Below are 57671 nucleotides of genomic sequence, written 5' to 3' on the forward strand. Positions count from 1 at the left end.
CATGGTCCGACAATGGCACAGCGAATAACCCAGCTCTCTTACCACTTGAAGGCTTGGCCAAAGGTCAATACTTCTATGAAGTGGATTTGAATGGCAATACGACAGGCAAAGAAGGTCAAGCCCTTCTCGACCAACTTCGTGCTAATGGCACTCACACTTACCAAGCTACTGTCAAAGTGTATGGTTCTAAAGATGGCAAACCAGATTTGACAAATCTTATCGCAACTCGTCAAGTAACGATTCAGCTTCGTGAAAAAGAAATGGCGACAATGCCATCTCAACCAGATCAGATGAATACGAAGCCTTCTGAAACAGATTCTATTGGTAAAGTTAAGGATATGGCGATAGAGGAGCAACATATGTCAGATATGAAGGTTAATCATCCAAGTTCTAGCTCAATGGCTGATACAGCGAAAAAGTTTGATAAATCTACGCTACCAAATACTGGTGAAGCTCAAACAGCCACAGCTACCATTGGCTTCTTTGGACTAGCCTTGGCAGGTCTTCTTGGACTTCTAGGTTTGAAAGAAAAACAAAAAGATTAAGATTCAAATCATTTAAAAATTACTAAAAATAGTGTTATACTAAAGCCAGTATAACACTGTTTTTATCAGGAGATAGTCAAATGGAAAAGACAATTTTACTTGTTGATGATGAGGTGGATATCCTAGATATCCAAAAACGTTATCTTTTGCAGGCTGGTTACCAAGTTTTAGTGGCTCATGATGGATTGGAAGGTTTAGAACTTTTCAAAAAAAAATCCGTTGACCTAATCATCACAGATATCATGATGCCAAATATGGATGGTTATGATTTTATCAGTGAGGTTCAGTATTTAGCTCCTGATCAACCTTTTCTTTTTACAACCGCTAAGACCAGCGAGCAGGACAGGATTTATGGATTGAGCTTGGGAGCAGATGATTTTATCGCGAAACCCTTTAGCCCTCGAGAGTTAGTTTTAAGAGTCAATAACATCTTGCGTCGTCTTCAGCGTGGGGACGAGACAGAACAAATTGAGCTCGGTGATTTAGTTATGAATCATGTGACTCATGAGGTTCGTATTGGAGATCAATTTCTAGAATTAACAGTGAAATCCTTTGAACTACTCTGGATATTAGCCAGTAATCCTGAGAGAGTGTTCTCAAAGACAGAACTTTATGAGAAGGTGTGGCAGGAAGACTATGTAGATGATACCAACACACTCAATGTTCATATCCATGCCCTCAGACAAGAATTGACCAAGCGTGCTAGAGGGAACACTCCTGCCATCAAAACAGTCTGGGGGCTAGGGTATAAGATGGAAAGACCACGAGGTGGAAAATGAAGTTAAAAAGTTACATCCTAGTGGGGTATCTGATTTCTACCCTATTAACAATCTTAGTTGTATTTTGGGCAGTGCAGCGGATGTTGATTGCGCAAAGTGAGATTTATTTCTTGGTTGGAATGACTTTGGTTGCTAGTTTTATTGGAGCAACAGTTAGTCTCTTCCTATTATCGCCAGTCTTTTCTTCCCTGCGACATCTAAAAAAACAAGCCCAGGATATAGCCGGTAAGGATTTTGGGACAGAGATTGAAGCCAAAGGACCTATTGAATTTCAGGAGTTAGGTCAAGCTTTTAACGATATGTCTCATAATTTACAAGAAACCTTTGCATCCCTTGATGAGAGTGAGCAGGAGAAGAGTATGATGATTGCCCAGCTTTCTCATGATATTAAAACACCCATTACTTCTATACAAGCGACTGTAGAGGGAATTCTAGATGGAGTGATCAAGGAAGAGGAGCAGGTTCATTATTTAACGACTATTGGTCGTCAGACAGAACGTTTGAATAAACTAGTAGAGGAGTTGGATGTTCTGACTCTTAATGCTCAGCCTCGAACAGATTCAGATAACGAAGCTGAAATCATCTTTTTAGACCAGTTATTGATCGAGGCCATGAGTGAATTTCAACTATTGATAGAACAAGAAGAGCGAGACATTTACATTCAAGTATCTCCTGAATCTGCGAAAATGAAGAGCCAATATGACAAACTTTCCCGTATCTTAGTCAACTTGCTGAACAATGCCTTTAAATACTCGGATCCCGGGACCAAAGTAGAAGTTGTAGCGCAATTAACAGAGCAGGATTTGACAATCAGTGTGAAGGATGAAGGACAGGGCATAGCTCCTGAGGATCTGGATAAGATTTTTAAACGCCTTTACCGTGTGGAAACCTCTCGGAATATGAAGACGGGTGGCCATGGCTTAGGACTTGCCATTGCTCAGGAACTGGCTCATCAGTTAGGTGGAGAAATTACGGTTGAAAGTCAATATGGACTAGGAAGCACATTTACCGTTCGTTTAAACTTGAAATAAATCCATAGTAAATTGTATGAGCTTTTAAATCTTGGTGTGGGAAAGATAAAATCAAATTCAAGTTTTTTCAAATCTATCTCCCTATTTTTAGGGAGATTTTTATTTTATACTAAAGTCAGAAATTGATAGAGAGGTTTTTGAAATGGCAACAAGTTTTTTGTTCTTTATTTCAGTTTTTCTGGCGGGAATTCTTTCCTTTTTCTCCCCTTGTATCTTACCACTCATGCCAGTTTACGTAGGTATTCTGCTGGATTCGGATCAGCCGAAAACGATTCGGATTTTTGGGAGGGAAGTTTCCTGGTATGGTATGGTTAAAACGCTTTGTTTTATAGGCGGTTTGTCTACTGTGTTTTTGGTTTTAGGATATGGGGCTGGTGCTTTGGGGCAAGTCCTCTATGCCCCTTGGTTTCGCTACGTTCTGGGCGGGATTGTTATTCTGCTGGGGATCCACCAGATGGGACTTATCAATATCCAACAACTGCAAAAGCAAAAGAGCATTCAACTTAAAAAGAATAGTAAAAGAAGTGACTTTCTTAATGCTTTTCTCTTGGGGATTACCTTTAGCTTTGGTTGGACACCTTGTGTAGGACCTGTCCTAAGTTCTGTTTTAGCTATCGCTGCTTCTGGAGGCAACGGCGCTCTTCAGGGAGGTTTGCTTATGTTGGTTTATACACTTGGATTAGCGCTTCCTTTTCTAGCAATGGCTATGGCTTCTGGATGGGTATTACAACGCTTTTCTAAACTTAAACCACATATGGGAACGCTCAAGAAAATTGGTGGTGCTCTCATTATACTTATGGGAATTTTGTTGATGCTTGGTAATCTAAACGCTTTAGCATCATTATTTGGATAAATATTATATAATTAAAGGAGAAATATCATGAAAAAAATTGCTTCACTTACAATTGCTGGACTTACTATCTTTACTTTAGCAGCCTGCTCTAATCAAAAATCAGATTCTGACATGAAGAAGATGGATGACAGCAGTATGATGAAAAAAGATGAGATGAAAAAAGATGACATGAAAAAAGACGAAATGAAAGACTCTAGCATGTCAGATGATAAGATGAAAAAGGATGATATGAAGGACTCTTCTATGATGTCTGATAGTAAGTCTGACATGAAAGATGATATGAAGAAAGACGAAATGAAGTCAAGTGATTCAGATATGAAGGATTCGTCAGAAATGTCTTCTGACAAATAAGATCATTAGAAAGAGAAGAAGCCGTCATACCTGTCGGCTTTCTCCTTATTTTGAGAGGATGGAAAGCTATGAAAAAAATTACTGTATTAACTCTGGGTTTGCTTTGTGCAGGCTTATTGGGTGCTTGTTCAAATCAGAAGATGGAATCAGAAGCCTCCACTAACGATAAAAGCAGTATGACAACAAAGAAGGATTCTGACCAATCTTCTAAGATGGCTAAAGACTTTAGTCTGCAAGGAGTGGATGGAAAGACCTACAAACTGTCTGATTTTAAAGGAAAGAAAGTCTATTTGAAATTTTGGGCTTCCTGGTGCTCTATCTGCTTATCTACTCTTGGCGATACCAATGATCTGGCCAAGGAGCAGGAAGGGAAAGACTATGTTGTTCTATCGGTTGTGTCTCCAACGTTTAATGGTGAAAAATCAGCCGAAGATTTTAAAAAATGGTACAAGTCTTTGGATTACAAAGACTTCCCTGTTCTCATGGACACCAAGGGAGAATTGCTGAAAGAATACGGTATTCGCTCTTATCCATCTGCACTTTTCGTAGGCAGTGACGGTTCACTTGCCAAGACACATATTGGCTACATGAGCAAGGAAGATATTGAGAAAACACTGAAAGAAATTAAGTAAAGACGAGGTGTAACAAAATGGAATCAAAATGGAAGATGATTATGTTTATACTCGCTTTTCTGCTCTGTTTTGGACTCTTTTTCTTGATTAGAGGATCTATGTCAATTGACTCTTCACATGCCAATGCGGAGCAAATCAAAAAAGCCTCAATGAGTAAGACTGAAGTAGTAAAGAAAAAGAAAGAAGATGTTAAAGAAGCTGATAAGCGGGTAATCTATCTGGCAGGTGGCTGTTTCTGGGGTGTAGAAGAATATTTCTCTAGAGTACCAGGTGTCATTGATGCTGAGTCCGGCTATGCAAATGGTAAGGGTGACACGACCAAATATGAATTGGTTTCTCAAACTGGTCATGCAGAGACGGTAAAAATCACCTATAACGTTAAAAAGATATCTCTCAAAGAAATCTTACTTCATTATTTCCGTATTATTGACCCAACTTCTAAAAATAAACAAGGTAATGATCAAGGTACACAATATCGAACAGGTGTTTATTATAAGGATGAAGCAGATTTGAATACTATCAATCAAGTTTTTGATGAAGTGGCTAAGAAGTACGATAAACCTCTAGCTGTTGAGAAAGAACCATTAAAAAACTATGTTAAGGCTGAAAACTATCATCAGGATTACCTAAAAAAGAATCCTAATGGATATTGCCATATTGATGTTAATCAAGCCGCCTACCCTGTTATTGATGCTAATCGTTATACTAAGCCCAGTGATGAAGAGATTAAGTCCAAGCTCTCTCCTGAAGAATACGCAGTCACACAAAAGAATGACACAGAGCGGGCCTTTTCTAACCGCTATTGGGATAAGTTCGATGCTGGTATCTATGTGGATGTGGTGACAGGCGAGCCTCTCTTTTCATCAAAGGATAAATTTGATTCAGGTTGTGGTTGGCCAAGTTTCACCCGTCCTATCAGTCCTGATGTTGCAACTTACAAAGAAGACAAGAGCTTCAATATGACACGAACGGAAGTTCGCAGTCGTGTTGGAAATTCACATCTGGGTCATGTTTTTACAGACGGACCTAAGGACAAGGGGGGCTTACGCTATTGTATTAATAGTTTGTCAATCAAGTTCATTCCAAAAGCTGAGATGGAGGAGAAGGGCTACGGTTATCTTTTGGATTATGTTTAAGAGCATTTTGATTGGAAATTTGCTATAATAAATCCAGTATAAATAAGGAGTTGAATCTTGTGTATTCAATTATGATTGTAGAGGATGAGTATCTGGTAAGACAGGGAATTGCGTCCTTAGTAAACTATGAACAGTTTGGCATGCAAGTCATTGCCCAGGCTGAAAATGGAAGAGAAGCTTGGCAAAAATTTCAGAAAAATCCTGTTGACATTCTGCTGACCGATATCAATATGCCACTGATGAATGGCCTTGAACTAGCCAAGCTAGCCAGAGAAAAGGCTCCTAAGTGTCATATTGTTTTCCTGACAGGTTATGATGACTTTGATTATGCTAGGACAGCCATTAAACTAGGTGCAGATGACTATCTTCTTAAGCCTTTTTCCAAGACAGATGTTGAGGAAATGTTGGACAAGGTTCAGGCCAAGCTTGATAAGGAACGAAAAAAAGCCCAGATTCAAAATTTGGTCGATCAAGGACAGCACTCTGAGATGGAAGAAGCCATTCATGCACAACTGGCTGATCCAGAATTAAGTCTGAAAAGTTTGGCTTTTCAACTAGGATTTAGTCCATCTTACCTAAGTGTTCTCATAAAAAAAGAACTAGGCTTACCCTTTCAAGATTATTTGATTCAAGAACGGATGAAAAAAGCAAAACTCTTACTCCTGACTACTGATTTGAAGATTTATGAAATAGCAGAGCAGGTGGGTTTTGAAGATATGAACTATTTTTCTCAGCGCTTCAAGCAAGTGGTAGGGCTGACGCCTAGACAGTTTAAAAAAGGAGAGGAGAAATGAAACGCTATCCGCTTCTTATCCAGTTGATCGTTTATATCTTTCTTCTGGTTCTTGTACTCTTGGGACTTGTTGGGAGCCTTTATTATCAGACTAGCTCAGGGACCATTCGGCAGCTGACAGAGAGAACGACGCGCAATAGTATGGAGCAAAGCGGGCAGTTCATTGCTTCCTATTTGCAGAAATTAAAACAAACCACCTCCACACTGAGCAAGGAAGAAGCGATTCGTAAGTTTGCTCAGAATCAAGAAAGCAGTGAAACTCCTGTTCAAACTTTGATGAAAACTATCATTGAAACAGATCCAGATTTAGTGTCGGCAGTATTAGTTACCAAGGACGGGCGCGTGGTCTCGACAGATTCTCAAATCAGCATGCAGACATCTTCTGATATGATGAATGAAAAATGGTATCAGGAAGCTGTCCATACCAGAGCCATGCCTGTTTTGACTCCTGCTCGCAAAGAGTCTCTGTCATCAGAGAAGGAGAAGTGGGTTGTTTCTGTCACTCAGGAGGTAGTGGATGAAGCAGGGCAGAATCTCGGTGTTTTACGTCTGGATATCGGCTATAAGAGTCTCAAAGCCTATCTGGATCAGCTTCAGCTAGGAAAGAAGGGCTTTAGCTTTATTGTTAATAGCCAGCATGAATTTGTCTATCATCCTAAGAAGAGTGTTTATTCCTCCAGTCAGGAAATGAAAGCGATGCAGCCCTATATCTCAGTCAAGGATGGTTATGCAGACCAGAAGCAGGCCTTTGTTTACCAGATTGATATTCCAGATAGTGATTGGACTTTAATTGGCGTTGCCTCATTAGAGCAATTACAGATGCTTCAGTCACAAATGCTTTATTCTTTTGTGGGAATGGGCGTTTTAGCACTCCTGTTGTGCTTGATTGGTATTTGGTTTGTTCTGCGTTTGTGGATTAAGCCTCTCCAGAATCTACAAACAGTCATTCTGAAGATTGGGGCAGGTGACTCAAATTTGCGAGCGGAGGCTAAGGGTTCTCCAGAGTTGGTTGACTTGGCTCAGCAGTTCAATAAAATGCTGGATCAAATCGAACAACTAATGGAAGCTGTCAAGACTGAAGAACAAAATGTTCGTCGCTATGAGCTCCGAGCTCTCTCAGCTCAAATTAATCCTCATTTCCTTTATAATACTTTAGATACGATTGTCTGGATGGCTGAGTTTAATGATAGCAAGCGTGTTGTTGAGGTAACAAAATCACTCGCTCAGTATTTCCGCTTGGCACTCAATCAAGGACACGAACAGATTGCTCTCAAAGATGAGATTGATCACGTTCGTCAGTATCTCTTTATCCAAAAGCAGCGCTATGGTGACAAGCTCCAATATGAGATTGAAGAGGATGAATCTATAGCTGATTATAAACTGCCCAAGCTAGTACTTCAGCCTTTGGTTGAAAATGCCATCTACCATGGCATCAAAGAAATTGACCGACAAGGCGTGATTCGGGTGACGTCAGCAGAAGAAGAGGGGCAGCTGATACTGTCTATCTATGATAACGGCCGTGGCTTTGATCCCCAAAATTCAGAGGAAAAGACTCTTCTTCGCATAGGTGGGGTTGGTCTCAAAAATGTTGATCAACGCTTAAGATTGCAGTTTGGAGAAGACTACCATATGGAGATTCAGTCGGAGCAAGATATCTTTACTCTGATCAAAATATATCTGCCACTATCCAATGATAAATAGTCGTTTATTGAATAAAATGACATATAGTCGGAAAGAATTTTTCCGGCTTTTTCTGTTTAAAAACTTTCTAAATAAAATTCATCATTTTGCTAGAACGAAAATGATAAAAAAATACCGTAGCAAATTTGTGAAAAATAATCCGCTTTCATTTATAATGGTTTATAGAACAGTTGAACTTTGTAATAAAGCTCTAAATTGTTTATAAAAAACTAGTAGAGTTATTGAGAAAATTCATTTCTCATCTCTGTTAAGTAACATAATAAAAAAGAAGGATGGATGATGGAAAGCTTACTTTTCTCAGTTTCAGTTTTTTTAGCGGGAGTGCTGTCATTTTTCTCTCCCTGTATTTTTCCCTTACTTCCGGTGTATATCGGAATCTTATTAGATTCAGAAGATAAGCCCAGAACGGTTCGATTTTTAGGCAGAGAAATCGCCTGGTATGGACTTGTTAAGACTCTTTGTTTTATAGCGGGAATATCATGTGTTTTCTTCATTTTAGGATTTGGGGCGGGTTTTTTAGGAGCAATTATTAATTCATCTTGGTTCCGCTATGTTATGGGGATCATCATTATTCTACTTGGTGTCCACCAAATGGAATTAATCAATATTAAACCCTTGCAAATGCAAAAAAATGTCGCCTTTAAGAAAGATAGTAAACGTAACGAGTTTCTTTCAGCATTTGTATTGGGAATTACTTTTAGTTTTGGTTGGACTCCGTGTATTGGTCCTATTCTAAGTTCAGTCTTAGCGCTGGCTGCTTCAGGAGGGAATGGTGCTTTTCAGGGAGCTATTCTGACCTTGATTTATACCTTGGGTATGGCCTTACCTTTCCTTATTCTAGCTCTGGCTTCAAGTTTTGTTATGCAGTATTTTAATAAAATTAAACCTTATATGGGGCTTCTGAAAAAAATCGGTGGTGCTATTATTATTCTGATGGGGATCTTGCTCATGCTTGGGCAGTTGAACGCCTTGTCGGGGTTATTTGGATAAGTGTTAGTGCCGTAAACAATTGAAAAAAATTTTTGATGTTTTGGGATTTGATATTTTCTAATAAAAGGAGAAAGTGATGAAAAAATATTTAACTTTTGGTGTTGGTTTGTTAGCTGCAGTGTTTTTAACTGCTTGCTCTGACGAGATGGGAATGGAAACAAAAAGCAGTAGCAATCAAGCTACACAGAATGCTGTAGGTCAGATAGCTGTCGGTCAGGAAGCTCCTGACTTTACTTTGAAGTCTATGGACGGAAAAACTGTTAAGTTATCTGATTATAAAGGAAAAAAAGTTTACTTGAAATTCTGGGCTTCTTGGTGTGGACCATGTAAGAAAAGTATGCCAGAACTAATAGAATTGGCTGGAAAGAAAGACCGCGATTTCGAAATTTTAAGTGTCATCGCCCCAGGAATCCAGGGTGAAAAGTCTGAAACAGACTTCCCTAAATGGTTTGAAGAGCAGGGCTATAAAGATGTTCCAGTTTTATATGATAGTCAAGCAACTACCTTCCAGGCCTATCAGATTAGAAGTATTCCAACAGAAATCTTGATTGATAGTCAAGGAAAAATTGGTAAAATCCAATTTGGAGCTATTAGTAATGAAAATGCTGAAGCTGCCTTTAAAGAAATGAAGTAACTAGAATATAAAAAAGAATGGATAAAATTTCCATTCTTTTTTTACTTAAGCACTTGCGCCAGAAGAGGCATCGGCACCCCCTCCACCATCTCCGTGACCGCCAGCATCAGAAGCACCAGAAGTAGCATCGGCATCTCCATGACCACCAGCAGGAGCAAATGGTCCGCTACCTCCAACCAAACGTTGACCAGTTTCTTTTAAGTACCAGTCGAGCCATGGTTGGAAATTAAAGACAATTTCATTGATACCAGCGTATGATCCATCAGGATAGTACATTGCTTGGTAGTTGTGGGTGTTGATAACACCTGCAGGAGAACCAGGAACAATAGTTCGGACGTATTCTTGGTTTCCGTTGCGAAGTGTTCCGATAACCCACTCCACATTCTTCATACGTGCTGGTGGAAGAGAACCATGAACGGTTGACATACGACTACCTGATTGAGGTGGCACGCGTTTGGCAAACATGGTGTCTGGATCTTGGTGAGCGTTGTTGTAGTAGAGGAATTGGTTGTTATCGTCAGCGTATGTCAATTCAAACGGCATAGCTTTCAAGAACATATCAATCTGGTTAACAGTCAAGATACCATGGTCAAGTTTGACATAAGTATCTCCAGAAACAGCGCCAGTGATTTCTGCAACTTTTTCTACCCATTCTGGATCATCCGGATCAACTTCTGTAATCGTTGTAGCGATTGGTTTTCCACAATCTAAGTCTTCAGGTTCAATTGGTTTTGGTTTTTTCAATTTTGAAACCACCTCTACATATTTGATAAAGTTATCTAAGCATGATTCAAGGAAATTCACAGTTCCTTCGTTAGTGATATTACCGTTGTTATCAAAGGCTTCTTTTGCTTTTCCTAGAAGAAATTCATTACCAGGTAAAGTATAAGCATTTACACCTGGAGCGTCTAAGATTTTACGCAGGTGAACTTGGGCACGTGAAGTCCCTTGGTCGTAGTAAGAAGCCCCTACGATCATAACAGGCTTGTTTTCGAACGGATGAACCTCGTAAGAGAGCCATTCTAAGACACTTTTCAAAGGAGCGCTGATAGTATGATTGTGCTCAGGAGTTGCGATGATGACGCCGTCTGCACGTGTGATTTTGTTATACAAATAACGCAATTGGAAGCTTTCATCCCATTTTTCATCCTGGTTAAACATTGGGACTTCATCGATTTCTAAGACTTCCAATTCAAATTTAATTTTGAACTGGCGACGGATGAATTCCAATAATTTTCGGTTATATGATTGTTCGTAGTTTGATCCTACAATTCCAACAAATTTCATTCTTTCAGTCTCCTATCTTACAATTTTTCCCAGTCAAATTCTTCAGCATCTTTGCGAAGCAATTCTTGAGCGTTGCGCAATTTGTCAGTGATTTTGACAAAGATACGGAAGTCATCAAAGATAGCATCCAATTTTTTGACAACATCAAGATCCACCAAATCCCCGCTTGGGTCAAAAGCTTGAAGAGAATGTGAGAGCAAGAACTCATCTGGAAGTACATTTGCCTTGATTTCTGGAGCGTTCAAAATTTGACGGAGCTGTAACTGGGCACGAGAGGAACCAAGAGTACCATAAGAAGCACCAGTAATCATGACCGGCTTGTTCAGCAAGGGATAGATGCCATAAGAAAGCCAAGCTAGAGCATTCATGAGTACAGCTGGAATAGAGTGGTCGTACTCAGGTGTTCCAATGAGTACACCGTCTGCTGCATCGATTTTCTCGGCAATTTCTGATACTAACTCAGGCACGCTTCTATCAGCAGGTTTATTAAACATTGGGATATCTTTAATTTCTACCAGCTCGATTTCAGCCTTGTCAGCAAAGTGCTTAGACATATATTGAAGAAGTTGCCGGTTTGTGGAACGTTTAGAATTTGTTCCAACAATTGCGATAAGTTTTAACATAGTAGGTTCCTTTCTGGATTTAGGATATAATTTCTGGGGTAAGACCAGATGAATAAAAAATTTGATTATCTTCTGTAATAACGAAGGCTTCGATTCCATTTTCTTGCTCAACTTTTTCTAAGATAGAACTAGGGCTGTCACCAAATAAGCGTGTTGTCCATATTTCTCCATCAACTGATTTATCTGAAACAATGGTGAGACTGGCTAACTGATTATCAATTGGATAGCCAGTGTTTCGATCGAAAATATGATGATAGACTTTGCCGTTTGCTTTCAGTTTTCTTTCATAAATCCCGGAAGTAACAACAGACTGGTCTTGGATGGACAGCAAGGCTAAGTTGTTTCCGCGAGCTAGTTTTGGATTCTGAATTCCGATGCGCCATAAACGATTATTTTGTTGGTTCTGACCAATAGTCAGGATATTCCCTCCAAGATTAATGAGAGCAGAAGTGACACCTTTTTCTTTTAGGAAATGGGAGATTTTATCAGCGATATATCCTTTAGCGAGGGCACCAAGGTCAATCTTCATCCCAGACTGTTTCAAAAATACTGAACGGGATATTGGATCTAATTCAATATTTTCGGGATTGGTCAAGGAAAGAACCTTTTCAATCTCAGAATCACTCGGAACTCTGGCATCTTTAAAACCAATACGCCAAGTTTGGATAAGGGGTCCAATAGTGATATTTAGATGACTGCCTGGAATAAGACTGTGTTTTTTTCCTAGTTCTATTAGCTCGAACAAATCAGGATGAACACAGATCGGCTCTTTTCCAGCAGCGTGGTTGACCTGCATTAGTTCTGAGCTGTCATCATTAGCGCTGAAACGATTTTCGTATATTTTTAATAAGGAAAAACCCTCATCTAGAAGAAAGTCAGCATTCTCATGTAAAATAGAAATGCTAATTGTTGATCCCATTAAACGAATGGATCTAGAAGTGAGATCCACTTTTATCACAACCTTTCCTAAATAGTTCATAATCTACTTTATTAGTATATCAAAAAGACAACGTTTTCACAAATGAATTTTATATATTTTCAGAAAAAATAAGTAGCTTTCTTTGCAGATAACCCTACTGTTGATCTGATTTTTAATGAAGGTCTATGACTTGATGTTTTATATGATTTTTAGAAAATTGAAAATTAATGAGCATTTTTGTTGAAACCGCTAACAGATTGATGGTATAATACTCTGGTAAATTAAATTTTAAAGGTGGATTTATTCTATGAGTAAAATTGTTGTAGTAGGTGCTAACCACGCAGGTACAGCATGTATTAATACTATGCTTGATAATTATGGTTCAGAAAATGAAATTGTAGTTTTTGACCAAAATTCAAACATTTCTTTCCTTGGTTGTGGTATGGCTCTTTGGATTGGAAAGCAAATCGATGGAGCTGAGGGCCTATTTTACTCTGATAAAGAAAAGTTAGAAGCAAAAGGCGCAACAGTTCACATGAATGCTCCGGTTCTTTCAATTGATTATGATAAAAAAGAAGTTACAGCTTTAGTAGATGGTAAAGAACATATTGAATCTTATGAAAAGTTAATTTTTGCAACAGGTTCTACTCCAATCATTCCTCCAATCAAAGGTGCTGAAATTGTAGAAGGAAATCGTGAATTCAAAGCAACTCTTGAAAATCTTCAATTTGTAAAACTATACCAAAATGCAGAGGAAGTTATTGAAAAACTTCAAGACAAGAGTAAACATATTGAGCGTGTTGCTGTAGTTGGTGGTGGTTACATAGGTGTTGAACTTGCTGAAGCTTTTGAGCGTCTTGGAAAAGAAGTTATTTTGGTTGACATCGTAGATACTGTCTTGAATGGATACTATGATAAAGACTTTACTCAAATGATGGCTAAGAACTTGGAAGACCATAATATTCGCTTAGCGCTTGGTCAAACTGTACAGGCAGTTGAAGGCGATGGTAAGGTTGAACGCTTAGTAACTGATAAAGAAACATTTGATGTAGACATGGTTGTTCTTGCTGTTGGTTTCCGTCCAAATACAGAATTGGGAGCAGGAAAGATTGAATTGTTCCGAAACGGAGCTTTCCTTGTAGATAAGAAACAGGAAACTTCAATCCCAGGTGTATTTGCTATTGGTGACTGTGCAACGATTTACGACAATGCTCGTCAAGAAACAAGCTACATTGCTTTAGCATCAAATGCTGTTCGTTCTGGTATCGTGGGTGCACACAATGCTTGCGGACATGAATTGGAAGGAATCGGTGTTCAAGGTTCAAATGGTATTTCAATCTACGGCCTTCATATGGTGTCAACTGGTTTAACTCTTGAAAAAGCGAAAGCAGCAGGTTATAATGCAGTAGAAACTGGTTTCAACGACTTGCAAAAACCAGAATTCATCAAGCACGATAACCATGAAGTAGCATTGAAAATCGTTTATGACAAGGATACTCGTATTGTTTTAGGGGCACAAATGGTTTCTCGCGATATCTCAATTTCAATGGGTATCCACATGTTCTCATTAGCAATTCAAGAACAAGTAACAATAGATAAGCTTGCTCTTATGGACTTGTTCTTCTTGCCACACTTCAACAAGCCATATAATTACATCACTATGGCTGCACTTTCAGCTGAATAAAACGAAGAAAGCTCCTTTTTGAGGAGCTTTTTGCTTGTCAGATCCACTTTTAAAAATAGTTTAGCTCCATTTTAAAATATGGTACAATAGTTTTAAAAAGGGTAGGAGAAGATATGGAAGAAAAAGTAGTTCAATCTCTTCCTGAAAGAGAGTTCCAGTCGGCAAATAGTTCTATTATTTCTCAAGTTTTTCGTGGGATTTTAGTGGGCTTGTTTGTTGGAGGTATTGTAGGTCTTTTTCGCCTCATGATTGAGAAGAGTTTTCATTGGATTCAATCCTTGTATGAAAAAAGCCATGAAAATTTAATTTTTCTAGTAATAATTTTAATCCTTTACCTACTTATTATGTTTTTGGTTGCTTGGCTAATGAAGTCTGAAAAGAATATTAAAGGGTCGGGTATTCCTCAAGTTGAGGCTGAGCTGAAGGGGCTCATGTCCTTGGACTGGTGGAGTGTATTATGGAAAAAATTTCTTGCTGGCTTTTTAGCAATTTCAAGTGGTCTCATGTTAGGTAGGGAAGGACCTAGTATTCAACTAGGGGCTGTTGGAGGTAAAGGGCTAGCAAAATGGCTTAAGCTTAGTCCCGTTGAAGAAAGGGTTTTGATTGCTAGTGGAGCTGCAGCTGGTCTGGCTGCTGCCTTCAATGCTCCGATAGCGGGTTTATTGTTTGTGGTCGAAGAAGTTTATCGCCATTTTTCAAAACTATTTTGGATCTCAACTCTGGTAGCTAGTTTGGTAGCAAATTTTGTTTCTCTGGTGATCTTCGGACTTACGCCTGTTTTAGATATGCCTGATAATATTCCAGCTATGCAATTAGAACAGTATTGGATTTATTTACTTATGGGCCTTTTCTTGGGAATTTCAGGTTATGTTTACGAAAAAGTTGTCCTGTATATGCCAGACTTGTATAAAAAAATCGGTAAGATTTTACATTTATCACCGAACTACTACCCGGCAGTGGCCTTTGTCTTGATTATACCTCTTGGTTATTTTTTGCCTCAAATTTTAGGAGGAGGGAATCAATTGATTCTCTCCTTGCATTCACATAATTACTTACTTACAAGCCTTATTGCTTTCTTTCTTATTCGATTTATTTGGAGTATGATCTCTTATGGAAGTGGTTTGCCAGGCGGTATTTTTCTTCCGATTTTAGCACTGGGATCTCTATTAGGAGCGATTGTTGGAAATATCTGTGTGCAGTTTGGGCTTGTTAGTTGGAATCAATTTCCAATTTTTATCATTTTAGGCATGAGTGGTTATTTTGGTGCAATATCAAAAGCTCCCTTGACAGCCATGATCTTAGTGACTGAGATGGTGGGCGATATCAGAAATCTAATGCCTATAGCAATCGTTACCTTAACAGCCTATATCATAATGGATCTCCTAGGTGGAGCACCAGTCTATGAAGCCATGTTAGAAAGAATGCTTCCAGATAACATAGGAGATGATGGAGAGACTACTTTAATAGAAATTCCTGTTTCCGAAAAAATTTCGAACAGGCAGGTGAGGGATTTAAATCTTCCGCCAGATATTCTGATTGTTATGAATATTCATAAAGGTAAGAAGAATACTGTTAACGGCAGTACTAAACTCTACCTGGGTGATACGATTTATTTGGTCGTTAAACAACATGAAATCGGAAAAATAAAAGACTTATTATTGTGAGTATGAATCCCTTGTTCTTTGAAATTAACAAGGGATTTTCATTTGGATTAAATTATCTGACAATTTATTGAAAAATGAGAAAAAATTTGATATAATTTTTTGAACATTATTTATAATTTAAAGGAGATAGGCCATGAAAAAAATGGGACTTGTCCTATTTTCAGCAGCTGTTCTCATGACAGCTTGTTCTGCAAATACAAACACAAGCAAAACTTCTTCAAGTAGTAGTGAAGCAAAAGTGACCTTATCGTCTAATGATAAGAAGGCTTTAGATAAGGCTACGTCGGAATATAAGACTTTTGTGGAAGGACAAATTGATCAGTTGCTGACTGATACTGAAAAATTCGCCTCTCTTCTTAAGGAAGGAAAGCTTGACGAAGCAAAGAAAATCTATCCACTTATTCGAATGAGCTATGAGCGATCAGAACCGATTGCTGAAAGTTTTGGTGAGTCTGATGTAAAAATTGATTTTCGTTTAGCAGATTATATGGACGAGAACAAGACTGAAGAAGGATGGTCAGGATTCCACCGTATTGAAAAAATCTTGTGGGAACAAAATACCACTTCTGGAACAGAAACTTATGCTAATCAATTGGTTAATGATATTAAAGAATTGAAGGCGAAAGTTGCAACAGTAGAGGTTACTCCTGATATGATGCTGACTGGTGCTGTTGACTTATTAAATGAAGTCGCAACAAGCAAGATTACTGGTGAAGAAGAAATCTACTCTCATACAGACTTGTACGATTTCCGTGCAAATATTGAGGGTGCTGAGAAAATTTTCCAACTTTTTAAACCACTTATCAAGAATAAAGACGAAAAGCTTGTAGCTTCTTTAGAAAAAGAATTTAAAAATGTTAATAGCCTCTTGGATAAACATATGACAGATAGTCAGCACTATAAGCTATATACCGACTTAACTAAAGAGGACACTAAAGAATTAGCTGAAGCAGTTACAAAACTTGGTGAACCTCTGTCCCAAATGGGAGTTATTTTAAACGGGAAGTAATGATATGACAAACGACGAAAAATGGTTTGAAAAAAAGATGGACCGTCGTGAATTTCTTAAAAAAGCAGGGATTGGAGGCGCTGGTCTAGCACTGGGTGTTTCTGGTGCCTCTGCTTTTTTCGCTAATAAAGCACAAGAAGAAAAGAAAATTTCCGATGGTGGCGAAGAAATCAGCTTTTACGGTGAGCATCAAGCAGGAATTACGACTCCAATGCAAAAAAATATCTATTTTGTAGTGCTTGATTTACATAGTACCGACAAAGAAGAAGTTATTCAAATGTTTAAGGACTGGACTGATTATAGTAGTAAGTTGGTGGATGGAGAACTAGTCAAAAAAGATGGTTCCAATGCCCTTTTGCCACCTAGCGACACTGGTGAAACAGTGGGTCTAAATCCCTATCGTCTGACTCTTACTTTTGGTGTGTCAGCTGATTTTTTGAAAAAAATGGGCTTGGAAAAGAAGCGTCCTAAAGAATTTCGTGACTTACCCCCATTTCCAAAAGAGCAATTGCAAGAAAAGTACACGGGTGGTGATATTGTAATCCAAGCTTGCGCTGATGATGAACAAGTAGCTTTTCATGCAGTCAGAAATCTAGTTCGTAAGGCCAGAAATACTGTTACCATGAAATGGAGTCAATCAGGTTTTGCAGCGATTGGCGACCGTATGTCAACACCTAGAAATCTTTTTGGCTTTAAGGATGGAACTGCCAATGTGACCAAAGAAAAGGATTTTGATAAAGTAATCTGGACTGATAGTGACGACTGGATGAAAGGTGGCACTTATATGGCTGTTCGTCGTATTCAAATGTTTCTTGAGACTTGGGATCGGACAAACCTACAGGAGCAGGAAAATACATTTGGTCGTTATAAAGAAAGTGGGGCTCCGTTTGGTAAGGAAGATGAATTTGATGAGGTTGATTTAGATCTCTTACCGGTCGATTCTCACGTTCGCTTAGCTAAAGAAGTAAACAAACCAATCTATCGTCGATCTTATTCTTATTCCGATGGAATCGTCGAGAAAACAGGTCAGTTTGATACAGGTCTTCTTTTTCTTGCCTTCCAAAAGAATCCGGATAGTTTTGTAAAAGTACAGACTAATCTTGGAGCTCAGGACAAGATGAATGAATATGTAACACATATTGGTAGTGGCCTCTTTGCTTGCTTTGCTGGTGTAAAAAAAGGAGAGTATCTTGGTCAAAAATTATTTGAATAAACTCCTAATTATCTTAGCGGTTGCATTCCTTTTTTTCGCCAAACCTGTTTTTGCAGAAGAAGCATTTAGTCAGCTTTTTGTAAAGGTAACGGATGCTACAAGAGCTGTAGAGCAAGGCAACCAGGCTAAGGCGAAGCAATTGGTTGCTGAGATAAAGGAAGGATTTGAACAATTAGAGAATCACGATTCACCAGCTGGTAAAGAAGTTAGCAAAGCATTGACAATAAATGAGGTGACTAAGGAAAACTTAACCACGATTTCGTCTGAGCTCTTAAAGTTTGATAAGGAGCAACACCCAGTTGACCTTAAGGCTGAAAAAGAAAAGTTAGTTAGTCGGTTAGAGTCAAGATTTGCAGATTTACAGGCAGCTATTTCAGCAAAGAATCTTGAACAAACTCGTTCAGCTTATAAAAAAATGAACTCAACCTGGACGGTGAATGAAGGTGTTGTTCGTGACAATAGTACTGCCCACTATGGTAGGATTGAGACTGCTATTTCTTTTTTACGAAGTGCAATCGAGACTGAGCCAGTTGATTTTTCAAGTGTTCAATCTTCTTTTGATGATTTAAAGACTGCTATCGATAGTTTTGTAAAAGGCGAAGAGCTTGCTACTACTGAAGGAAATCTCACTTTAAAAGATGGCATCCAGTTACTTGAAAAAGCCTTGGATGAATTTAAAGCTGGAAAAACTCAAGAAGCTAGCTCAAATATGAAAAAATTCATCACTATCTGGCCAAGCATTGAAGGAGACGTTAGCACGCGCAATCCTAGTCTCTATACTCGAGTCGAGAGTGAAACTCCAGTCATCATGGTTAAGGGAAGTGAAAAGGAATATCAAGATCAGCTACAGGCCTTAATAAATGATTTGTCGCAGATTGATACGAGTGCATCCTATAACTTTTTTGATGCTATGCTCATTCTTTTGAGAGAAGGAGTAGAGGCACTCTTGATCGTTATGGCTCTTGTCACGACACTAAAAGCAGCTAAGATGAATAAAGGACTAAAGTGGGTTTATACAGGAGCAGTTATGGGGATTTTGGCAAGCTTAGCTATTGCTGTCTTGCTTCAATTCCTTTTCCCAGCAGTATCGTCAGGTTCTAATCGTGAGATTATCGAAGGAGCAGTCGGGATTTTTGCAGTCTTAATGATGATTTTGGTCGGTATTTGGCTGCATAGCAAGTCCTCAATTAAAAAGTGGAATGACTTTATGGAAAGCCAGATGAAGGCTGTCACAGCTACTGGAAGTTTCATTTCTATGTTTGCACTTAGTTTTCTCGCTGTATTTCGAGAAGGGGCAGAGACGATTCTGTTTTATGCGGGAATCTATCCTAGGATTGATAAGGCAGGCTTTTTCCTAGGGATAGGACTGGCATTTCTTGTTTTGTTTGTTCTTGCTTTAGTTATGAATAAAGCTTCTGCTTATTTCAAACCACATCGAATTTTCTTGATTCTGACTTGGCTCATTTATGCTCTGGCATTTAAAATGCTGGGGGTTAGTATCCATGCTCTCCAGCTAACTAACATTTTACCAAGTCATCTGATGAATGGTTTCACGTCGATTGATTGGGCTGGAATTTATCCAAGTCTGGAAGTTGTAACTTGTCAATTGATTTTTGTAGTTATTGTACTTATCATTACATGGAAGAATCGTGAGAATAGCCATGGATCATAAAAAACAAACTATCGTAGAACACTTGACAGAGTTTCGTAGACGCTTTATTTGGACTTTAGCTTGCTTTCTTTTGGTATTCTTACTTGGTTTTATCTACGCAGGTGATATTTATAGCTGGTTGACTACTGGATTTGAAAAGAAGTTGCTTGTCTTAGGACCGAATGATATTCTTTGGATTTACGTCAGCTTGTCTAGCCTGCTAGCTTTTAGTGTGACCTTGCCTTTTATGGTTTATCAAATTTGGCAGTTTGTGAGGCCAGCTCTGACTTCAAGGGAATCGAAAGCGATTTTTGCCTACATACCGGCGACCTTTATCTGTTTTGTTTTGGGCTTGTCTTTTGGTTTTTATTTTGTTAGTCCAGCTATTTTACAAGTCCTGCTTTCACTGGGAGAGGGATTGTTTGAGACACAGCTTACCGCCCCAAATTATCTGGCCTTTCTCTTTCATACAACGATTCCACTTGGCTTCTTGTTTGAATTGCCAGTTCTAGTATCATTCTTTACGTCACTTGGTTTGCTCAAACCGCATTTTTTGGTACAATATAGAAGGTATGCTTACTTTATTTTGTTAGTCCTAGCAGTTATTTTGACACCTGCCGACTTTATCAGCGATTTAGCTATGACAGTTCCCTTGATTTTACTTTATGAAGTCAGTCTGTTGCTCAGCTATTATATATACAAAAAGAAAGAAAAGAGGAGTGAATAATGGGCATTTTAAGAGATATTGGAGCGCCAGGTCTTATTATTATTGTACTAGGAGCCTTGCTAATTTTTGGTCCCAAGCGTTTACCAGAGCTTGGACAATCAATTGGAAAAATGTTTTCAGAGTTTAAAAATGCTATGAACAATAATGAGAAAGATGCAGATTCGCAAGAAAAGAAAGAAAAAGGGGATTAACCCTTTTTCTTTTTGACTATCATCCTTGCTTATAGTATAGTTAGAGAAAAGAAGGTTAGAGGAGATTTTTATGCATCAGACCTATCATTTTAGCCAGCGCTTGAAGTTATTTCTTTCGATTTTTATTCCCGTCTTGATTTATCAGCTGGCAAATTATTCTGCGTCATTCGTAGATACAACCATGACTGGACAGTATGATACTCTCCATCTTGCTGGTGTGTCTATGGCTACAAGTCTGTGGAGTCCTTTTTTCTTTTTTTAACTGGGATTGTATCGGCTTTGGTGCCGATTGTTGGGCATCATTTGGGAAAAGGCGATGAGAAAAAGATTGCCTCAGATTTTTATCAATTCATCTATCTGTCGCTTGGCTTATCAATTGTCCTTTTTATATTGGTATTTTTTGGAGCTCCTCTAATTTTAGACAGCTTGTCTTTGGAAAATCAAGTAGCAGTAGTGGCTAAGCATTATCTTATGTATTTATCTCTAGGCATCATTCCGCTTTTACTCTTTAGTGTCGTACGCTCACTTTTAGATGCACTTGGTTTAACTCGCCTCTCCATGTATTTGATGCTTTTACTTTTGCCTTTAAATGCTGGTTTTAATTACGCCTTAATCTATGGTGCATTCGGTTTTCCAGAAATGGGAGGTGCAGGAGCTGGTCTTGGAACTTCTGTAGCTTACTGGGTTCTCTTATTCATCTCTGTCTTGATCTTAATCAGACATCCAAAGGTTAAATCTTATAAGCTTTGGAAAAGACAAAAAGTGGTAGCTGAGGGAATTAAGGAGGGATTACGTCTTGGTTTACCAATTGGCGGAATTGTTTTTGCTGAAGTCGTTATTTTTTCCGTTGTAGGGCTTATCATGGCCAAGTTTCCATCAATGGTGATTGCTAGCCATCAATCGGCCATGAACTTTTCAAATCTTATGTATGCCTTCCCCGCTGGGATCTCTTCGGCAATGGCGATTGTAGTTTCTTATGAAATAGGTGCCAAACGCTATGATGATGTAAAAAAATACTGTCGCTTAGGAAGGGTTACGGCTTTGCTTATTTCAGGATTTACGCTTGTATTTCTCTTTTTACTTCGAAATCAGGTTGCCTCTCTTTATGGTACAAACTCAGAGTTTATTGCCCTGACTTCCATCTTCTTAACTTATAGTCTATTCTTTCAACTGGCAGATACTTTTGCAGCTCCCCTACAAGGTATTCTTCGAGGCTACAAGGATACGACTGTACCATTTTATCTTGGGCTTATTGGCTATTGGGGAGTAGCTCTTCCGCTTGGATTATTTTTAGATAATATTTGTAAATTTGGTCCATATGGCTACTGGATTGGCTTAATTGCCAGCTTGATTGTCACTGGTATCCTTTATCAAATTCGTTTGAAGCAAGTCGAAAAGAAATCCTAATAAAATGTAATAGTTTTCTTGTTTGATATAAGTTCGTGATATCCGAACAATTACTCGCTAAATAGCTTTAGAATTTTGCTAAATCTTATTTTTGTGGTAAACTTCATTAGGAAACGTCAAGAAAGACGTAGCGATGCGAAAGTGCATAGGTAGGTCTAAATAAAGATTATTGCGAGGAAAGCTCTATGCTAAATGATTTTCAAGTTTTTGATTATGAAGATATCCAACTCATCCCAGCAAAATGTGTGGTTAAAAGTCGATCTGAGGCAGATACACGAGTGAAGTTTGGTAATCACACCTTCCGCTTGCCAGTTGTACCGTCTAATATGCAAACGATTATTGATGAGTCGGTTGCGGAAGAGCTTGCTCGAGGTGGGTATTTTTATATTATGCATCGTTTTGATGAAGAAGGGCGCAAGCCATTTGTTAAACGAATGCATGAAAAAGGCTTGATTGCTTCTATTTCGGTTGGTGTTAAAGATTATGAATATGATTTTGTCAGTAGCCTGAAAGGAGATGCACCTGAATATATCACCATTGATATTGCTCATGGCCATTCTGACAGTGTTATTAAGATGATCCAACATATCAAAAAAGAACTGCCTGAGACTTTTGTCATTGCTGGTAATGTTGGTACACCCGAAGCGGTTCGTGAACTGGAAAACGCTGGAGCAGACGCGACAAAAGTAGGGATTGGACCAGGTAAGGTTTGTATTACCAAAGTAAAGACTGGTTTTGGCACAGGTGGTTGGCAATTATCAGCTTTGAGATGGTGTTCTAAGGTTGCCCGTAAGCCGATTATTGCTGATGGTGGGATTCGGACACATGGAGATATTGCCAAGTCTATTCGCTTTGGGGCTAGTATGGTTATGATCGGATCACTCTTTGCAGGTCATATTGAAAGTCCGGGCGAGACTATTGAAGTCGATGGTGATAAATTTAAAGAATATTATGGTTCTGCTTCAGAGTACCAAAAGGGTACCTATAAAAATGTTGAAGGCAAAAAGATTCTACTGCCTGCCAAAGGCCATTTGCAGGATACTTTGATTGAGATGGAGCAGGACTTGCAAAGCTCGATTTCTTATGCAGGTGGTCGTGATTTGCACAGTTTGACTAGAGTGGACTATGTTATCGTTAAAAATTCTATCTGGAATGGCGATGCACATTAAGGTATAATAAAGAAAAACTTATTTATCTTGCTAATGATTGGGGCAAGGTCTCTACAAGATGCCAAACATCTAACAATAAGTGAGTCTTACAATTTCCTGTTACTTTTGTGACAGGTTACTGTCGTTGTATGAGGACTTGCTTTGTGCAGGTCCTTATTTAGTTTTCAAAAGGAGATATGATGAAAAAATTAGAAGAACGAATCCTCCGTGACGGAAATGTTTTAGGAGAGAATATTCTTAAAGTAGATTCTTTCTTGACTCATCAGGTTGATTTTACTTTAATGAAAGAAATAGGTCGGGTATTTGCTGATACGTTCCGTGAGTCAGGAATTACAAAGGTCGTGACGATTGAAGCATCTGGAATCGCCCCAGCTGTTTATACTGCTGAGGCGCTAGGTGTTCCAATGATTTTTGCTAAAAAGGCTAAAAATATTACTATGACTGAGGGGATTTTAACAGCTGAAGTATACTCATTCACAAAGCAAGTGACTTCGACGGTTTCGATTGCCGGAAAATTCTTGAGTCCTTCGGATAAGGTATTAGTGATTGATGATTTTTTAGCCAATGGACAGGCGGCTAAAGGTTTGGTTGAAATCATTCGCCAAGCAGGAGCGAGTGTTGAAGCTATTGGAATTGTCATCGAAAAGTCTTTTCAATCTGGAAGAAAATTATTGGAAGATGATGGGCAAAGAGTAGTTTCTCTAGCTCGGATTGAAAAGTTTGAAAATGGAAAAGTTGTATTTGGAAAGGCAGACGCATAAGATGGAATACAAAGAAGAAAAACATTCGCAAGCAGCCGTTCTTGGCTTGCAGCACTTATTGGCTATGTATTCGGGATCGATTTTGGTTCCAATCATGATTGCTGGAGCTCTAGGATATTCTGCTGAACAACTGACTTATTTAATTTCGACAGATATCTTTATGTGTGGGGTGGCAACCTTCCTCCAATTACAGTTAAATAAATACTTTGGTATTGGCTTGCCTGTCGTTTTGGGAGTAGCCTTCCAGTCTGTTGCGCCTTTAATTATGATTGGACAAAGTCACGGAAGTGGTGCCATGTTTGGTGCCCTCATTGTGTCAGGTATCTATGTCGTTTTGATTTCAGGTGTTTTCTCTAAGGTTGCTGATCTTTTCCCGTCAGTTGTGACAGGGTCTGTCATTACAACTATTGGATTGACTCTCATTCCAGTTGCGATTGGTAATATGGGAAATAATGTTGAGAAACCAACTGCTCAAAGTTTAATCTTAGCAGCTGTTACTGTGCTCATTATTTTACTAATTAATATCTTTACTAAAGGCTTTGTCAAATCTATTTCTATCTTGATTGGTCTGGTTATTGGGACTTTTATTGCAGGTTGTATGGGGCTAGTAGATCTTACTCCTGTTTCTCAGGCTCCAATTGTTCATATTCCTACACCTTTCTACTTTGGTGCTCCCAAGTTTGAATTTTCTTCGATTGCCATGATGTGTATTATTGCTACAGTTTCTATGGTAGAGTCAACAGGAGTCTATTTGGCCTTGTCTGATCTTACCAAAGATCCGATTGATAGCAAACGTCTACGTAATGGTTACAGGGCTGAGGGTTTGGCAGTCTTGCTTGGAGGTATCTTCAATACCTTCCCTTATACAGGTTTTTCTCAAAATGTTGGTTTGGTTAAGTTGTCTGGAATTAAGACTCGTCTGCCAATCTACTATGCAGCAGGATTCCTAGTTCTTTTGGGGCTTGTGCCAAAATTCGGTGCTCTAGCTCAAATTATTCCTAATCCTGTTTTGGGTGGGGCGATGCTAGTCATGTTTGGCTTTGTTTCAATTCAAGGGATGCAAATCTTGGCTCGTGTTGATTTCGAACACAACGAACACAATTTTTTAATCGCAGCAGTTTCTATTTCGGCTGGGGTTGGTTTAAACGGAAGCAGCCTTTTTAACAGTCTGCCTTCTAGTTTACAGATGTTCTTTTCAAATGGCATTGTCATGGCCAGTCTTATAGCAATTATTTTAAACGCTGTTTTAAACCGAAAAAATAAATAAGAGGCTGTTTTTGAACTGCTCCCCAAAGGTTAGATTTCTAATATCTAACTTTTGGGGTCAGTACATTTACGGCCTTTTTCAAATAAAAAAACCGCTTGAGTAGCGGTTATAGATTATTTTGTACGCATTTCACCTTGTGGGAAGTATGTTCCTTCTGGCATATCGTTGATGATGACATGGACTGCAGATTGAGGAGCACCAGTATTTCTGACAACAGCCTCGGTCACTTCCTTAGCAAGAGCTTTCTTTTGTTCGAGCGTACGGCCTTCAAATAAATCAATTCTAACAAATGGCATTAGATTGCCTCCTTTATTTTCTTAACATTATTTTATCACAATTTAGGTTTTAATGCTTGTCCAATTATGGTACAATTAAATGGATTAACTTATAGAATGGTAGAAGAAAAAGTTAGAGATTATGGCTCAATTATATTATAAATACGGCACAATGAACTCAGGAAAGACTATTGAGATCTTAAAAGTTGCTCATAACTATGAAGAACAGGGCAAGGGTGTTGTGATTATGACCAGCGCGATTGACACTCGAGACGGTGTTGGGTATGTATCAAGCCGAATTGGTATGAAACGCCAGGCGATGGCAATTGAAGACGATACAGATATTTTGGGCTATATAAAAAAATTACCAGAAAAACCTTACTGTATTTTAATCGATGAGGCTCAATTTTTAAAACGCCACCATGTCTATGATTTGGCTAGGGTGGTGGATGAGCTAGATGTTCCTGTTATGGCCTTTGGCCTGAAAAATGATTTTCGCAATGAACTCTTTGAAGGTTCTAAACACCTCTTGCTCTTGGCTGATAAGATAGAGGAAATCAAGACTATCTGCCAATACTGTTCACGAAAAGCAACTATGGTTTTGCGAACAGATCATGGAAAACCAGTATATGACGGGGAACAGATTCAAATCGGTGGTAATGAAACTTATATCCCAGTCTGTCGCAAGCATTATTTTAAGCCAGACATTAATAATTGAATGATAGAAATAAAGGAGATGATGAAAAATCTATGAACATCTATGATCAACTACAAGCTGTAGAAGACCGTTATGAAGAATTAGGAGAATTGCTCAGTGACCCTGATGTGGTATCTGATACTAAGCGTTTTATGGAGCTTTCGAAAGAAGAAGCTTCTACTCGTGACACGGTGACAGCTTACCGCGAATACAAACAAGTCCTCCAAAACATTGTCGATGCTGAAGAAATGATCAAGGAATCTGGTGGTGATGCTGACTTGGAAGAAATGGCCAAGCAAGAGCTAAAAGATGCCAAGGCTGAAAAAGAAGAATACGAAGAAAAACTAAAAATTCTTCTTTTACCCAAAGATCCAAATGATGATAAAAATATTATCCTTGAAATTCGTGGTGCAGCGGGAGGAGACGAAGCGCAGTTATTTGCTGGCGACCTCTTGCAGATGTATCAAAAATACGCTGAAAGCCAAGGCTGGCGCTTCGAAGTCATGGAGGCCTCTTATAATGGTGTAGGTGGAATCAAGGAAGTAGTCGCTATGGTCTCAGGTCAGTCGGTCTACTCAAAGCTTAAATATGAATCGGGAGCTCATCGAGTACAGCGGGTTCCAGTGACCGAAAGCCAAGGTCGCGTTCATACTTCTACGGCAACTGTCTTGGTTATGCCAGAAATTGAAGAAGTAGAATATGATATTGATCCTAAAGATCTTCGTGTTGACATCTACCATGCCTCAGGTGCTGGTGGACAGAACGTCAATAAGGTTGCGACTGCGGTTCGTATCGTCCATTTACCAACTAATATCAAGGTTGAAATGCAAGAAGAGCGTACCCAGCAGAAGAACCGGGATAAGGCTATGAAAATCATCCGAGCTCGTGTAGCAGACCACTTTGCTCAAATTGCTCAAGATGAGCAGGATGCAGAGCGCAAGTCCACAATTGGTACTGGTGATCGCTCAGAGCGGATTCGCACCTATAATTTCCCGCAAAACCGGGTGACAGATCACCGTATCGGTTTGACTCTACAGAAGCTGGACACGATTTTAGCTGGCAAACTGGATGAAGTCGTTGATGCTCTGGTTCTCTATGACCAAACGCAAAAACTAGAAGAGTTGAATAAGTAATGACATTGGCTCAATATTTGGCTGAGCTAGAGCAGGAGCTAGTAGCAGCGGGAGAAGAAGCAGAAAGCCTGTCTTTCGTTTATCGGGCGCTCAATCAGCTTTCCTTTACCGATTTTGTTCTTAAACTTCGCGCAGAAGTAAGTCAAGAAGACCGTGAACAGCTAAAAGCAATTCAAGATCAGCTGCTTGCTCACAAGCCAGCCCAGTATATCATTGGTAGCAGTGATTTTCACGGTCTGAATCTCAAAGTTGATGAACGAGTGTTGATTCCAAGGCCTGAGACGGAAGAGCTGGTGGAGTTGATTTTGTCAGAAAATCCTGAAACATCTCTGTTTGTCTTGGATATCGGAACAGGTAGCGGAGCCATTGCTCTTGCACTAGCAAATAGCCGTCCAGACTGGCAGATTACTGCTTCTGATCTGTCAAGAGATGCTCTTTCCTTGGCAGCAGAAAATGCTCAGTCATGTGGACTCAGCCTCACTTTTGTCCAATCTGACTGCTTGGATGCAATTCAAGGGAAATTTGACATCATCGTCTCCAACCCGCCCTATATTTCAGAAGCGGATAAGGACGAAGTCGGACTTAACGTCTTAGCCTCAGAACCTCATATGGCTCTCTTTGCTGGAGAGAATGGCTATGCAATCTACCGAAAAATAGCTGAGCAAGCAGGGGACTATCTGACAGAAAAAGGAAAAATCTATCTGGAGATTGGCTACAAGCAAGGAGACGGTGTCGTGGATTTATTGAAACAATTCTTCCCGCAAAAACGAATCCGAGTTCTGAAAGATCAATTTGGCAAAGATAGAATGGTGGCGATGGACAATGGATAAAATAGAAAAGACTCTGGCAGCAGGCGGAGCAGTTGTCCTGCCAACAGAAACTGTTTATGGCCTCTTTGCACAGGCATTGAATGAAGAGGCGGTTGAGCGAATCTATGAGTTAAAGCGAAGACCTCGCGACAAGGCTCTTAATCTTAATGTGGCTAGCTTAGAAGAGATTTATGCCTTTTCTAAGAATCAGCCCACTTACCTAAATCAACTCTACCAAGCCTTTCTGCCTGGGCCGCTGACTATTATTCTCCAAGCCAATGACCAAGTGCCGACTTGGATAAACTCAGGTATGGATACTGTTGGCTTTCGGATTCCTAAGCATTCGGTTACACTGGACTTGATTCGCAAGTACGGTCCCTTGATTGGTCCATCCGCCAATCTTTCTGGAAAAGTTAGTGGAACTTCTTTTCAGCAGATTGTGATGGATTTTCAAGAGCAAGTCTCGGGAGTAGAAGATGATGCTGCTTTGACAGGTCAGGATTCAACCATCTTGGACTTATCTGGAGAAAAGGCTCGTATTTTACGCCAGGGAGCGATTACTCGCGAGGATATCCTCGCCCAAGTAAATGGTATAAAATTTTAACTTTTAGGACCTTGGGTCCTATTTTCGCAAAAGAAGGGAGACACCTTATGATTTTTGACCAAGAAGACTACAAAGCATTTGACCCAGAGATTTGGGAAGCAGTTGCAAAAGAAGAAGAACGTCAGCAACATAATATTGAGCTGATTGCTTCAGAAAATGTCGTTTCTAAAGCTGTCATGGCTGCTCAAGGTTCTATTTTGACCAATAAGTATGCTGAAGGTTACCCAGGTCGCCGTTACTATGGTGGTACAGATGTAGTGGATGTGATTGAGAGCCTTGCGATTGAACGAGCCAAGGAAATCTTTGGTGCTAAGTTTGCCAATGTGCAACCTCACTCAGGTAGTCAGGCTAATTGTGCAGCTTATATGGCTTTGATTGAGCCAGGTGATACAGTTATGGGTATGGATTTGTCTGCAGGTGGTCACTTGACACACGGTGCATCAGTCAGCTTCTCTGGACAAACTTATAATTTTGTATCCTATAGCGTTGACCCAGAAACTGAATTGCTGGACTTTGATGCTATTCTCCAGCAGGCCAAAGAAGTTCAGCCTAAGCTGATTGTGGCGGGTGCTTCAGCCTACTCTCATATCATTGATTTTTCAAAATTCCGTGAAATCGCTGATGCGGTAGGTGCCAAGCTTATGGTAGATATGGCTCACATCGCTGGATTAGTCGCTGCAGGCCTCCATCCTAGCCCTGTGCCTTATGCTGATATTACAACCACAACGACCCACAAGACCTTGCGTGGACCTCGCGGTGGATTGATTTTGACAAATGACGAAGAATTGGCTAAGAAAATTAACTCAGCTATCTTCCCAGGCATTCAAGGTGGCCCATTGGAGCATGTCATTGCAGCCAAAGCAGTTGCTTTTAAAGAAGTGCTTGATCCAGCTTTCAAGGTTTATGCTCAGCAGATTTTGGATAACGCCCAAGCTATGGCGCAAGTCTTTCGTCAGCATGATAAGTTCCGTGTGATTTCTGATGGAACTGAAAATCACCTTTTCTTAGTCGATGTCACTAAAGTTGTAGAAAATGGGAAAGTCGCTCAAAATCTCTTGGATGAAGTCAATATTACCCTTAATAAAAACTCCATCCCATACGAAACTTTGTCACCATTTAAGACTAGCGGAATTCGTATCGGTACAGCAGCTATTGCAGCTCGAGGATTTGGCGTAACAGAAAGTATCAAGGTTGCAGAACTCATCATCAAAGCTCTGGAAAATGCTGAAAACGAAGCGATACTGAATCAGGTACGTGCTGAAGTTCGCGAATTGACGGACGCTTTTCCACTCTATGAGGGCTTGAACTAAGATGGATATTTACGTAAAAAAAGCGATTATTCATCAATTCAGCCCAGCTGATACCGAACTGCTATTGGCGGATAAGTTTCTCAACATTACTCCTAAGATTGAAGAGTACCTGCGCAAGAAGATTGAGCGGGTCTATTCTGACGATGCTAAAACAGGTGTTTTCGATCCCGAAAACATCTTTTTATCCCAACTTTCAGATGACTTGCTGAAAACATCAGTGACAGTTGCTAAGCTTTGGCAGGAGGAGTTTTCAGTCAGTGAAAACCAGAAAACCAACGATCTGATTTTTGTCCAGTTTGACAAAGAGGGTGTGGAGCACTTTGCTTTTCTGCGGATTGCTCTGCGGGAAACTCTGACCCACTTGGGTGGTGAGGTGGACAATCCTATCAAACTAACTCAGAACAATCTGCCTGGCTTTGGTACAGGTGCGGATGAGGCTGTTGTCATCAATCTCAGATCTCGCAAGTACCACCTGATTGAAAAGCGTATCAAGTACAACGGTGCCTTTCTCAATTACATGTCAGACAATCTCTTGCAGGTCAATCCGACAATCTCAGCCAAGAAATCAATTAAAACTTTAGAGAAAACAGCTCAGAGGGTTGCTGAAAGTTTTAATAAAGACGATTTCCAGTTCCAGTCCAAGGTCAAGTCCAGCATTTTCAAAAATCTGGAAGAAAATGACGAACTGTCGCCTGAGAAACTGGCTGATGATCTTTTTGACAACAATCTAACAGCTCGTCTTAGTTTTATTGACCAAGTCAAGGAAGCTATTCCTGAGCCAGTCAAATTTGATGAGATTGACAGCAGTCGCCAGAAGAAAAAGTTTGAAAATCAAAAACTCTCCCTTTCAAATGGAATCGAGCTCATTGTTCCTAATAATATCTATCAAGACGCAGAGTCGGTAGAATTTATCCAAAACGATAATGGCACCTATTCTATTTTGATTAAGAACATCGAGGATATCCAAAATAAATAATGTTTAAATTTTTAAGAAGACTGATTCTAGTCCTTTTCGTGCTCTTTGCTGGCTACAAGATTTATCAGGTTCATCATGATGTCAAGCAGGTTATGAAGTATCGAACTCTAGTCAGAGAGGTGCTGGACGAGCATGACACGGCGGCCAATGAAGAATTGGTGCTGGCCATGATTTATACAGAGACCAAGGGAAAAGACACAGATGTTATGCAGTCCAGTGAAAGCGCAACTGGTCAGACTGATGCTATTAGAGACAATAAAGAAAGTATTCGTCAAGGCGTTCAGACTCTATCCGATAATCTAGAGTTGGCTAGCGAGAAAAAAGTAGATGTTTGGACAGCAGTACAAGCCTATAATTTCGGTCAAGCCTATATCGACTACGTAGCTAAAAACGGTGGCGAAAATACACTGGAGCTGGCCAAGAAATATTCCAAAGAAGTAGTAGCGCCAAGCTTAGGAAATGTAACAGGCAAGACCTATGGCTACTATAACTTGATTTCAATTTTCCACGGCCCAGAGCTCTATATCAATGGAGGAAATTATTATTATTCCCGTCAGGTAAAGATGAATATGCACATCATGCGACTTTTAAAATGGTTTTAGAAAGAAGCAATCAAGCTTCTTTCTTTTTATTGGTATAAATCAGTAATTCATTTGCTTGTAACCATCATTGATACATGATATAATTTTGTACAAAATTAAGGTGGAGGCTTCATATGAAAAAGAAATATTTCGTTCTCCTTTTGTTAGTCATCTTTATTATTTTTTCATCCTTGTTATTTCTGAAAAATAGCAATACAAAACTTAGATCGAATGAGTTCATCCAATCTACCACCCCAACCTTATTCTTTCACGGTTATGGCTCCAGCGCCAATGCGGAAAGGCATATGACAGAATCAGCTAGAAAGGCTGGTGTAACAGAAACAATAATTCAAGCGAATGTTGACAGAACAGGTCAGGTCACTTTAAGAGGCCGTATTCCCAAAGGTGCAATCAATCCAATTGTCATGGTTCAATATGAGGACAACCGAAATCCTGACTATTTACAAGATGCAGCATATGCTAAAGCAGTAGTCGAAAAACTTAAGCAAACTTATGGATTTCAAGAAATGAAGATGGTGGGGCATTCCATGGGAAATATGTCCATTCTTTATTATCTTTTAGAGTATGGAAGTGAAGAAAATCTACCTAAATTGATTAAGCAGGTTAATTTGGCGAATCATGTAGCTGGTCTAGAGAATTGGAACCTTCCATCAAACTTGACCTTAGATCCTCAAACAGGACAGCCTTCTGCAATGAATGAACAATATCAAAAACTTACTGGATTAAGAGAGGTTTATCCTGACAAACAAATAGACGTTCTGAATATCTATGGTGATATTGGCGGAAATACAGATGGATCAGTCCTAAACATTTCATCAAAAGCGTTAAAATATTTGCTAATCAATCATGCTAAATCCTATAAGGAAGTCAAAATATCTGGGCGAGGAGGCCAGCATAGCAGATTGCACGAGAACTCAGAAGTAGACCAGCTTTTAATAGACTTTTTGTGGAGAAAATGAGAGAATTTTAGCTCCAAACAGTTTTTTGCCAAAGGAATAAGATAAAAGAACAGAGAGTTTTACACTAATTATGAATCTTTAAGGACTCTTTTTATATTTTCTTTATGCAAACCTTTTCCACTTTGAAAAAATCTGATATAATGGGGTGGAATAAAAGAATCAGAGGAGAGGACAATGTCTAAAAAAATCATTGGTATTGACCTTGGTGGTACCTCCATCAAATTTGCAATTTTAACTCAAGAAGGACAAATTCAAGAAAAATGGTCTATAAAAACAAATATTTTAGATGAAGGAAGCCATATCGTTGATGATATGATTGAATCTATTCTTCATCGTTTGGACTTGCTTCAGCTAACAGCAGATCATTTCTTGGGAATCGGAATGGGTTCTCCTGGAGTGGTAGACCGTGAAAAAGGTACTGTTATTGGTGCCTATAACCTAAACTGGAAAACCTTGCAACCCGTAAAAGAAAAAATTGAAAAAGCTACTGGAATTCCATTCTTCATCGACAATGATGCGAATGTCGCAGCATTGGGGGAACGCTGGATGGGAGCTGGAGAAAATCAGCCTGATGTTGTTTTTATGACCTTAGGAACTGGTGTAGGTGGCGGTATTATCGCTGAAGGTAAACTTCTTCATGGCGTTGCCGGTGCAGCAGGAGAGCTTGGGCATATTACTGTTGATTTTGATCAGCCAATTCCATGTACTTGCGGAAAGAAGGGCTGTTTGGAAACCGTTGCGTCTGCGACAGGTATTGTCAATTTAACTCGTCGGTATGCTGATGAGTATGCTGGCGATGCTGAATTAAAGAAACTCATCGATAATGGAGAAGAAGTCACAGCTAAAACAGTTTTTGATTTAGCAAAAGAAGAAGATGAGTTAGCCCTTATCGTTTATAGAAACTTCTCTCGTTACCTAGGAATTGCTTGCGCGAATATTGGATCAATCCTTAATCCATCTACGATTGTTATCGGTGGCGGTGTATCAGCTGCTGGACCTTTCTTGTTAGAGGGAATTCAAAAGGTTTATGACGAAAATACCTTCCCTCAGGTTCGTACATCAACAAAGTTAGCTTTGGCAACTCTAGGAAATGATGCTGGTGTTATCGGTGCAGCATCTTTGGTTCTTCAATAATTTAAAAATTCATTTTATTCTCCTGCAGACTCTGTGGGAGAGTTTTTATGGGAAGTTTGTTATACTAAAAGTTGTTTACTGTTGAAGGAGATCTAATGACAAAAGCTGATACGATTTTTAAAGAAAATATTAGAAGAATATTAAAAGAGGGAGTATTCTCTGAAAATGCCCGTCCACGATACAAGGATGGAAATGTGGCTAACTCCAAATACATCACTGGTTCTTTTGCTGAGTACGATTTGAGCAAAGGAGAATTCCCGATCACGACTCTGCGCCCTATTGCCATTAAGTCTGCCATCAAGGAAGTACTCTGGATTTATCAAGACCAGTCTAATAGTCTGGAATTGCTCAACGATAAGTACAATGTTCACTATTGGAATGACTGGGAAGTTGGCGATACGGGTACCATTGGTCAGCGTTACGGAGCGGTTGTCAAGAAGCATGATATTATCAATAAAATTCTCCAACAACTAGAAGCTAATCCATGGAATCGTCGCAACATCATTTCTCTATGGGATTATGAAGCTTTTGAAGAAACAGACGGCTTGCTCCCGTGTGCTTTCCAAACAATGTTTGACGTTCGTCGTGTGGATGGAGACATTTATCTGGATGCGACTCTGACTCAGAGGTCAAATGATATGTTGGTTGCTCATCACATCAATGCTATGCAGTATGTGGCTCTGCAGATGATGATTGCCAAGCATTTTGGCTGGAAGGTCGGCAAGTTCTTTTACTTTATTAATAACTTACACATCTATGACAACCAGTTTGAACAGGCGGAGGAGCTGTTGCGTCGAGAACCTAGCGACTGTCAGCCTAGACTCGTTTTAAATGTGCCAGATGGGACCAATTTCTTTGATATCAAAGCAGAAGATTTTGAGTTATTAGACTATGATCCAGTTAAACCTCAGCTCAAATTTGATTTAGCAATTTAATTTCAATAATTCCTACCGAAGTTTTTCGGTGGGATTTTTCTTTCGTAGCAGATAATTGCAGGAAAGATATAAAGTGGTATAATGACAATAGATATAACTGTTGCAAACGCTTACCTTTGGAGGTGCTAATATGATAGCTGGTTTTTTAAAGATGCATAGACCAAAACAATCTTGGGGTCTTGTATTATCTATCGCTTTGCTTGCAATTCTTGTCTTATTCTTCCAAGTAGCAGAAGTCAAAGCTGATGATCAAGCTCGCTTAAATCACTGGAGAGTAGAGAAGAGAGAGCAATCTTCAGTTGAAGTGCTTGATGGTTCGAAACAGATTGAATCTCGAAACCACAAGAAGACTTTAAGAGAGAAACGGCATTCTCTTGCTCTTCGCTGCCATGGAAAGGGACCTAAAAATAAGCAAAATCAAACAAGTGGTGAAGAGACTGCTACAGAGGAAAAGTCAAAAAAGAGAGATGCTTGTGATGTAGATCCTAATACTGATAATACGGAGACGGAGACTGCTTCTGTTGAACATAAAAAATCAGATTCTACAGTATTATATATTTCTGCATTTGGAGTTTTAGCTCTTTTGGTAGTTTACATTCTATTCATGAAGGCTAAAAAAAATAAATCTTAAATCCGAAGTTTAATTCGATAACCATTGAGGTTATCGAATTTTTATCTGTTTTCAGTTGGAAATAAATGAAGAGAAGTGGTAGTCCAATCAAGTCTTTTTTTATATTTTTTGATAGAATAGAAATATCAATTAAAAGGATTATGAAATGACTAAAAAGATTGCGGCGATTTGGGCACAAGATCAAAATGGACTGATTGGAAAAAATCAATCCCTACCTTGGCATTTGCCAGCAGAGTTAAAGCATTTTAAAGAAATTACTTCCGGTCATGCTATATTAATGGGAAGAGTGACTTTCGATGGTATGGATCAGCGTGTTTTACCAAACCGGACAAGTCTTATTCTGACTAAGGATCCGAATTATACTGTTGAAAATGAATCTGTCTTAATTTTTCATGACTTACCTTCTGTTTTAAAATGGTATCAGGAACAGGAAAAAAATCTTTATATCATTGGCGGTGGTCAAATTTTTTCCTTATTTCAGCATCACTTAGATGAAATTATTAAAACTGAAATTCATGCTAGTTTTGAGGGTGATACTTATTTTCCAAAGGATTTTGACTTAACAGCATTTAGAGAAGTCAATAGCCAATTTCATCCTAAAGATGACAAGAATGCCTATGATTTTACCGTGAAAGTTCTAGAAAGAAAGGGTTCATAAAAAGTGGAAAGAAGTGTTTTTGGGGTTTTTACGGCCTTTTTGTGCGCCATTTGCCTTGTTTGTTCCGTACAAACTTTTAGAAAAAGGCGGTATGGTTTGTCCATTTTATTTTTGCTTAATGCCTTTACAAATTTAGTGAATAGTATTCACGCTTTTTATATGACTTTATTTTAATTTGACGAATATATATTAAAGGGAGACTAGTATTATGCCTACAAATCGTAATGAAGAGATGATGGTATATTGTTCATTTTGTGGGAAGAACCAAGATGAGGTTCAAAAGATTATTGCGGGTAATAACGCTTTTATTTGTAATGAGTGTGTAGAATTAGCACAAGAAATTATCCGTGAAGAATTAGCCGAAGAAGTCTTAGCTGACTTGTCAGAGGTTCCAAAACCTCAAGAATTATTGCATATTCTAAACCATTATGTCATCGGTCAAGAACGTGCTAAAAGAGCGCTGGCTGTAGCGGTATATAATCACTACAAGCGTATTAATTTTCATGACAGTCGCGAAGAAGATGATGTTGAATTGCAAAAATCAAATATCTTAATGATCGGTCCAACGGGTTCTGGAAAAACTTTTCTTGCTCAGACCTTGGCTAGAAGTTTAAATGTACCGTTTGCGATTGCTGATGCGACAGCTTTAACAGAGGCTGGTTATGTCGGAGAAGATGTAGAAAATATTCTTTTAAAACTTTTGCAGGCAGCTGATTTCAATATCGAACGTGCAGAACGCGGAATCATATACGTAGATGAGATTGATAAGATCGCTAAAAAGAGTGAAAATGTTTCTATCACGCGCGATGTATCAGGTGAAGGAGTACAGCAGGCTCTCTTAAAAATTATTGAGGGTACTGTAGCAAGTGTTCCGCCTCAAGGAGGTCGCAAACATCCGCAGCAAGAGATGATTCAGGTTGATACCAAAAATATTCTTTTCATCGTTGGTGGTGCCTTTGATGGGATTGAAGAAATTGTAAAACAACGTTTGGGCGAGAAAATTATTGGTTTTGGTCAAAATAACAAAGCTATCGATGAAAACGAGTCCTACATGCAAGCTATTATTGCTGAAGATATTCAAAAATTTGGGATTATCCCTGAATTAATTGGTCGTTTGCCTGTTTTTGCTGCTCTGGAACAACTGACTGTAGACGACTTGGTTCGTATTCTTCGCGAGCCTAAGAATGCTTTGGTTAAACAATACCAGGCTCTCTTGTCTTACGATGATGTTAAACTAGAGTTTGATGATGATGCTTTACAGGAAATCGCGAACAAGGCCATTGAGCGCAAAACTGGGGCCCGTGGTCTACGTTCTATCATCGAAGAAACCATGATGGATGTTATGTTTGAAGTTCCAAGTAAAGAAAATGTGAAACTTGTCCGAATCACTAAAGAAGCTGTTGATGGTACGGATAAACCAATTTTAGAGACTGCTTGAGGTCAGAATATGGAAATTAACACACATAATGCAGAAATTTTGCTGAGTGCGGCTAATAAATCTCACTATCCTCAAGATGATATTCCAGAAATCGCTCTTGCTGGTAGATCTAACGTCGGTAAATCAAGTTTTATTAATACGATGCTTAATCGTAAAAATTTAGCGCGTACATCTGGGAAACCTGGGAAAACTCAATTATTAAACTTCTTCAATATTGATGATAAACTTCGGTTTGTTGATGTTCCAGGCTATGGTTATGCTAAGGTTTCAAAGACTGAACGTGCTAAATGGGGAAGAATGATTGAAGAATACCTGACCAGCAGAGTGAATCTGCGAGCTGTAGTCAGTTTAGTTGATTTACGACACGAACCAAGTGCGGATGATGTTCAAATGTATGAATTTTTGAAGTACTATGAAATTCCAGTGATTCTAGTAGCAACAAAAGCAGATAAAATTCCTCGTGGAAAATGGAACAAACATGAATCGGCCATCAAGAAAAAACTAAATTTTGACCCAGCCGATACATTTATTCTCTTTTCATCAGTAGATAAAACTGGTATAGATGCATCTTGGGATGCAATCTTAGAAAAAGTTAATAAATAACAAAAAAACAGAAGGAAACTTCTGTTTTTTTACTAAGAAAAAGTAAAACTGTCATGAAATTGTAACCAATTCGCATTTTATGTCATTATTTATTATGCTACAATTATTGTAGTATTTTTTAGGAGTTAAGACTATGAAGAAGAAAATGAGTGCACTTTTAGCAGTGATGACACTATTTATGTCTGCTATTATGATTAGTGCTTTACTAGCAAACAATACAAAGTCAGTTGATGCTAACGAAGAACAAACAGTTCAATACTATAATCCAACTGAAGTATTTATTTCTCAGATAGCTGAATCAGCTCGTCAATTGGGTCAGGAGAATGATTTATACGCTTCTGTAATGATCGCCCAAGCTATTCTTGAAAGTAATTCAGGTCGCTCAGGCTTAGCTTCAGCGCCTCACTACAACCTCTTTGGTGTAAAAGGACACTACGGTGGCCAGTCTGCTACAATGCTTACTTGGGAAGATGATGGTCAAGGTAATGCTTATAATATTGATGCAGAATTCCGTTCTTACCCAAGTTATTATGAATCATTACAAGATTATGTAGCAATTCTTCGCCAAGGTTATTATGCCAATGCATGGAAGAGTAACACAACTAGCTATCAAGATGCAACAGCGGCTTTAACTGGTGTTTATGCAACGGATTCAAGTTATAATGCAAAATTAAATTATATTATTGAAAAGTATAACTTGACTCAATATGATACTCCCAGTTATCAGCAAGCATACAGTGGCGATCTTGTTTATAATATTTATCGTCAGCAGTATACTAGTCAAGAAATATTGGACGAAGACGTCGCTTGGGCGAATCGTTAAACGAAAAAGTAGGAAAAGAGTTAGGAAAAGATCCTAATTCTTTTTTCTCTTAAAATTTAAGAAAACGATTTCGTAATTCTTCATTTTATGATATAATGGTCGTAATATTTTTTAAGGGGAAATTAGTATGGCAGAATCGTCATTTATCACAAAAGTTGCATTTGCTTGTCAGAAGAAAGAGGCCTTATTTGATAGTAGTAAGGCAAAGTATGCTGTTCGTTCTATGTACGCTGGGGCTTTCTTAACATTAAGTACTGCTGCAGGAGCAATTGCTGCAGACGTTATTAACAAGATAGTACCAGGCTCTGGACGCCTCCTGTTTCCGTTCATATTTGCTTGGGGATTGGTATATATCCTCTTCTTAAACGCTGAGTTAACAACATCAAACATGATGTACTTGACTGCAGGAACTTTTTTGAAAAAAAATCAAGTTTTCTAAAGCCTTGCTGATTTTACTGTACTGTACTTTCTTTAATCTTGTTGGAGCGGCAATTATTGGTTGGATTTTCAACCAAACAGTAGCTTATGCTGGATTGACACCGGATGGCTTCGTTGGGACAGTTGTTGCAAACAAGCTTAGCCGAGGTAATAGTGTAGTTTTATTTGAAGCTATTGTGGCTAACATTTTTGTAAATGTTGCTATTTTATCATTCTTATTGATTAAGAGTTCTACAGCAAAAATGTGGATCGTCATTTCAGCTATATATATGTTCGTGTTTTTGACTAACGAACACTTGGCTGCAAACTTTGCCTCTTTCTCATTGATTGCTTTCAATAAGATTGCTAGTCAGGTCCAAGGATTTGATGTTTTCAATATTTTAAGGCATTTCAGCATTACATTTATTGGTAATGTAATTGGTGGTGGTCTGTTGATTGGTCTTCCATATGCTTGGATGAACAAAGACGAAGAAACGTACGTTGATTAGATATAATTAAAAAAAGTTCAGGAAAACCTGACTTTTTTTCTTTTTTTGTGTTATAATAGATAAAATTTATTGGAAATAGAAAGTTTTCAGATAATGAACAAATCTTATTTTTACCTAGATATGAAAACTCATGAACTTCTTGTCCCATATAGCCAGACAAAACGTAGAGTTCGAGTCTTATTGCCGAAAAATTACTCAGAGGATCTTGAAAAAAGTTATCCTGTTGTTTATTTTCATGATGGACAAAATGTTCTTTATAGTAAAGAGTCTTTCAGCGGTCATTCCTGGAAGATTATTCCAATTATCAAACGCAATCCTGATTTAGAAAAAATGATTGTCGTCGCAATTGATAATGATGGAGTCAATCGAATGAATGAATACTCGGCGTGGAAGTATAAAGAAATGAATATTCCAGGTGTTTCTTTCGGTGGTAAAGGCAGTGAGTATGCTGAATTCGTAATGGATGTTGTTAAGCCCTTTATTGATGAAAATTATCGAACCAAATCTGATTTCAAACATACAGCTATGATTGGGAGCTCTTTAGGTGGTAATATTACTCAGTTTATAGGTGTTGAATATGAAAATCAAATTGGTTGCCTCGGTGTTTTTTCATCCGCTAATTGGCTTCATCAAGAAGATTTTGATCGCTATATCAAGCGTCAATCACTTAAACTGAATCAACGTGTCTTTATTTATGTTGGAACCGACGAGGCAGATGATACGGATAAAACCTTGATGGCTGGTAATATAAAACAAGCATATATTGATTCATCTGTTAAATACTATCGTCAGCTCTTAGTTGCTGGCATAGATATTGACAATCTTGTTTTAAAAATCCAGGCCGGTGCCGAACATAACGAGATTGCTTGGTCAGAACATTTACTTGATTGCCTTCGTTTTTTAAGTGAGCAGTGGTAAATACAGTCTAAAGGAAATGATCTCAATGTATCAAAGAAAGGAGTCTATTATGCATGTTGAATTTTTAAGTCATTGGAGTGGAAATCTTAATCGAGAAATGTATGTTAATCGCTATGGGCATTCTGGTCTTCCTGTTCTCGTCTTTGCCTCTTCTGGTGGAAGTCATAATGAATATGCAGACTTTGGCATGATTGATGCTTGCTCTGGTTTTATTGAAGCTGGTAAAGTACAATTTTTTACTTTGAGCAGTGTTGATAGTGAAAGCTGGTTAGCAGATTGGAAGAGTCCGCACGATAGAGCAGAGATGCATCGTGCTTATGAACACTATGTCATCCAAGAAGCCATTCCTTTTATTAAACATAAAACGGGCTGGTTTGATCCTATGATGACGACAGGCTGTTCAATGGGTGGTTATCATGCTATGAATTTCTTTCTTCAACATCCCGATGTTTTTAATAAAGTAATTGCTCTTAGCGGTGTCTATGATGCACGATATTTTTTAGGTGATTATGGGAACGATGAAGCAGTTTATCAGAATTCCCCAGCAGATTATATTTGGAATCAAAATGATGGCTGGTTTATTGATCGTTATCGACAAGCAGATATCATTGTTTGCACCGGTCATGGAGCTTGGGAGGCGGATGGATTGCCATCTTTTTACACTTTGAAAAGAGCTTTTGATTATAAACAGATTCCTGCTTGGTTTGCTGAGTGGGGCCATGATGTGGCTCATGACTGGGTCTGGTGGCGTAAGCAAATGCCATATTTCCTTAACGAACTCAACCTTTAATGGAGGTCATTTATGAATTATATCGTTATATCCCCTTATTATCCTCAAAATTTTCAACAGTTTACTGTAGAATTAGCTAACAAAGGAATTACTGTTCTGGGAATTGGCCAGGAACCGTATGACCAATTAGATCAACCTTTAAAAGATGCTCTGACAGAATATTTCCGTGTTGAAAATCTCGAAAATCTTGACGAAGTAAAAAGAGCTGTTGCCTTTCTCTTCTATAAGCATGGGCCTATTGATCGGATTGAATCTCATAATGAATATTGGTTGGAGCAGGACGCTCAGCTTCGTGAACAATTTAATGTCTTTGGAGCTAAGCCAAAAGATTTGAAGAAAACAAAATTTAAGTCTGAAATGAAAAAACTCTTTAAAAAGGCTGGTGTTCCTGTTGTGCCTGGACAGGTTGTCAAGACCATTTCAGGAGTTGACTTAGCTGTTAATAAACTTGGTTTACCTTTGATAGCTAAACCAGATAATGGTGTAGGAGCAGCAGCGACTTTTAAATTAGAGACGAAAGAAGACGTAGAACATTTCAAATCAGAATGGAATCAAGAAACAGTTTATTTCTTTGAAAAGTTTGTTCAGTCAGGTGAGATTTGTACATTTGATGGTTTGGTAGATAAAGATGGTAATATTGTCTTTTCAACTACCTTCGACTATGCCCATACACCTTTAGATTTGATGATCTATAAGATGGATAATTCCTACTACGTCCTCAAGGATATGGATCCCAAGCTCCGTGCTTACGGAGAAGCAATTGTTAAAGTCTTCGGTATGAAAGAGCGTTTTTTCCATATTGAGTTCTTCCGTGATGGGGATGATTATGTGGCAATTGAGTACAATAACCGTCCTGCGGGTGGTTTTACAATTGATGTTTATAATTTTGCTCATTCAATTGATCTTTACAAAGGATATGCGGCTATTGTAGCAGGAGAGCCTTTCCCAGCTACACACATGGAACCACAGTTCTGTCTAGCTACTTCACGTCGTGCTTCAACTAATTATGCATATGCTGAAGCAGATTTGCTGGAGAAATATAGAGATAACTTCAAGGTAAAAAAAGATATGCCAGCTGCCTTTGCAGAGCTGCAAGGTGACTATCTTTATATGTTGACCACTCCTAGTCGTGATCAAATGGAGCAAATGATTGAAGATTTCGCCAAAAAAGCAGACTAAGCTAGATTATGTCTTTCTATTATTTAACAGTTTAAAATTGCTAAAAACTAATCTAGCATAAAAAGTTTGTGAAATTTTTAATTAAACTTCTAGAACCAGTCTATTCAATGGATAGACTGGTTTTTCTTTGTGAAATGACAAAAAGCATAAATTTTGACAGGGTTTTCATAATCGTTTAAAATATAATAGTAAATTGTAGGTTAGAAAGGCAATAATATGGCGACTTTAGACAAATCTCTCCTATTAGAGATGTTTCGTAAGATGGAAGAAATCCGTCGTATGGACTTAAAAATTGCACAACTAGTAAAAAAGGGAAAAGTTCCGGGTATGACTCACTTTTCTGTTGGAGAAGAAGCAGCAAACGTTGGAGCTATGCTAGCGTTGAATGAAGACGATCTGATCACATCCAACCATCGGGGACATGGTCAAGCTATCGCAAAAGGAATAGATCTCAATGGAATGATGGCTGAAATCCTCGGGAAATACACTGGAACCTGTAAAGGGAAAGGTGGTTCTATGCATATCGCCGACCTGGATGCTGGTAATCTTGGTGCCAATGGTATCGTAGGTGGTGGTATGGGAATCGCAGTCGGTGCAGCCCTCAGTCAGCAAATGAAACATACTGGTAAAATCGTAGTCTGCTTCTTTGGAGACGGTGCGACCAACGAAGGTGTTTTCCACGAAGCAGTTAATATGGCTTCTATTTGGAAACTGCCAGTTATTTTCTACTGCATTAACAACGGTTATGGAATCTCTGCGGATATCAAGAAAATGACTAATGTAGAGCATATCCATCACCGTAGCGCTGCATATGGAATCCCTGGAATGTTTATCGAAGATGGAAACAATGTCATTGATGTCTATGAAGGATTTCAGAAAGCTGTAGATCATGTTCGTGGTGGCAATGGCCCAGTCTTGATCGAAAGTGTAACTTATCGCTGGCTTGGTCACTCATCATCTGACCCTGGTAAATATCGTACCCGTGAAGAAGTGGAATTGTGGAAACAAAAAGACCCAATCGAAAACCTTCGCAAGTACCTCATTGAAAACAATATTGCAAGTGCCGAAGAATTGGAAGAAATCCAAGCACAAGTTAAGGAAGCAGTAGAAGCTTCTGTTAAATCTGCAGAAGAAAGCCCATTCCCACCACTAGAATCAGCATTTGAAGATATTTACGCAGACTAAGGAGAAAGAGATAAAAATGGAAACAAAAACAATGTCGTTCCGTGACACCATTATCCTTGCTATGTCTGAGGAAATGCGTCGCGATGAAAATGTATTCTTGATGGGAGAAGACGTCGGTGTCTTCGGAGGAGACTTCGGAACTTCTGTTGGAATGCTCGAAGAATTTGGTCCAGAACGCGTCCGTGACTGTCCGATTTCTGAAGCTGCTATCTCTGGAGCAGCAGCAGGAGCAGCCATGACAGGACTCCGTCCAATTGTCGATATGACCTTTATGGATTTCTCAGTCATTGCCATGGACAATATCGTCAACCAAGCTGCTAAAACACGTTATATGTTTGGTGGTAAAGGTCAGGTTCCAATGACAGTTCGATGTGCAGCTGGTAACGGAGTTGGTTCTGCGGCCCAGCACTCACAATCTTTAGAGTCTTGGTTCACTCACATTCCTGGACTTAAGGTTGTAGCACCAGGTACACCTGCTGATATGAAAGGACTGCTCAAGTCTTCTATCCGTGATAACAACCCAGTTATCATTCTTGAGTACAAGTCGGAATTTAACCAAAAAGGGGAAGTGCCAGTTGATCCAGACTACACAATCCCACTTGGAGTTGGTGAAATCAAACGTGAAGGTACAGATGTAACAGTCGTTACTTATGGAAAAATGCTTCGCCGTGTGGTTCAAGCTGCTGAAGAATTAGCAGAAGAGGGAATTTCAGTTGAAATTGTGGACCCTCGTACCCTTGTTCCGCTTGATAAGGATATCATCATCAACTCAGTTAAGAAGACTGGTAAGGTGGTGCTTGTCAACGACGCCCACAAAACAAGTGGCTATATCGGAGAGATTTCAGCTATCATTTCAGAGTCAGAAGCATTTGATTATCTAGATGCACCAATCCGCCGTTGCGCCGGAGAAGATGTGCCAATGCCTTATGCACAAAATCTAGAAAATGCAATGATTCCAACAGTTGAAAGCATCAAAGATGCAATCCGTAAGACTTATAGCAAAGAATAATATTACATAAATTAAATTGTGTAAATTTTTAAAGATTTTAACTTTAATAACTTGAGTTATGTTTTGTATCCAAGTTGTATATAAAGTTGCGACAGTTTTTTGACGAATCGATAATATTCGACAAAAAATTTAGTAAGTCTACTAGGTTGACCGCCTAATAGCGGCAACCGTAGTAACTTGAGACGCGTTTCGTGTCCAAGTTACTTGTAGAGTTGAACACGGGCTAAAAGCTCGGAAAAAAGATAAATCTCCTTAACTTCATCGAAGCCTGCGTAGATTTCCTATTTTTCGATCGCTTTTAAACGCCTTTTGTATCATGTAATTGAATTCGGACGGAGGTCTGCGAAAAAAGATAGATTTCCTTGTGTTCATCGAACACATCGTCAATCTCCTATTTTTTCATTGCCCTTTGCGTCCTTAATATATTATATTCGAACACGGGCTAAAAGCTCGGAAAAAAGATAAATCTCCTTGGCTTCATCGAAGCCAGCGTCGATTTCCTATTTTTCAGTCGCTTTTTACGCCCTTAGTATCATAATTAGAATTGGAGAGGTCATGGCTGATGACAAGCTAAGAGCGACTCCTGCGGCTAGAAAGTTAGCGGATGATCTAGGGATCAACCTCTATGACGTTTCTGGCTCAGGTGCAAACGGTCGTGTCCACAAAGAAGACGTGGAAACTTATAAAGACACAAATGTGGTTCGCATTTCGCCACTTGCAAAACGAATTGCCCTCGAACATAACATTGCTTGGCAGGAAATCCAAGGAACAGGTCATCGTGGCAAGATCATGAAGAAGGACGTTTTGGCCTTGCTTCCTGAAAATATCGAAAACGACACCATCAAGTCTCCTGCTCAAATTGAAAAAGTGGAAGAAGTTCCAGACAATATCACTCCTTATGGTGAGATTGAGCGTATTCCAATGACACCAATGCGTAAGGTTATCGCGCAACGTATGGTTGAATCTTACCTAACTGCGCCAACTTTCACACTCAACTATGAAGTTGATATGACTGAAATGCTGGCTCTTCGTAAGAAGGTTCTTGAGCCAATTATGGAAGCAACTGGTAAGAAGACTACTGTAACAGACCTTCTTTCACTCGCTGTTGTGAAAACATTGATGAAACATCCTTACATCAACGCTTCATTGACAGAAGATGGCAAGACCATTATCACTCACAACTATGTCAACCTTGCTATGGCAGTTGGTATGGATAATGGATTGATGACACCTGTTGTCTATAATGCTGAAAAAATGAGCTTGTCAGAGTTAGTTGTAGCCTTTAAGGATGTGATTGGTCGTACTTTGGATGGTAAATTGGCTCCAAGTGAATTGCAAAATTCAACATTTACAATCAGTAACTTGGGTATGTTTGGTGTTCAGTCCTTTGGGCCAATCATCAACCAACCAAACTCAGCAATTCTCGGAGTTAGCTCAACAGTTGAGAAACCTGTCGTTGTTAATGGCGAAATTGTTATCCGGCCAATTATGAGTCTGGGCTTGACCATTGACCACCGTGTTGTCGACGGAATGGCTGGAGCTAAGTTTATGAAGGACTTGAAGGCTTTGATTGAAGATCCAATTTCGATGTTGGTATAAGATTTTATTTTCTTTGCTATTCTCAAAAGCAAAGAAGCGCTCAGCAAGTGAAAAACGAAATTAGAAAAGGAAATAAAGATGGCTTTAGAAGTAATTATGCCAAAAGCCGGCGTAGATATGACCGAAGGGCAAATTGTCCAATGGAATAAGAAAGTCGGCGAATTTGTCAAAGAAGGGGAAATCCTTCTGGAAATCATGACTGACAAGGTCAGCATGGAATTGGAAGCCGAAGAAGATGGATACTTGATTGCCATCCTCAAAGGAGATGGTGAAACTGTCCCTGTAACGGAAGTTATCGGTTACCTTGGGGAAGAAGGTGAAAACATCCCAACAGCCGGAGCGGCAGCACCAGAAGCTAGCCCAGGGCCTGCAGTTAGTGCCTCAAACGACGATGGCAAGAGCGATGATGCCTTTGATATCGTTGTGATTGGTGGGGGTCCTGCTGGATATGTAGCGGCCATTAAAGCAGCTCAACTCGGTGGTAAGGTTGCCCTTGTTGAGAAATCTGAACTCGGTGGAACCTGCTTGAACCGTGGCTGTATCCCAACCAAGACCTACCTTCACAACGCTGAAATCATTGAAAACCTTGGTCACGCTGCTAACCGGGGTATTATTATCGAAAATCCAAGCTTCTCAGTAGACATGGACAAGGTCCTTGAAACTAAAAACAAGGTCGTAAATACCCTTGTTGGCGGTGTTGCCGGTCTTCTCCGCAGCTACGGCGTAGATGTTCATAAGGGAATTGGTACCATTACTAAAGATAAGAATGTTTTAGTAAATGGTTCAGAATTGCTTGAAACCAAGAAAATCATCCTTGCTGGTGGTTCAAAAGTCAGCAAGATCAATGTTCCAGGTATGGAGTCATCTCTTGTGATGACCAGCGATGATATTTTAGAAATGAACGAAGTGCCTGAAAATCTGGTAATTATCGGTGGTGGTGTTGTCGGTATTGAGCTTGGACAAGCCTTCATGACATTTGGCTCAAAAGTCACTGTCATTGAAATGATGGACCGCATAGTACCAGCCATGGATGCGGAAGTTTCTAAAAACCTTCGTCTCATCTTGGAACGCAAGGGCATGACTATCCTTACTGAAACCAAGTTGGAAGAAATTATCGAGGAAAACGGCAAACTCCGTATCAAGGTTGAAGGAAAAGAAGATATTCTCGCAGATAAGGCTTTGCTTTCTATCGGACGTGTGCCAGACTTAGAAGGTATTGGTGAGGTCGAGTTTGAATTGGATCGCGGTCGTATCAAGGTCAATGAGTACATGGAAACTTCTGTTTCAGGTATTTACGCACCAGGAGATATCAATGGTACTAAGATGTTAGCTCACGCTGCCTTCCGTATGGGAGAAGTCGCTGCTGAAAATGCTCTGAAGGGTAACCATCATGTTGCTAAACTCAACCTGACACCTGCAGCTATCTACACCCTTCCTGAAGTAGCAGCAGTTGGTTTGACAGAAGAGCAAGCTCGTGAGAAATACGATGTAGCAATTGGTAAGTTTAACTTCGCTGCTAATGGTCGTGCTATCGCTTCAGATGCAGCTCAAGGCTTCGTTAAAGTCATTGCTGACAAGAAGTACGGAGAAGTGCTCGGTGTTCATATCATAGGTCCTGCAGCTGCAGAGTTGATCAATGAAGCATCAACCATCATCGAAATGGAAATCACTGTTGAAGAAATGCTTAAGACTATCCACGGTCACCCAACCTTCTCAGAAGTCATGTACGAAGCGTTTGCTGACGTACTGGGATTGGCAGTTCACTCACCTAAGAAAAAATAATTTAAAAGATAGATTAGACTGGGCATATATCATTGTTCCAGTCTCTATCGTATAAAGAGGAAGATTATGAAATACATTGTTAACTACTCAAATGATACAGCTTTTAATATTGCTCTGGAAGAATATGCTTTCAAACACCTCTTAGATGAGGATGAAATTTTCCTGCTCTGGATTAACAAGCCTTCTATCATCGTTGGGCGTCACCAAAATACCATCGAAGAAATCAACCGTGATTATGTTCGTGAGCATGGCATTGAAGTTGTGCGTCGTATCAGTGGAGGCGGAGCTGTTTATCACGATTTAAACAACCTAAATTACACCATTATCTCTAAGGAAAGCGAAGATCGTGCCTTTGACTTCAAGAGCTTCTCTACACCAGTTATCAATACCTTGGCAGAGCTTGGAGTAAAAGCTGAATTCACTGGCCGCAATGACCTGGAGATTGACGGTAAGAAGTTCTGTGGTAATGCACAAGCCTATATCAATGGCCGTATCATGCATCACGGTTGCCTGCTCTTTGATGTTGATTTGTCTGTCTTGGCAAATGCACTTAAAGTCTCTAAAGACAAATTCGAATCAAAAGGAGTTAAATCTGTTCGTGCTCGCGTGACAAATATTGTCAATGAATTGCCAGAAAAGATTACTGTCGAAGAATTCCGCGACCTACTTCTGGACTATATGAAGAAAGAATATCCAGAGATGACAGAATATGTCTTCTCTGAGAAAGAACTGGAAGAAATCAAGCAAATCAGAGATAGCAAGTTTGGAACTTGGGACTGGAACTATGGTAAATCACCTGAATACAATGTGCGTCGTGGCACCAAGTTTACCAGCGGTAAGGTAGAAATCTTTGCCAATGTTGTTGAATCCAAGATTCAGGATATTAAAATCTATGGAGACTTCTTTGGTATTGAAGACGTAGCAGCAGTAGAGGATGTGTTACGTGGTGTTAAATACGAACGAGAAGATGTCCTTGAAGCTCTTGAAACGATTGATATCAGCCGCTACTTTGCTGGAATCAGCAGAGAAGAGATTGCTGAAGCTGTTGTAGGGTAAAAATCTTTTAAATTTAAATCGAGAAGTAAAATCTTCTTGATTTTTTTATTATAAAAATAAAAAACATCCTTAGTTTGACAAGCTTTTCACAAAGTATTAAACTAAAAGAGAAGACAACGCCAATCAAGTTTATTAGAAAGGATTACTAGCTATGGATAAATTAAGCGGAAAAATTGCTTTAATTACTGGTGCAGCTGTTGGATTAGGTGAAGGAATTGCTCAAGTCTATGCCAAATATGGCGCAAAATTATGTCTTTTTGATTTAGATCCTCACGTCGAAGTAACTGCTCAGAAGTTAAGAGATCATTACCATCAAGATATTATTAGTTTTATAGGTGATGTTAGTAATAGACAAGACTTAGAAGAAGCAGTCACTCTAACACTTGAAAAGTTTGGTAGCCTAGATATTGCCTGTTGTAATGCTGGTATTTGTCGCTTGGCACCATTTGATCGAATGTCCGACCAAATTCGTGATCAGCATATTGACGTCAATATTAAAGGTGTATGGAATAGTTGCCAAGCTTCTTTAAAACCTATGCTAAAACAAGGATATGGTTCAATCGTCATAGCTTCTTCTGTCACTGGAGACCTTGTGGCAGATGCGGGGGAAGCGGCTTATGCAATGACAAAGTCAGCTCTTGTTGGTTTAACAAAAGCACTAGCAGTAGAATACGCCCACAAAAATATTCGGATAAACTGTACTCAATTAGGCTATGCTCGAACACCCATGGTTGAAAAAATGGCTCTTGAATCTAATCCTATTAATCCAGAAGAACCTATCCAAGATATTGCTTCAGCAGTCCCAATGAAAAGATTGGCAAAACCAACAGAAGTTGGCGAGTTGTTTGCTTTTCTAGGTAGTGATGAATCTTCTTATCTAACCGGTTCTCAAATTGTAATTGATGGAGGCAGCACTCTTCCAGAAACGCTAAGTATGGGGACAAATCATTAATTAAGCAAAAAACATTACATAATAATAATTATGTAATGTTTTTTGCTATAATTTGTCCAAAGCATTCTTTTGCTCGTCGTTGACAATATGGGTGTAGAGGTCCGTTACCTGAGTACTAGCATGCCCTAGCTGGTGACTGACGAGAACTTGAGATTTGGTTGCATCGTATAAACGTGTAGCAAGTGTGTGGCGGAGTTTGTGTGGCGTCACTCGCACCTTGAAATCCTCAGAATACTTAGCTACCATTTTTTCGACACTGGAAGCATCGATTCGATTAGGAGTGCCACGGTATTCAGTCAAAAAGAAGGCTGTATCAGTCTTTTCGGCCTTGTATCGTTTGCTCCGAATGCTCAGATACTCTTCTAAATAGGGCTTAGCAAAAGCAGCAACATTGACAGAGTCCCTTTTTCCGCCTTTTCTAGTCACTTCAATGACCATCATCTTTAGATTGATGTCTTTCAGATCCAGATTGACAGCTTCAGACAGACGAACACCAGAGGCTAGTAGCAAGGCAATGATGGCTAAATCTCGTTCTTTGTTCTTGTTGAAGGAGGATAGCGCACGGTTAGAGAGCTTCTTAGTGTACTCCCTATCAATATACTGGAGGAATTCTTCTGTCTCATCTCCTAAAAAGAGCTTCTGCTTAATATTCTCTGCACGAGCAGCCAGAGTTTCCTTTTTCTTCTTGGTAGCAACTTTTTTCATCACATTTCGATAGAAGTAGGGCTCACCCTGCTCGTTTTCCACTTCCTCAGTCAAATACTTATAGAGACTAGACAAAGCAGAAAGTGTTCGGTTAATGGTTGTCTGCGAAACACCGTTTTGGGTGGTATGAGCATTGAGAAGCGGGCGCTCTCGCAGATACAGAATAAAAGCTTCCATGTCTTTCTTGCTCATATTTTCCAAGATCGAGAGAGGAATCTCAGCAATATGGGAAGCATCCGTGATACCAGATTCTAGCACCCAATTAAAAAAGCGATCATATTCTTTGAGATATTCGTATAAGGTTGTAAAACTATAAGGTACCGCCAGCTTAGACTGGTAATATTCCAGAATGTACCAGGGCATAGTGGCCTTAAGTCTATCAATTCTTTCTAATAACAGTTCACGTCTCATCATATTTCTCCGTTTTTTCTATAAAAGTAGTATAGCATATCTAGATATATTTTTCAAGAAAATTATAGTTTTTCGGAAAGATGTAAGAGGGCATATATAGTCCAACTTTATTACAAAAACAGATAATAAAAACAAGGCAGAATTGAGAAACTACATTCTGCCTTGTTTTAGCAAAACTTATTCTTCTAATTCGATTTTTTGAAAATAATCCAGTTGCCATTTTTGTGTTGCCTGAGCTGTTTTATTTAATTTTGTACACCAGGGTGGATAAAATCGCATAGCCATCTTTCCCTTACAACTCTTTGTAGAGAGAATTTTTTTACTGATAGCCAACCTCTTTGGGAATGATAAATAAACCGCAATGATGATCGTCGATGACGACAATAACCAGTTCATCCCCCAAGTCTTCATCTGTATAAGGAATATTCTTGTTGTCTTGGTCTTTTTTCCAAAAGACTGTAAAGTAGCCTTCTTTTTTGGATGTTTTCTTTGCCAAACGGCATCTTTTATATGCTTGATCATCCTTTGGTATAATCAATATGCTTTCATAGTCTTCATTCCATTTTTCATTTATCAGATCAAATTCACCATAATACCTATGAAGAATATCCGTCATTTTCATTGTTTCTTGTCTTTCTTAATCTAAATTTTTTCCTCACAGATAATTCTTGAGCATTACTTGCAAATTTTTTACCTAATTAAAATTATGTAAAAAATCACAAAAATAAAAACTCTCTAATCAAATCAATTACCTGTTCATTTTGTGGTAGAGATGAGTGATGGGCATCCTTGCCTACGATGACTACTTCTCTGTGTGAAGCAATCTTTCCTTTATAAATCAAGCTCCCAGCCTCTACACTGCTTTTATGGACAATTCCGTCACCGTCTCGGAAAAAGATTCCCATAATTGACAAATGTTGCAACTTCTTAGGTAGATTTTCTTGGTGAGATATGAAGTCATCTAGCATCGCAACTCGATGATTGATGTTTTTCTTATTCAGATTATAAGGACTACCAATAGTCAGGAGCTTTTCCATCTCTAGCTCAGAGTGGTTTGCAAGGTATTGCTGCAGGAATACTGTATAAATTAGACCACCGTTAGAATGCCCCAGCGCTTTAAAGCTGTTAAAAGAATACTTCTCTCTTAAAACTGTTAAAGCAGTGTCAAACATTGCCGCCTGCTGCTTGATATTTTCATAACCGTCACGATTATTTTGAAATCCAACTACAAAAATAGGATTTCTGTCCTTGCGCTTCAAATGCCCTCGGTAAGTCATGTGTCCATCATTCCAGACTTTGATACGGACAAGGCTATGATGTGGATGCTGATTGCGGTTGAGCTTTTTAACCATTCGATTAAAGCGATTTTCCGTTGCAGAACTACCCGGAATCATGATAATGGGGCGTATTTCGACCTTGCTGGCAGGTAGATGAGAAATAGGGTGGCTAGGCAGCTTATTCAATAATTTTTGAAATGTTTTAGCAAGTCGATGAATCAATTGAGTCAAAAAAGGCTTCATTCTAGTCTCCGTATCTGAATCTGATGTTTCCAAAAACAAGCCACATAAAACTTAGTTATGCGACTTGTTTTTTGTTATTACTTCCGCTTCTTCTTGTTTTTCTTCATTTGCTTAGCCATTTTGTTCATACTTCGACGCATCAGAAACTCTCCGGCCTTCCCTTTTAGGCCACCACCAAACATTTGGCTCATATCTGGCATACCAGCTCCTCCCAAAGCTGACATATCCGGCATACCACCTTGTCCCATCATGCCTTCCAGGGCTGAAATATCTGGCATTGAACCGCCTCCAGGCATGTTTTTAGGCATATTGTTTGGATTGAGTCCCATTTGCTTCATCATCTTGCTCATGTCACCAGAGAGAACGCCTTGCATTAATTGTTTAGACTGATTGAAATCTTTGATAAATTTATTGACGTCTACAAAGCTGTTTCCTGAGCCATTGGCAATTCGACGACGACGGCTAGGTGTCAATAAATCAGGATTTTCACGTTCTTCAGGTGTCATTGAAGATACAATGGCACGCTTGCGGGCAATTTCTCTTTCATCGACCTTAAAGTTTTTAAGAGCAGGGTTACTAGCCATACCAGGTAGCATTTTGATCAAATCTTCCATGGGCCCCATGCCTTGCACTTGGTCTAATTGATCAATGAAATCATTGAAATCAAAGGTGTTTTCCCGCATCTTTTCAGCCATTTCAAGCGATTTTTTCTCATCGTATTCTTGAGAGGCTTTTTCGATCAGAGTCAGCATGTCCCCCATACCCAAAATCCGGCTGGACATACGGTCTGGGTGGAAGGTTTCGATATCAGTGATCTTTTCACCAGTACCAGTAAATTTAATAGGCTTACCAGTAATCTGACGGACAGATAGAGCTGCACCACCACGGGTATCACCATCAATCTTAGTCAGGATAACCCCGGTCACTTCTAGTTGGCTGTTAAATTCTCGAGCGACATTAGCTGCTTCCTGACCAATCATGGCATCGACAACTAAGAGGATTTCATTGGGATTAGCCAGCGCTTTGACATCTGACAGCTCCTGCATGAGCTTTTCGTCAATCTGAAGACGACCAGCCGTATCAATCAGGACATAGTCGTTGTGGTTGGCTTTGGCTTGCTCCAAACCTTGACGGACAATCTCAACAGCCGGAACTTCCGTACCTAAGGCAAAGACTGGTACATCAATTTGCTGTCCCAGTGTTTTCAGCTGATCAATAGCCGCTGGCCGGTAAATATCTGCCGCAATCATGAGCGGGCGAGCCTTTTCTTCTTTCTTGAGCTTATTAGCAAGCTTTCCAGCAAAGGTGGTCTTACCAGCCCCTTGTAAACCGACCATCATGATAATAGTCGGAATCTTTGGTGATTTGATAATTTCAGCAGTATCAGAGCCCAGGATAGTTGTCAGCTCTTCGTCAACAATCTTGATAATCTGTTGAGCTGGGTTGAGGGTATCGATAACCTCGTGACCGACCGCACGCTCACGGACTTTCTTGATAAAGTCTTTGACAACTGGCAGAGCAACGTCGGCTTCTAAAAGGGCTAGACGAATCTCTTTGGTTGCTTCCTGTACATCACTCTCTGAGATTTTTCCTTTTCTGCGCAGATTTTTAAAGACGTTTTGCAGACGTTCTGTTAAACTTTCAAATGCCATTTTTTATTTCTCCTAGTTTCTATTTCAATCAATTTAGTGGAAATCGTCCATGACGACTTAAACATTGGTATTCTTTTGTAGAGAGTTCTTTCATAATCTCATTTGGATATCCCCAGCAACTGAATCCTAATTTCATCGCTTTAGAAAGATCGTCGGGGGAGATGATTTGCACTCTGGCAGGGAAAGGTTCTTCCGACTCCAATAACCAGCAAGACATTCCCTTATAGATAACTTGTCTTGCCATGATTAGTCTCTGTTATCAATGCTGGATAGAGTTGCAATTTGCTCTTGCAAGAAACCATCTTTAGGATACTTTTCAGCGATTTCCTCCAGGATTTGGCTCCTAACAATGTAGTCAGAATACATATGTAACTTCATTTCATAGTCTTCTAAAATTTTCTCTGTTCGTTTGATATTATCATAGACTGCCTGACGGCTGACACCAAATTCTTCAGCTATTTCAGCAAGACTATAATCATCCGCATAATATAGCTCAATATAATTCATTTGTTTATCTGTCAATAGAGCAGCATAAAATTCAAACAGAGCATTCATACGATTGGTTTTTTCGATTTCCATAAGAAATATTATACCAAAAAAGGCTGATAAACTCTAGTTACTCACAGTGGAAATGACTTTTCTTTCGCAAATGTTTTAAGGTAATTCAAATTCATCTTTTTCGGGTTTTAAAAACACCCTTGTATTTTTTAGGGTGTGACGTAATTATAATTATGTAAATTAGTTGTTTTCTAAATAAAATTCAAAACGTTCGCCGACATATTGACTTTTTACATACTCAAAGGCTGTTCCATCTTCAAAATAAGATACTTGTGTCAAAGCCAGAATGGCATGACCTCTTGGAATCCCAAGATAATGGGCGATTTTTTCCTTAGCCAAGCGGGCGTATATCGTTTGTTGGGATTTGCCAATTTTATAACCATGTTCTTGAAGAGTTTGAAAGAAATGACTGGTAATCTCTTCTTTGTTGAAATTTTTAATAAACTTTTCTGGTATTGAAGCTACTTCGTATACTACTGGTAGCTTATCTGCGTAGCGAACCCGCTCCATTCGAATAATATTTTCAGTTTTGTTTATTCCTAGCTTTTCGACTTCTTGTTTGCTTGGTAGAGTTCGTCGATAGGAAATCAACTGACTGGAAGGTGTCTTACCCTGAGACTTCATAATCTCAGTAAAGCTGGTAGTGCCTCTCATTTTTTCCTGGACGCGCGTGCTGGCAACAAATGTTCCGCTCCCAACCCGTCGTTCCAGCACTCCTTCTTCTACAAGGAGTGTGATAGCTTGTCGAAGAGTCATACGACTAACTTGAAAAGTCTCAGCTAAGTCTCGCTCACTGGGCAATCTCTGTCCGATTTGCCAGACTTCTTCATCAATTTCTTTTTTGATTTGATCATGAATTTGTAAATAAGCAGGGAGCATAGTGATCTCCTTTTGGATTTCCTTTTAAAAATATTGTATTATCAATCGAAATAAAAGTCAACATTTACTTCATGGCATTGGAAAAAGCCTCTCTTTTATGATAGAATAAGGAAAAATAAATTTCTTTTAGGGAAGGAAAAAGATGACTAAATCTGAATTGCAAGATGTCGAAAAAATTATCGTATTGGACTACGGTAGCCAGTACAACCAGCTCATCTCTCGTCGGATTCGTGAAATTGGGGTATTTTCTGAATTAAAGAGTAATAAAATTTCCGCTGCAGAGGTAAAAGAGATCAATCCTGTCGGAATTATTCTTTCTGGTGGACCAAACTCTGTTTATGAAGACGGTTCCTTTGATATTGATCCTGAAATTTTTGAGTTAGGTATTCCTATCTTGGGAATTTGCTATGGTATGCAACTTCTGACTCATAAATTAGGAGGTAAGGTGGTTCCAGCTGGTGATGCTGGAAACCGCGAATACGGTCAGTCTAAATTGACTCGCACGTCTTCTCCTCTTTTTGACAGTACACCTGAAGAACAATTGGTTCTTATGAGCCATGGAGATGCGGTAACTGAAATCCCTGCTGACTTTGTCCGCACTGGTACTTCTGTTGACTGTCCTTTTGCAGCTATTGAACATCCTGCTAAGAAGATTTATGGGATTCAATTCCACCCTGAAGTTCGCCATTCTGAGTTTGGCTACGATATTCTTCGCAACTTTGCTCTAAATATCTGTGGAGCCAAAGGCGACTGGTCAATGGATAATTTCATTGATATGCAGATCAAACAAATCCGTGAGACTGTTGGTGACAAGCGCGTCCTTCTCGGTCTATCAGGTGGGGTTGATTCTTCTGTGGTTGGCGTTCTTTTGCAAAAAGCTATTGGCGACCAATTGATCTGTATCTTTGTTGACCACGGTCTTTTGCGTAAGGGTGAAGCTGATCAAGTTATGGAAATGTTGGGCGGAAAATTCGGGCTAAATATCGTCAAAGCAGACGCTGCTAAACGTTTCCTCGATAAACTCGCTGGTGTTTCTGATCCAGAACAAAAACGCAAAATCATCGGGAATGAATTTGTCTATGTCTTTGACGACGAAGCCAGCAAACTGAAAGATGTAAAATTCTTGGCACAAGGAACTCTGTATACCGATGTGATTGAATCTGGTACTGATACCGCTCAGACTATTAAGTCTCACCATAACGTGGGTGGTCTGCCTGAAGATATGCAGTTTGAACTGATTGAACCGCTGAACACGCTTTATAAGGACGAAGTTCGTACTTTGGGTTCAGAGCTTGGTATGCCTGATGAAATCGTCTGGCGCCAACCGTTCCCAGGCCCAGGTCTTGCTATTCGTGTTATGGGAGAAATCACTGAAGAGAAATTAGAAACTGTTCGTGAGTCTGATGCTATTCTTCGTGAAGAAATCGCTAAGGCCGGTCTTGACCGCGATATTTGGCAGTATTTCACCGTTAATACAGGTGTTCGTTCTGTTGGTGTTATGGGAGACGGACGCACATACGACTACACAATTGCTATTCGTGCTATCACTTCTATCGATGGCATGACAGCTGACTTTGCCAAGATTCCTTGGGAAGTCTTACAAAAAATTTCTGTTCGTATCGTAAACGAAGTAGACCACGTCAACCGCATCGTCTATGATATCACAAGCAAACCACCTGCAACTGTAGAGTGGGAATAGAATCAAACTAAAAAAGCGTAGGAAAGAAAACGTCCTACGCTTTTAAGTTGATTTTTTGCTTTTCTACTCTAACCCACTCAGGTATTCATAGCGCTCGTATTTTTCCAGCAGTTTTTCGTTCTGCTCATCTAGTTCTTGCTGGAGTTCAGACAGGCGAGCAAAGTCAGAGCCATTCTCCTGCATGGCCGCTTCAATCTCAGCAATTCGCCCCTCCAGCGCCTCGATATCGGCCTCGATAGTCTCCCAC

General features: G+C 39.3%; 57 protein-coding genes, 3 pseudogenes and 1 riboswitch (1 of these 61 running past the window's edge). Of the genes and pseudogenes, 48 read left to right on the forward strand and 12 right to left on the reverse strand.

Going from position 1 to position 57671, the window contains the following annotated elements; translation table 11 throughout:
* From O3640_RS03195 to sdbB, 11 genes are all read left to right on the forward strand, one after another.
* The coding region (locus O3640_RS03195; RefSeq protein WP_371586667.1) for an SSURE domain-containing protein at nt 1–545 on the forward strand (545 nt) is incomplete at its 5' end.
* 80 nt (nt 546–625) lie between these two features.
* Nucleotides 626–1324 (forward strand): response regulator transcription factor, encoded by a 699-nt coding sequence (locus O3640_RS03200; protein WP_048780035.1) that lies wholly within the window; start codon nt 626–628, stop codon nt 1322–1324.
* On the forward strand, nt 1321–2355 hold the full coding sequence (locus tag O3640_RS03205) for a cell wall metabolism sensor histidine kinase WalK (RefSeq protein ID WP_223350125.1): 1035 nt from the start codon (nt 1321–1323) through the stop codon (nt 2353–2355). Before O3640_RS03200 ends, O3640_RS03205 begins: the two co-directional genes overlap by 4 nt.
* 142 nt (nt 2356–2497) lie before the next feature.
* A complete protein-coding gene (gene ccdA2 / locus O3640_RS03210) occupies nt 2498–3208 on the forward strand; it encodes a thiol-disulfide oxidoreductase-associated membrane protein CcdA2 (RefSeq protein ID WP_012000582.1) in 711 nt (236 codons plus the stop codon).
* A gap of 27 nt (nt 3209–3235) precedes the next feature.
* On the forward strand, nt 3236–3559 hold the full coding sequence (locus O3640_RS03215; protein ID WP_045635336.1) for a hypothetical protein: 324 nt from the start codon (nt 3236–3238) through the stop codon (nt 3557–3559).
* 68 nt (nt 3560–3627) lie between these two features.
* The gene (locus O3640_RS03220; RefSeq protein ID WP_012000580.1) at nt 3628–4191 is read left to right on the forward strand and encodes a TlpA disulfide reductase family protein; all 564 of its coding nucleotides are present in this window, start codon (nt 3628–3630) and stop codon (nt 4189–4191) included.
* 17 nt (nt 4192–4208) lie between these two features.
* A complete protein-coding gene (gene msrB, locus O3640_RS03225) occupies nt 4209–5327 on the forward strand; it encodes a peptide-methionine (R)-S-oxide reductase MsrB (RefSeq protein ID WP_012000579.1) in 1119 nt (372 codons plus the stop codon).
* Nucleotides 5328–5386: 59 nt separating this feature from the next.
* Nucleotides 5387–6121: a response regulator gene (locus O3640_RS03230; RefSeq protein WP_125397059.1), complete on the forward strand. Its 735-nt coding sequence runs from the start codon at nt 5387–5389 to the stop codon at nt 6119–6121.
* A complete protein-coding gene (locus tag O3640_RS03235) occupies nt 6118–7821 on the forward strand; it encodes a sensor histidine kinase (RefSeq protein ID WP_070493494.1) in 1704 nt (567 codons plus the stop codon). The genes O3640_RS03230 and O3640_RS03235 overlap by 4 nt, the downstream gene beginning before the upstream one ends.
* Nucleotides 7822–8100: 279 nt before the next feature.
* Nucleotides 8101–8811, forward strand: a complete 711-nt coding sequence (ccdA2, locus tag O3640_RS03240) for a thiol-disulfide oxidoreductase-associated membrane protein CcdA2 (RefSeq protein WP_012000576.1) — start codon at nt 8101–8103, stop codon at nt 8809–8811.
* Between the two features lie 76 nt (nt 8812–8887).
* The gene (gene sdbB / locus O3640_RS03245) at nt 8888–9445 is read left to right on the forward strand and encodes a thiol-disulfide oxidoreductase-associated lipoprotein SdbB (RefSeq protein WP_227955172.1); all 558 of its coding nucleotides are present in this window, start codon (nt 8888–8890) and stop codon (nt 9443–9445) included.
* Between the two features lie 45 nt (nt 9446–9490).
* On the opposite strand, the gene O3640_RS03250 is transcribed toward sdbB, so the two are convergent.
* Genes O3640_RS03250 through O3640_RS03260 form a run of 3 tightly spaced genes read right to left on the reverse strand, consistent with a single transcriptional unit; the run spans nt 9491 to nt 12304 of the window.
* A complete protein-coding gene (locus tag O3640_RS03250) occupies nt 9491–10732 on the reverse strand; it encodes an NAD(P)H-dependent oxidoreductase (protein ID WP_045774054.1) in 1242 nt (413 codons plus the stop codon).
* A 17-nt stretch (nt 10733–10749) separates the two neighbouring features.
* Nucleotides 10750–11355, reverse strand: a complete 606-nt coding sequence (locus tag O3640_RS03255) for an NADPH-dependent FMN reductase (protein ID WP_008808641.1) — start codon at nt 11353–11355, stop codon at nt 10750–10752.
* Nucleotides 11356–11374: 19 nt separating this feature from the next.
* Complete coding sequence (locus O3640_RS03260; RefSeq protein ID WP_227955184.1) at nt 11375–12304, reverse strand: FAD:protein FMN transferase; 930 nt, start codon at nt 12302–12304, stop codon at nt 11375–11377.
* Between the two features lie 277 nt (nt 12305–12581).
* Here O3640_RS03260 and nox point away from each other — a divergent pair, with 277 nt between their 5' ends.
* The 11 genes and pseudogenes from nox to O3640_RS03315 all read left to right on the forward strand — a co-directional run bounded on the left by nox (nt 12582) and on the right by O3640_RS03315 (nt 25017).
* Nucleotides 12582–13958, forward strand: coding sequence for a H2O-forming NADH oxidase (gene nox / locus O3640_RS03265; RefSeq protein ID WP_045774051.1), 1377 nt, complete (start codon nt 12582–12584; stop codon nt 13956–13958).
* 113 nt (nt 13959–14071) lie between these two features.
* Nucleotides 14072–15622, forward strand: a complete 1551-nt coding sequence (locus O3640_RS03270; protein ID WP_045774050.1) for a ClC family H(+)/Cl(-) exchange transporter — start codon at nt 14072–14074, stop codon at nt 15620–15622.
* 133 nt (nt 15623–15755) lie between these two features.
* Nucleotides 15756–16631, forward strand: coding sequence for an iron uptake system protein EfeO (gene efeO / locus O3640_RS03275; RefSeq protein WP_012000569.1), 876 nt, complete (start codon nt 15756–15758; stop codon nt 16629–16631).
* Between the two features lie 4 nt (nt 16632–16635).
* A complete protein-coding gene (gene efeB / locus O3640_RS03280) occupies nt 16636–17844 on the forward strand; it encodes an iron uptake transporter deferrochelatase/peroxidase subunit (protein WP_045774049.1) in 1209 nt (402 codons plus the stop codon).
* Complete coding sequence (locus O3640_RS03285; protein WP_045774048.1) at nt 17822–19516, forward strand: FTR1 family protein; 1695 nt, start codon at nt 17822–17824, stop codon at nt 19514–19516. The genes efeB and O3640_RS03285 overlap by 23 nt, the downstream gene beginning before the upstream one ends.
* Complete coding sequence (gene tatC, locus O3640_RS03290; protein ID WP_045774047.1) at nt 19506–20222, forward strand: twin-arginine translocase subunit TatC; 717 nt, start codon at nt 19506–19508, stop codon at nt 20220–20222. Before O3640_RS03285 ends, tatC begins: the two co-directional genes overlap by 11 nt.
* Complete coding sequence (locus O3640_RS03295) at nt 20222–20413, forward strand: twin-arginine translocase TatA/TatE family subunit (RefSeq protein ID WP_045774046.1); 192 nt, start codon at nt 20222–20224, stop codon at nt 20411–20413. Before tatC ends, O3640_RS03295 begins: the two co-directional genes overlap by 1 nt.
* Before the next feature lie 70 nt (nt 20414–20483).
* Nucleotides 20484–21820, forward strand: a pseudogene (locus tag O3640_RS03300) (MATE family efflux transporter).
* Nucleotides 21821–22005: 185 nt separating this feature from the next.
* A complete protein-coding gene (gene guaC / locus O3640_RS03305; protein ID WP_045774044.1) occupies nt 22006–22989 on the forward strand; it encodes a GMP reductase in 984 nt (327 codons plus the stop codon).
* Nucleotides 22988–23085, forward strand: a riboswitch (purine riboswitch). It overlaps the preceding gene by 2 nt.
* An 83-nt stretch (nt 23086–23168) precedes the next feature.
* A complete protein-coding gene (locus O3640_RS03310) occupies nt 23169–23750 on the forward strand; it encodes a xanthine phosphoribosyltransferase (protein ID WP_045774043.1) in 582 nt (193 codons plus the stop codon).
* A 1-nt stretch (nt 23751) separates the two neighbouring features.
* A complete protein-coding gene (locus O3640_RS03315; protein ID WP_037622361.1) occupies nt 23752–25017 on the forward strand; it encodes a nucleobase:cation symporter-2 family protein in 1266 nt (421 codons plus the stop codon).
* 113 nt (nt 25018–25130) lie between these two features.
* Here the strand turns inward: O3640_RS03315 and O3640_RS03320 are convergent, their stop codons facing one another.
* Nucleotides 25131–25313: a 4-oxalocrotonate tautomerase gene (locus O3640_RS03320; RefSeq protein ID WP_001117401.1), complete on the reverse strand. Its 183-nt coding sequence runs from the start codon at nt 25311–25313 to the stop codon at nt 25131–25133.
* Nucleotides 25314–25434: 121 nt separating this feature from the next.
* On the opposite strand from O3640_RS03320, the gene O3640_RS03325 reads away from it, so the two are divergent.
* The 25 genes and pseudogenes from O3640_RS03325 (at nt 25435) to ucpA (ending at nt 50000) form a co-directional block, all read left to right on the forward strand.
* On the forward strand, nt 25435–26010 hold the full coding sequence (locus tag O3640_RS03325; protein WP_045774042.1) for a thymidine kinase: 576 nt from the start codon (nt 25435–25437) through the stop codon (nt 26008–26010).
* Nucleotides 26011–26042: 32 nt separating this feature from the next.
* A complete protein-coding gene (prfA, locus tag O3640_RS03330; protein WP_045774041.1) occupies nt 26043–27122 on the forward strand; it encodes a peptide chain release factor 1 in 1080 nt (359 codons plus the stop codon).
* Nucleotides 27122–27952, forward strand: a complete 831-nt coding sequence (gene prmC / locus O3640_RS03335; RefSeq protein ID WP_045774040.1) for a peptide chain release factor N(5)-glutamine methyltransferase — start codon at nt 27122–27124, stop codon at nt 27950–27952. The genes prfA and prmC overlap by 1 nt, the downstream gene beginning before the upstream one ends.
* A complete protein-coding gene (locus O3640_RS03340; RefSeq protein ID WP_045774039.1) occupies nt 27945–28535 on the forward strand; it encodes an L-threonylcarbamoyladenylate synthase in 591 nt (196 codons plus the stop codon). Before prmC ends, O3640_RS03340 begins: the two co-directional genes overlap by 8 nt.
* Before the next feature lie 47 nt (nt 28536–28582).
* On the forward strand, nt 28583–29845 hold the full coding sequence (gene glyA / locus O3640_RS03345; protein ID WP_045774038.1) for a serine hydroxymethyltransferase: 1263 nt from the start codon (nt 28583–28585) through the stop codon (nt 29843–29845).
* A 1-nt stretch (nt 29846) separates the two neighbouring features.
* Nucleotides 29847–30821: a nucleoid-associated protein gene (locus O3640_RS03350; protein ID WP_045774037.1), complete on the forward strand. Its 975-nt coding sequence runs from the start codon at nt 29847–29849 to the stop codon at nt 30819–30821.
* Nucleotides 30821–31423 (forward strand): lysozyme family protein, encoded by a 603-nt coding sequence (locus O3640_RS03355; RefSeq protein WP_045774036.1) that lies wholly within the window; start codon nt 30821–30823, stop codon nt 31421–31423. Before O3640_RS03350 ends, O3640_RS03355 begins: the two co-directional genes overlap by 1 nt.
* A 113-nt stretch (nt 31424–31536) precedes the next feature.
* On the forward strand, nt 31537–32382 hold the full coding sequence (locus O3640_RS03360) for an alpha/beta hydrolase (RefSeq protein WP_045774035.1): 846 nt from the start codon (nt 31537–31539) through the stop codon (nt 32380–32382).
* A gap of 174 nt (nt 32383–32556) precedes the next feature.
* Nucleotides 32557–33516: an ROK family glucokinase gene (locus O3640_RS03365; protein WP_061600439.1), complete on the forward strand. Its 960-nt coding sequence runs from the start codon at nt 32557–32559 to the stop codon at nt 33514–33516.
* A 95-nt stretch (nt 33517–33611) separates the two neighbouring features.
* Nucleotides 33612–34451, forward strand: coding sequence for a thymidylate synthase (locus tag O3640_RS03370; protein WP_045774033.1), 840 nt, complete (start codon nt 33612–33614; stop codon nt 34449–34451).
* A gap of 130 nt (nt 34452–34581) precedes the next feature.
* A complete protein-coding gene (locus tag O3640_RS03375; protein ID WP_045774032.1) occupies nt 34582–35082 on the forward strand; it encodes a hypothetical protein in 501 nt (166 codons plus the stop codon).
* Nucleotides 35083–35227: 145 nt separating this feature from the next.
* Nucleotides 35228–35740 carry a dihydrofolate reductase gene (locus tag O3640_RS03380; protein ID WP_045774031.1) on the forward strand — a complete coding sequence of 171 codons (513 nt, stop codon included), beginning with the start codon at nt 35228–35230 and terminating at the stop codon, nt 35738–35740.
* A 208-nt stretch (nt 35741–35948) separates the two neighbouring features.
* On the forward strand, nt 35949–37178 hold the full coding sequence (gene clpX, locus O3640_RS03385) for an ATP-dependent Clp protease ATP-binding subunit ClpX (RefSeq protein ID WP_008808666.1): 1230 nt from the start codon (nt 35949–35951) through the stop codon (nt 37176–37178).
* 9 nt (nt 37179–37187) lie between these two features.
* On the forward strand, nt 37188–37781 hold the full coding sequence (yihA, locus tag O3640_RS03390) for a ribosome biogenesis GTP-binding protein YihA/YsxC (RefSeq protein WP_125397049.1): 594 nt from the start codon (nt 37188–37190) through the stop codon (nt 37779–37781).
* A 133-nt stretch (nt 37782–37914) separates the two neighbouring features.
* Complete coding sequence (locus O3640_RS03395; protein WP_061600435.1) at nt 37915–38604, forward strand: glucosaminidase domain-containing protein; 690 nt, start codon at nt 37915–37917, stop codon at nt 38602–38604.
* A gap of 127 nt (nt 38605–38731) precedes the next feature.
* A pseudogene (locus O3640_RS03400) lies at nt 38732–39530 on the forward strand (formate/nitrite transporter family protein).
* A 93-nt stretch (nt 39531–39623) separates the two neighbouring features.
* Nucleotides 39624–40448, forward strand: a complete 825-nt coding sequence (locus tag O3640_RS03405; protein WP_045502979.1) for an alpha/beta hydrolase — start codon at nt 39624–39626, stop codon at nt 40446–40448.
* A 49-nt stretch (nt 40449–40497) separates the two neighbouring features.
* Nucleotides 40498–41238 carry an esterase family protein gene (locus O3640_RS03410; RefSeq protein ID WP_045634825.1) on the forward strand — a complete coding sequence of 247 codons (741 nt, stop codon included), beginning with the start codon at nt 40498–40500 and terminating at the stop codon, nt 41236–41238.
* Nucleotides 41239–41250: 12 nt separating this feature from the next.
* Nucleotides 41251–42417 carry an acetyl-CoA carboxylase biotin carboxylase subunit family protein gene (locus tag O3640_RS03415; protein ID WP_061593130.1) on the forward strand — a complete coding sequence of 389 codons (1167 nt, stop codon included), beginning with the start codon at nt 41251–41253 and terminating at the stop codon, nt 42415–42417.
* A 216-nt stretch (nt 42418–42633) separates the two neighbouring features.
* Nucleotides 42634–43602 carry a thiamine pyrophosphate-dependent dehydrogenase E1 component subunit alpha gene (locus O3640_RS03420; RefSeq protein WP_125397048.1) on the forward strand — a complete coding sequence of 323 codons (969 nt, stop codon included), beginning with the start codon at nt 42634–42636 and terminating at the stop codon, nt 43600–43602.
* Between the two features lie 16 nt (nt 43603–43618).
* Nucleotides 43619–44611: an alpha-ketoacid dehydrogenase subunit beta gene (locus O3640_RS03425; protein WP_061600430.1), complete on the forward strand. Its 993-nt coding sequence runs from the start codon at nt 43619–43621 to the stop codon at nt 44609–44611.
* Between the two features lie 555 nt (nt 44612–45166).
* Nucleotides 45167–46210, forward strand: a complete 1044-nt coding sequence (locus O3640_RS03430; protein ID WP_061600429.1) for a dihydrolipoamide acetyltransferase — start codon at nt 45167–45169, stop codon at nt 46208–46210.
* A gap of 78 nt (nt 46211–46288) precedes the next feature.
* Complete coding sequence (gene lpdA / locus O3640_RS03435) at nt 46289–47992, forward strand: dihydrolipoyl dehydrogenase (RefSeq protein ID WP_045634830.1); 1704 nt, start codon at nt 46289–46291, stop codon at nt 47990–47992.
* A 66-nt stretch (nt 47993–48058) separates the two neighbouring features.
* On the forward strand, nt 48059–49048 hold the full coding sequence (locus O3640_RS03440) for a lipoate--protein ligase (RefSeq protein WP_061585046.1): 990 nt from the start codon (nt 48059–48061) through the stop codon (nt 49046–49048).
* A 151-nt stretch (nt 49049–49199) separates the two neighbouring features.
* Nucleotides 49200–50000, forward strand: coding sequence for an SDR family oxidoreductase UcpA (ucpA, locus tag O3640_RS03445; RefSeq protein ID WP_125397046.1), 801 nt, complete (start codon nt 49200–49202; stop codon nt 49998–50000).
* A gap of 45 nt (nt 50001–50045) precedes the next feature.
* On the opposite strand, the gene xerS is transcribed toward ucpA, so the two are convergent.
* From xerS to O3640_RS03480, 7 genes and pseudogenes are all read right to left on the reverse strand, one after another.
* Nucleotides 50046–51116 (reverse strand): tyrosine recombinase XerS, encoded by a 1071-nt coding sequence (gene xerS, locus O3640_RS03450; RefSeq protein WP_045634833.1) that lies wholly within the window; start codon nt 51114–51116, stop codon nt 50046–50048.
* Nucleotides 51117–51293: 177 nt separating this feature from the next.
* A pseudogene (locus O3640_RS03455) lies at nt 51294–51738 on the reverse strand (MepB family protein).
* 94 nt (nt 51739–51832) lie between these two features.
* On the reverse strand, nt 51833–52636 hold the full coding sequence (locus O3640_RS03460; RefSeq protein ID WP_125397044.1) for an alpha/beta hydrolase: 804 nt from the start codon (nt 52634–52636) through the stop codon (nt 51833–51835).
* Nucleotides 52637–52713: 77 nt separating this feature from the next.
* Complete coding sequence (gene ffh / locus O3640_RS03465) at nt 52714–54288, reverse strand: signal recognition particle protein (protein WP_125397043.1); 1575 nt, start codon at nt 54286–54288, stop codon at nt 52714–52716.
* Nucleotides 54289–54316: 28 nt separating this feature from the next.
* A complete protein-coding gene (locus O3640_RS03470) occupies nt 54317–54532 on the reverse strand; it encodes a hypothetical protein (RefSeq protein WP_061583394.1) in 216 nt (71 codons plus the stop codon).
* Between the two features lie 2 nt (nt 54533–54534).
* Entirely contained in the window at nt 54535–54867 is a 333-nt protein-coding gene (locus O3640_RS03475) for a putative DNA-binding protein (protein WP_061583395.1), read from the reverse strand.
* 159 nt (nt 54868–55026) lie between these two features.
* The gene (locus O3640_RS03480) at nt 55027–55725 is read right to left on the reverse strand and encodes a GntR family transcriptional regulator (RefSeq protein WP_045502937.1); all 699 of its coding nucleotides are present in this window, start codon (nt 55723–55725) and stop codon (nt 55027–55029) included.
* Between the two features lie 142 nt (nt 55726–55867).
* Between O3640_RS03480 and guaA the strand changes: the two genes are divergently transcribed.
* Entirely contained in the window at nt 55868–57424 is a 1557-nt protein-coding gene (gene guaA / locus O3640_RS03485) for a glutamine-hydrolyzing GMP synthase (RefSeq protein WP_008808689.1), read from the forward strand.
* Nucleotides 57425–57487: 63 nt separating this feature from the next.
* Here the strand turns inward: guaA and O3640_RS03490 are convergent, their stop codons facing one another.
* On the reverse strand, nt 57488–57671 hold the 3' portion of the coding sequence (locus O3640_RS03490; RefSeq protein ID WP_195321699.1) for an ABC-F family ATP-binding cassette domain-containing protein. 1682 nt of this gene lie beyond the right edge of the window; the window shows 184 of its 1866 coding nt (coding positions 1683–1866); the start codon falls outside the window, past its right edge — the gene reads right to left on this strand; the stop codon is at nt 57488–57490.

This window comes from Streptococcus sp. 27098_8_75, assembly GCF_041432475.1.
In the GTDB taxonomy this organism is placed as follows: domain Bacteria; phylum Bacillota; class Bacilli; order Lactobacillales; family Streptococcaceae; genus Streptococcus; species Streptococcus gordonii.

Coding starts and splice junctions, on each gene's coding strand:
- O3640_RS03200 (WP_048780035.1), top strand. CDS start 626: ATGGAAAAGACAATTTTACTTGTTGATGATGAGGTGGATATCCTAGAT.
- O3640_RS03205 (WP_223350125.1), top strand. CDS start 1,321: ATGAAGTTAAAAAGTTACATCCTAGTGGGGTATCTGATTTCTACCCTA.
- ccdA2 (WP_012000582.1), top strand. CDS start 2,498: ATGGCAACAAGTTTTTTGTTCTTTATTTCAGTTTTTCTGGCGGGAATT.
- O3640_RS03215 (WP_045635336.1), top strand. CDS start 3,236: ATGAAAAAAATTGCTTCACTTACAATTGCTGGACTTACTATCTTTACT.
- O3640_RS03220 (WP_012000580.1), top strand. CDS start 3,628: ATGAAAAAAATTACTGTATTAACTCTGGGTTTGCTTTGTGCAGGCTTA.
- msrB (WP_012000579.1), top strand. CDS start 4,209: ATGGAATCAAAATGGAAGATGATTATGTTTATACTCGCTTTTCTGCTC.
- O3640_RS03235 (WP_070493494.1), top strand. CDS start 6,118: ATGAAACGCTATCCGCTTCTTATCCAGTTGATCGTTTATATCTTTCTT.
- ccdA2 (WP_012000576.1), top strand. CDS start 8,101: ATGGAAAGCTTACTTTTCTCAGTTTCAGTTTTTTTAGCGGGAGTGCTG.
- sdbB (WP_227955172.1), top strand. CDS start 8,888: ATGAAAAAATATTTAACTTTTGGTGTTGGTTTGTTAGCTGCAGTGTTT.
- O3640_RS03250 (WP_045774054.1), bottom strand. CDS start 10,732: ATGAAATTTGTTGGAATTGTAGGATCAAACTACGAACAATCATATAAC.
- O3640_RS03255 (WP_008808641.1), bottom strand. CDS start 11,355: ATGTTAAAACTTATCGCAATTGTTGGAACAAATTCTAAACGTTCCACA.
- nox (WP_045774051.1), top strand. CDS start 12,582: ATGAGTAAAATTGTTGTAGTAGGTGCTAACCACGCAGGTACAGCATGT.
- O3640_RS03270 (WP_045774050.1), top strand. CDS start 14,072: ATGGAAGAAAAAGTAGTTCAATCTCTTCCTGAAAGAGAGTTCCAGTCG.
- efeO (WP_012000569.1), top strand. CDS start 15,756: ATGAAAAAAATGGGACTTGTCCTATTTTCAGCAGCTGTTCTCATGACA.
- efeB (WP_045774049.1), top strand. CDS start 16,636: ATGACAAACGACGAAAAATGGTTTGAAAAAAAGATGGACCGTCGTGAA.
- tatC (WP_045774047.1), top strand. CDS start 19,506: ATGGATCATAAAAAACAAACTATCGTAGAACACTTGACAGAGTTTCGT.
- O3640_RS03295 (WP_045774046.1), top strand. CDS start 20,222: ATGGGCATTTTAAGAGATATTGGAGCGCCAGGTCTTATTATTATTGTA.
- guaC (WP_045774044.1), top strand. CDS start 22,006: ATGCTAAATGATTTTCAAGTTTTTGATTATGAAGATATCCAACTCATC.
- O3640_RS03310 (WP_045774043.1), top strand. CDS start 23,169: ATGAAAAAATTAGAAGAACGAATCCTCCGTGACGGAAATGTTTTAGGA.
- O3640_RS03315 (WP_037622361.1), top strand. CDS start 23,752: ATGGAATACAAAGAAGAAAAACATTCGCAAGCAGCCGTTCTTGGCTTG.
- O3640_RS03320 (WP_001117401.1), bottom strand. CDS start 25,313: ATGCCATTTGTTAGAATTGATTTATTTGAAGGCCGTACGCTCGAACAA.
- O3640_RS03325 (WP_045774042.1), top strand. CDS start 25,435: ATGGCTCAATTATATTATAAATACGGCACAATGAACTCAGGAAAGACT.
- prfA (WP_045774041.1), top strand. CDS start 26,043: ATGAACATCTATGATCAACTACAAGCTGTAGAAGACCGTTATGAAGAA.
- prmC (WP_045774040.1), top strand. CDS start 27,122: ATGACATTGGCTCAATATTTGGCTGAGCTAGAGCAGGAGCTAGTAGCA.
- O3640_RS03340 (WP_045774039.1), top strand. CDS start 27,945: ATGGATAAAATAGAAAAGACTCTGGCAGCAGGCGGAGCAGTTGTCCTG.
- glyA (WP_045774038.1), top strand. CDS start 28,583: ATGATTTTTGACCAAGAAGACTACAAAGCATTTGACCCAGAGATTTGG.
- O3640_RS03350 (WP_045774037.1), top strand. CDS start 29,847: ATGGATATTTACGTAAAAAAAGCGATTATTCATCAATTCAGCCCAGCT.
- O3640_RS03355 (WP_045774036.1), top strand. CDS start 30,821: ATGTTTAAATTTTTAAGAAGACTGATTCTAGTCCTTTTCGTGCTCTTT.
- O3640_RS03360 (WP_045774035.1), top strand. CDS start 31,537: ATGAAAAAGAAATATTTCGTTCTCCTTTTGTTAGTCATCTTTATTATT.
- O3640_RS03365 (WP_061600439.1), top strand. CDS start 32,557: ATGTCTAAAAAAATCATTGGTATTGACCTTGGTGGTACCTCCATCAAA.
- O3640_RS03370 (WP_045774033.1), top strand. CDS start 33,612: ATGACAAAAGCTGATACGATTTTTAAAGAAAATATTAGAAGAATATTA.
- O3640_RS03375 (WP_045774032.1), top strand. CDS start 34,582: ATGATAGCTGGTTTTTTAAAGATGCATAGACCAAAACAATCTTGGGGT.
- O3640_RS03380 (WP_045774031.1), top strand. CDS start 35,228: ATGACTAAAAAGATTGCGGCGATTTGGGCACAAGATCAAAATGGACTG.
- clpX (WP_008808666.1), top strand. CDS start 35,949: ATGCCTACAAATCGTAATGAAGAGATGATGGTATATTGTTCATTTTGT.
- yihA (WP_125397049.1), top strand. CDS start 37,188: ATGGAAATTAACACACATAATGCAGAAATTTTGCTGAGTGCGGCTAAT.
- O3640_RS03395 (WP_061600435.1), top strand. CDS start 37,915: ATGAAGAAGAAAATGAGTGCACTTTTAGCAGTGATGACACTATTTATG.
- O3640_RS03405 (WP_045502979.1), top strand. CDS start 39,624: ATGAACAAATCTTATTTTTACCTAGATATGAAAACTCATGAACTTCTT.
- O3640_RS03410 (WP_045634825.1), top strand. CDS start 40,498: ATGCATGTTGAATTTTTAAGTCATTGGAGTGGAAATCTTAATCGAGAA.
- O3640_RS03415 (WP_061593130.1), top strand. CDS start 41,251: ATGAATTATATCGTTATATCCCCTTATTATCCTCAAAATTTTCAACAG.
- O3640_RS03420 (WP_125397048.1), top strand. CDS start 42,634: ATGGCGACTTTAGACAAATCTCTCCTATTAGAGATGTTTCGTAAGATG.
- O3640_RS03425 (WP_061600430.1), top strand. CDS start 43,619: ATGGAAACAAAAACAATGTCGTTCCGTGACACCATTATCCTTGCTATG.
- O3640_RS03430 (WP_061600429.1), top strand. CDS start 45,167: ATGGCTGATGACAAGCTAAGAGCGACTCCTGCGGCTAGAAAGTTAGCG.
- lpdA (WP_045634830.1), top strand. CDS start 46,289: ATGGCTTTAGAAGTAATTATGCCAAAAGCCGGCGTAGATATGACCGAA.
- O3640_RS03440 (WP_061585046.1), top strand. CDS start 48,059: ATGAAATACATTGTTAACTACTCAAATGATACAGCTTTTAATATTGCT.
- ucpA (WP_125397046.1), top strand. CDS start 49,200: ATGGATAAATTAAGCGGAAAAATTGCTTTAATTACTGGTGCAGCTGTT.
- xerS (WP_045634833.1), bottom strand. CDS start 51,116: ATGAGACGTGAACTGTTATTAGAAAGAATTGATAGACTTAAGGCCACT.
- O3640_RS03460 (WP_125397044.1), bottom strand. CDS start 52,636: ATGAAGCCTTTTTTGACTCAATTGATTCATCGACTTGCTAAAACATTT.
- ffh (WP_125397043.1), bottom strand. CDS start 54,288: ATGGCATTTGAAAGTTTAACAGAACGTCTGCAAAACGTCTTTAAAAAT.
- O3640_RS03470 (WP_061583394.1), bottom strand. CDS start 54,532: ATGGCAAGACAAGTTATCTATAAGGGAATGTCTTGCTGGTTATTGGAG.
- O3640_RS03475 (WP_061583395.1), bottom strand. CDS start 54,867: ATGGAAATCGAAAAAACCAATCGTATGAATGCTCTGTTTGAATTTTAT.
- O3640_RS03480 (WP_045502937.1), bottom strand. CDS start 55,725: ATGCTCCCTGCTTATTTACAAATTCATGATCAAATCAAAAAAGAAATT.
- guaA (WP_008808689.1), top strand. CDS start 55,868: ATGACTAAATCTGAATTGCAAGATGTCGAAAAAATTATCGTATTGGAC.